The organism is Pseudomonas sp. 382 (assembly GCF_002759075.1).
In the GTDB taxonomy this organism is placed as follows: Bacteria; Pseudomonadota; Gammaproteobacteria; order Pseudomonadales; family Pseudomonadaceae; genus Aquipseudomonas; species Aquipseudomonas vlassakiae.
In genome coordinates, this window is record NZ_PEMX01000036.1 from 1 (window position 1) to 51677 (window position 51677).

The following is a 51677-nucleotide window of genomic DNA, read 5'->3' on the forward strand; positions in this document are numbered from 1 at the left end:
CGGCTGGCTGAAAGAGAACCGCCGGATCGTGACCCGCTTCGACAAGCTCGCGAAAAGTTATGCCGCCATGGTCTCACTGGCTTGCTCCATGCGGTGTTTGCGACATCTCTTTTCGTACAGAGCCTAGGAGTGATATGCCCCGTAAAGCGGGGCATATGCTGGTTATGACTTAAAGCCGCTTTTTCCGTTGGCTAGACGCCAAGACTTAATAATTTCAACAATTTTCTCCGGTTTACCATCCTCCGGAGTAGCTGGCCTATACAGGAGATTTATTCCAGAAGGATGCTCAGTTACTTTCCTGAAATGCTGCAGCAAAGGCATGAGTACCTCGTCCGGCTCGTCCTCGTTTGCTCTGTCGATTTCAGCTAGAAACTCCAGGAATTCCTGCTCTGTGTAATCACTTAGTTTTTCCTTGAGTGTCATGGCTTTTCTCCGTAATGAATGGTGTTATGCACCTTTGGCGTTACGATTCTCAAATTGCTCAGGTCGTAAACACCACCGCCTTCACTTATTGGTAGCACGTGATGGATTGCGAAGGTCATCTGGCTCATGTAAATGTCCTCGTCATTCACCAATGGTGCATTTCCATTTTTCCTCATGCGCACTAGATCCCTTTCACTGAACTGTTTAGAAAGTTCAGGATCGTTAGCCACAGACTTCCAGAACCGTCGCCGGAACGCATCAAAGTTTCTGAATTCAACACCTCTCAGCAGATCGGCAATCTGAGCAGGGATTGGCGCACCTTCACGGTTGGCGGCCTGCGCGCGCCATGTCTCTGTAACCTGCACGCCTTGTCCAATGGAGGTCCCAGCCTCAAACCTCGGACTCTTGAACACTACCAGGATAGGTGGCAATCCCGAGTCGATCGGGAAGGTGATGATCAGCCGTTCCTGATCAAGCAGATCCAGTGCTGGATAACCTTCCGTTTCATTGCTTACCGGCCTCAGGCTACTGCCAGTGTAAACAATCGTGCCCGGCGGAGCGGGTGGCAGGCTCGTGGAGCTACCTTCATCACCTCCGGGCGGGCTGGCGGGTGTCCAGGTCAGGATGCGCTGCGGGTTCTCCAGTGCAAGGCTGTAAACCTGCCGTTCTGTATCAAAGGTCGCCGCCCTTACGGCCACCGGTTTTCCGCCTGGCACCACATACAGGCCGATGCCGCTTTCCTCTTCACTACCTGCCAATAGATAAGGCAGGTCGATGCTTGCTGACGAAAGGGCAAGGGTGTCCAAGTCAGGCCCGCCAGGTGGAGCAAGGCTGGAAAGGGGCGTGCTGATCAGGTACCGCCTTTCCGCGTAACCCAGTGTCGAAGGCCATACTGCCGAGAGAACGGCTACGAGCAAGGGGTTGGTGGAAGCTACGGCTGGGGTAGCTAATCGACCTATTGCCGCAATGATTGCTGCGCGAACGGCCGCTGGAGCTAGTTCGCCAGCAAAGGTTGCGGCGCCAATTGGAATGAATGCCGTCGCGGATGCGGCAGTCAGGGTGTCATTGATGTAGCTGATGCTTTGGCGCGCAGCGTCGGCTTGGCGCCGTGCGGCCTCTTCAGCGGCTATTCGTTCGGCTTCTGCTTGCTGACGTGCAGCCTCTTCGGCAGCTATCCGCTCGGCCTCGGCCTGCTGTCGAGCAGCTTCCTCGGCGGCTGCACGTTCCGCCTCGAGCCTTGCTAGCAGTTGCTCCACCACAAGCGCCCGCTGGCTGAGGTTTGCCATGGCCGCGCTGAACTGCTGCAAATAGCGAATGGACTCTGTGAGCGCCAGGGCCCGGTGATAGTCCGCCCAAAGCATGCCGGCTCGGCGGGTGGCCTGTTCATCGGCGAGGTGTTGCAGCGCCTCGACTTGTGGCTTGGAAAGTGGCCCGACGATGTTCGGGTTGGATTCGCTGAACGCGGGTACCTCGGCTTGTTTCGCCGCGATGAGCGCATTGGTGGCATTTGCATACGCCGACAAGCGTTGGGTGAGGGTATCGTTTTCCTGGGTTGGGGTAGATTGAGCCACTTGGTGCTGCAGGAAGTTGGGCAGGCAGTCGAAGCAGATCTGCTGCTCCTGGTGAATTTGCCCAGCACGCCGTTCGATTGCTCTGGGGAGGTCGACAACAGGCTGTGCCAGCTCTGCCTCGTCGACCTGACGAGCCATTTCCGGCAGGTCCGCCGCCAGTGCTTGAAACTTCTGCGCTGCGATGTGCAGGCGGTAGGCGGCATCCACCGACGCGCCGTACGTTTCCCAGACTCGCCGCCCCCATTCCTCGGCGGAGGTACCGATCGGGAATGCACCGTCGTCGTTCAACCGACTGGCAAAGGAGTCGTAGCGCTTGTAAAAAGGAAGGGCGCCGTAGAAGCCTGTTGCCACTGGGGCGACTTGAAGATACTCGGCGCGCTTCTGTTGCAAGCTCGTTGTGTTGAGCTGTTGGCGTAACTCCGCATGCCGGCCAGGGTTGCCACCCGCCCCTGCGATTGCTTGTTGATCAATGGCAGCGCGTTCAGCACCGATTTGCGCGGGAAGCTGCTGAAGGGCGGGCGCATATTCATCGGCGTGGCCATTGTTGACGGATTCAAGTTCCTCGCCGAAAACCGTTCGCCAGCCTTTCTCCCGGGCGAAGGGGCTTGGCCCTCCAGTACCTCGAGGTCGCCCTGCATCCAGCCCCCAGCCGCCATAGCCGCTCCCGGTCAATGGGGGCAATGGGGAGAGAGATGCCCGGTCTGGGGCTGGCGCGCGCGTCCAGACGCCCTCATTCGTATGCAGCGTACCGCCGGCATCACGGAATGATTTACCAAATTTGATAGTTTCATCTTGAGCCATGTAGTCATCCTCCTAATCGCTACATGGCAAGCGTGCTCCGGGCAGTTTTTCCTGTATGTCAGGCGCTGCTCGTCAAGCAGTAGGAGTATTCCTGCTGACTCGAAAGATCTGATTCAAATGTGCTTTTCAGAGACAGGAATAACGCGTTTTTCCTTAACCGCCTTGTAGGAAAAACTCGAATAAATCTCCTTCACCCCCGGCAACCGCTGCAGCACTTCCCGGGTAAATTCTCCGAACGATTCCAGATCCCGGGCCAGTATCTCCAACAGAAAGTCATACCGCCCGGAGATGTTGTGGCATGCAACAATCTCGGGGATTTCCATCAGCCTCTGCTCGAACGCCAGCGCCATCTCCTTGGTATGCGAATCCATCATGATGCTGACGAATGCTGTCACCCCGAACCCTAGTGACTTGGGCGACAAAATGGCCTGGTACCCGGTTATATAGCCGTTGTCTTCCAACAACTTGACCCGTCGCCAGCAGGGCGAGGTGGTCAAGGCAACCTGGTCGGCGAGTTCGGAAACGGTAAGGCGGGCGTTGTCCTGCAAGGCCGCGAGCAGAGCGCGGTCGGTACGGTCGAGGCTTGAAGGCATGATTTGCCCTCCTGGTGTCGTATTTGTTGTTTTCATTCCAAAACAGTCGGGAACGCGTGGGCTATTTTGGAAAAATTCAGGCAGCTCGGTGGCATAAGCTTATAACAAACCACCAGAGGCTGTTGCCATGCGCGACTCCCATAACAACACCGGTTTCTCCACCCGCGCCATCCACCACGGCTACGACCCGCTTTCCCACGGCGGTGCCTTGGTGCCACCGGTTTACCAGACCTCAACCTATGCCTTCCCCAGCGTTGAATACGGCGCGGCGTGCTTTGCCGGGGAGGAGGGTGGGCACTTCTACAGCCGTATTTCCAACCCGACCCTGGCCTTGCTGGAGCAGCGTATGGCTTCACTGGAGGGGGGCGAGGCGGGCCTGGCGCTGGCGTCGGGCATGGGGGCCATCACCTCGACGCTATGGACCCTGTTGCGCCCCGGTGACGAGCTGCTTGTCGGGCGAACGGTGTATGGCTGCACCTTTGCCTATATGCACCACGGCATCGGCGAGTTCGGGGTAAAGGTCCGCCATGTCGACCTCAATGACGCCAAGGCGCTAAAGGCGGCGATCACCCACAAGACCCGGATGATCTACTTCGAAACTCCGGCCAACCCGAACATGCAATTGGTCGATATCGCGGCGGTGGCCGAAGCGGCGCGGGGGCATGACCTGCATATCGTGGTCGACAACACCTATTGCACGCCCTACCTGCAGCGGCCGCTGGAGCTGGGGGCGGACCTGGTGGTGCATTCGGCGACCAAGTACCTCAGCGGCCACGGCGATATCACCGCAGGCCTGGTGATCGGGCGCAAGGCGCTGGTGGACCGGATTCGCCTCGAAGGCCTCAAGGACATGACGGGCGCGGTGCTGTCGCCGCACGATGCCGCGCTGTTGATGCGTGGCATCAAGACGCTCGCGTTGCGCATGGACCGGCACTGCGCGAATGCCCAGCGGGTTGCCGAGTTTCTCGCGCGTCAGCCGCAGGTAGAGCTGATCCAGTATCCGGGACTGCCATCATTTGGCCAATATGAACTGGCGCAGCGGCAGATGCGCCTGCCGGGCGGGATGATCGCTTTCGAGCTCAAGGGCGGGATCGAGGCCGGGCGGCGCTTCATGAATGCGCTGCAACTGTTTGCCCGGGCGGTGAGCCTGGGCGATGCCGAATCGCTGGCGCAGCATCCGGCGAGCATGACCCATTCCAGCTATACCCCCGAAGAGCGGGCGCATCACGGGATTTCCGAGGGGCTGGTGCGGTTGTCGGTGGGGCTGGAGGATGTGGAGGATCTGCTGGTGGATGTGGGGCAGGCACTGAAGGCTTGCAGCTAGGTTGCCTTTCGGGCCTCTTCGCGGGCATGCCCGCTCCCACAGAGATCGCGCAGCCTCAAAACCTGCGCCGTTCCTGTGGGAGAGGGCGTGCCCGCGAAGAGGCCAGTGAATCCAGCCCAAGAAAAAGGCCTCTTGCGAGGCCTTCTTCATTTCAGCGCTTGAGCCCGTAGCTCTCGTCGAGCATGCCCGGCGAGTTCGGCGACTTCGGTGCATAGTCACGTGGCACTTCAGCGGTGTCCTTCGGCGGGGTCAGGCGGTCACGCGGGCCCTGGGTGCCCTCGGAGTGCAGGGCGGCCAGCAGGCGCTGGCGGGTCAGCTCGTCGAGCGCCAGGTGGTTGGCACCGTCGGCCAGGTGATCCTGCACGTCCTGGTAGCTCTGGGTCAGCTTCTTGACCAGAACCGCAGTGCTGTTGAAATGGGTAACCACCTGGTTCTGGTAGCTGTCGAAGCGCTGCTGGATATCATCCAGCTGACGCTGGGTGCTGCTGGGCGCCGCGTTGGGCAGCAGGCGGGCCACGATGAAACCGACCGCCACACCGATGACCAGGGCCAGGGTTGGCAACAACCAAACAAGGAGCGAGAGTTCCACGAGTCCTTCCTCTATAAACGGCTTTGCTTTACGTTAACGGCTCAGACCTGCGCTGTATACCGCGAGCGATCGCAAATCAGAACAGAATTCCTCACCTAGACGAATCGACCCCCTTCGAGGTCACGGAGTAGTGCCTTGCTTGTCCGCGAAACCCCCTTGTTCATCGATGGCCCGATCGGCCAGCTGGAAGCCTTGTACCTGGACGTGGCCGATGCCCGCGGTGCGGTGTTGATCTGCCACCCCAACCCGGTCCAGGGCGGCACCATGCTCAACAAGGTGGTCTCGACCCTGCAGCGCACCGCACGTGACGCCGGCTACGTGACCCTGCGCTTCAACTACCGCGGTGTTGGCCAGAGCGCCGGCAACCATGACATGGGTGCCGGCGAAGTGGCCGATGCCGAGGCCGCCGCAGCGTGGCTGCGCGCGCAGCATCCCGAGCTGCCCTTGGTACTCATGGGCTTCTCGTTCGGTGGCTTCGTCGCCACCAGCCTGGCCGGGCGCCTGGAAGCGCAAGGCGTGGAGCTGCAGCAGCTGTTCATGATCGCCCCGGCGGTAATGCGCCTGACCGCCGACTTCCCGCTGCCGCAGCGCTGCCCGATCGCCGTGGTGCAGCCTGAGGCCGACGAAGTCGTCGATCCGCAGCTGGTTTACGAATGGTCCGACGCACTGGGGCGCCCCCATGAGCTGCTGAAAGTGGCAGAATGCGGACACTTCTTCCATGGCAAGCTGACCGATCTGAAGGATCTGCTGCTGCCGCGCCTTTCGAACTGAGTCAAGCCTGAATAAGCGAACACCCATGACCACGCGTATCCTCACCGGTATCACCACCACCGGCACCCCGCACCTGGGCAACTACGCCGGCGCCATCCGCCCGGCGATCGTCGCCAGCCAGCAGCCGGGTGTCGACTCGTTCTACTTCCTGGCCGACTACCACGCCCTGATCAAGTGCGACGACCCGCTGCGCATCCAGCGCTCGCGCCTGGAAATCGCCGCGACCTGGCTTGCCGGTGGCCTGGACCCGGCCAAGGTGACCTTCTACCGGCAGTCCGACATCCCCGAGATCCCTGAGCTGACCTGGCTGCTGACCTGCGTCGCCGCCAAGGGCCTGCTCAACCGCGCCCACGCCTACAAGGCCTCGGTGGACAAGAACCTGGAAACCGGCGAAGACCCTGATGCCGGGGTGACCATGGGCCTGTACAGCTACCCGGTGCTGATGGCTGCGGACATCCTGATGTTCAACGCTAACAAGGTGCCGGTCGGCCGTGACCAGATCCAGCACGTGGAAATGGCCCGTGACATCGGCCAGCGCTTCAACCACCTGTTCGGCCAGGGCAACGACTTCTTCGCCCTGCCGGAAGCGGTGATCGAGGAGAGCGTGGCGACCCTGCCAGGCCTGGACGGGCGCAAGATGTCCAAGAGTTACGACAACACCATCCCGCTGTTCACCAGCGCCAAGGACATGAAAGACGCCATTTCGCGCATCGTCACCGACTCGCGGGCACCTGGCGAAGCCAAGGACCCGGACAATTCGCACCTGTTCACCCTGTTCCAGGCGTTCTCGACGCCGTCGCAGTGCGCCGAGTTCCGCGAAGAGCTGCTCCAGGGCCTGGGCTGGGGCGAAGCGAAGCAACGCCTGTTCCAGCTGCTCGACGGCCAGCTGGCCGAGAAGCGCGAGCACTACCACCAGCTGATTTCGCGTCCGGCAGACCTGGAGGACATCCTCCTCGCTGGCGCCGCAAAGGCGCGCAAGATCGCCACCCCGTTCCTCGAGCAGCTGCGTGAGGCCGTGGGCCTGCGCTCGTTCCGCAGCAGCGTGCAGGCCAGCACCGAAGTGAAGAAAAAAGCCGCCAAGAGCGCGCGCTTCGTCAGCTTCCGTGATGAAGACGGCAGCTTCCGCTTCCGCCTGCTGGCCGCCGATGGCGAGCAATTGCTGCTATCGCGCAGCTTCGCCGATGGCAAGAGCGCCGGCGCCGTGAGCAAGCAGCTGCAGCAGGGTGGTGACGCTGAGGTGCGCGTTGACGGTCTGGGCTTCAGCCTGTGGCTGAACGACGAGCATGTTGCCGACGGGCCGCAGTTCGGCAGTGCCGAAGCCCGTGATTCGGCGATCGAAAGCCTGCGTGTAGCGCTTCAGCCGCAACAAGACTGAGGCATATTGCCTGTAGGAGCGGGCTTGCCCGCGATCACCGGCGAAGCCGGTGCCATACAGCGTAAAAATGCCTTGAATGAGGCATATTGACGCAAGTCGCATTGCCATTAAGCGGGCCTGTCGCTACAGTGACGGCCCGTTTTTTGTTGCCTCGCTAACGAAATCATGACGCCCCTAGAACGATATCAAGCAGATCTGAAACGTCCCGACTTCTTCCATGACGCGGCGCAGGAAACTGCGGTACGTCACCTGCAGCGTCTGTACGACGACCTGGTGCACGCGCAGAACAACAAGCCGGGCGTGTTCGGCAAGCTGTTCGGCAAGAAGGAGCAGACGCCGGTCAAAGGCCTGTACTTCTGGGGTGGGGTAGGGCGTGGCAAGACCTATCTGGTCGACACCTTCTATGAAGCGCTGCCGTTCAAGCAGAAGATGCGTACGCACTTCCACCGCTTCATGAAGCGCGTCCATGAGGAAATGAAAACCCTCAAAGGCGAGAAGAACCCGCTGACCATCATCGCCAAGCGCTTCAGCGAAGAAGCCAAAGTGATTTGCTTCGACGAATTCTTCGTGTCCGATATCACCGATGCCATGATCCTCGGCACCCTGATGGAAGAGCTGTTCAAGAACGGCGTCTCGCTGGTGGCGACCTCCAACATCGTCCCGGACGGCCTGTACAAGGACGGCCTGCAGCGCGCACGCTTCCTGCCGGCCATCGCCATGATCAAGCAGTACACCGACGTGGTGAACGTCGACAGCGGCGTCGACTACCGTCTGCGTCACCTGGAGCAGGCCGAGCTTTACCACTTCCCGCTCGATGACGCGGCGCACCAGAGCATGCGCGCAAGCTTCAAGGCCCTGACGCCGGAATGCACCCAGGCCGTCGAGAACGACGTGCTGATGATCGAAAATCGCCCGATCAATGCCCTGCGCACCTGCGACGACGTTGCCTGGTTCGACTTCCGCGCCCTGTGCGACGGGCCGCGCAGCCAGAACGACTACATCGAACTGGGCAAGATCTTCCATGCCGTATTGCTGAGCAACGTGGAGCAGATGGGCGTCACCACCGACGACATCGCCCGCCGCTTCATCAACATGGTGGACGAATTCTACGATCGCAACGTCAAGCTGATCATCTCGGCCGAGGTCGAGCTGAAGGACCTGTACACCGGCGGGCGCCTGAGCTTCGAATTCCAGCGGACCCTCAGCCGTTTGCTGGAAATGCAGTCACACGAATTCCTGTCGCGCGCGCACAAGCCTTAGGACACTGGGGCCGCTTTGCGGCCCTTTCGCGACACAAGGCCGCTCCTACAGAAATTCGCGTTCCCCTGTAGGAGCGGCCTTGTGTCGCGAAAGGGCTGCAAAGCAGCCCCATTGGCCTCAAGCCTCTTGTACGAATTGCTGCCGATACTGGTTTGGCGACAACTCCGTGTGCTGGCGGAACAACCTCGCAAAGAAACTCGCATCGTCATAACCGACCTCATAACTGATAGTCTTGATGCTCTTGCGTGTGCTCGACAGCAATCCCTTGGCTGTCTCGATGCGTAACCGTTGCAGGTAGTGCAGCGGTTTGTCACCGGTCGCCCCTTGAAAACGGCGCATGAAGTTGCGGATGCTCATGCCATGGTTGCGAGCCACATCCTCGAAGCGGAACTTGTCGGCGAAATGCTCCTCCAGCCAGTGCTGGATCTGCAGGATGATCAGGTCCTGATGCAGCTTCTGGCCGCCGAAGCCCATGCGCCCTGGCGTGTAGTTGCGCTGCACCTCGTAGAGGATATCGCGGGCTACGGCACGCGCTACATTGGCGCCGCAGAAACGCTCGATCAGGTAGATGTACAGGTCACAGGCTGATGTGGTGCCGCCGGCGCAGTACAGGTTGTCGGCGTCGGTCAGATGCTTGTCCTGGTTCAGGCGGATCTTCGGGAAGCGCTCGGCGAAACTGTTGAAGAAGCGCCAGTAGGTGGTCGCCTCCTTGCCATCGAGCAGGCCGGATTCGGCCAGCCAGAACACCCCGCTGGCTTCGGCGCAGAGCACGGCGCCACGGGCGTGCTGTTCGCGCAGCCAAGGCAGCACCTGTGGATAACGTTGCAGCAGGTTGTCGAAATCGTCCCAGAAGGCCGGGAGGATGATGACGTCGGCATCGTCGAGGCCGCCATCGACCGGCAATTGCACATTGCTGAAGCTGTCCACCGGCTGGGCATCGGGGCTCACCAGGCGAATCTCGAACATGGGCTGCAAGCCCAGGCCCAGCTGCTTGCTATAGCGCAAGCTGGCGAGGTGGAAGAAATCCTTGGCCTGCATCAGGGTCGAAGCGAACACCTTGTCAATGGCCAGGATGCTGACGCGCCGCAACGACGCGGAGGGTTGGGTAAACATCATTGTCATTGTTCTTATAGGGTAGAGTGGTCAATCACCGGCTGGATCGTCTTATTTTTTGGCGATTGTGTCTACCCCGCCCCCTCAAGGTCTGCACCAAACCCTGTGGGCGCGGGTTTACCCGCGATGAAGCCGATACCGGGTTCAGCTCAAGGCGCCGGGTTCGGCTGCTCCTGATGGATCGCCTCGATCCCCGCGAGCAGTTCATCACTGAGGTTCAGCTGCAGGCTGTCGAGGTTGCTCTGCAGCTGCACCAGGTCGGTTGCGCCGATGATGTTGCTGGTGACGAATGGCTGCCGGGTCACGAACGCCAGGGCCATTTGTGCCGGGTCCAGGCCATGCGCCCGGGCCAGTTGTACATAACGGCTGCAGGCTGCCACGGTCTGCGGGTTGGAGTAGCGGGCGAAGCGGCTGAACAGGGTCAGCCGGCCTTTTTCCGGTCGGGCACCGTTCTCGTACTTGCCCGAGAGCATGCCGAATGCCAGTGGCGAATAGGCCAGCAGGCCGCATTGCTCGCGGATAGCCACCTCCGCCATGCCCACTTCGAAGCTGCGGTTGAGCAGGTTGTAAGGGTTCTGGATCGACACCGCCCGCGACCAGCCGCGGCTATCGGCCAGGTGCAGGAACTTCATGGTGCCCCATGGCGTTTCGTTGGACAGGCCGATGTGCCGGATCTTGCCGGCACGTACCTGTTCGTCGAGCACTTCGAGGGTCTCTTCCAGTGGGGTGAACAGGTCGTTGGCCAAGTGCTGGTAGCCCAGCTTGCCGAAGAAGTTGGTGCTGCGCTCCGGCCAGTGCAGCTGGTAAAGGTCGATGCGGTCGGTCTGCAGGCGCTTGAGGCTCTGGTCCAGCGCGGCGACGATGTGCTGGCGGTTGTGCTTGAGCTGGCCGTCGCGGATGTGGCTGATGCCATTGCCGGGCCCGGCGACCTTGCTGGCCAGTACCCAGTCATCGCGATCGCCGTTGGCACGGAACCAGTTGCCAATGATGCGCTCGGTGGCGGCATAGGTTTCCGGGCGTGGCGGCACCGGATACATCTCGGCGGTGTCGATGAAGTTGATGCCGCTGGCCTTGGCCAGGGCAATCTGCTCGAAGGCCTCGTCCTGGGTGTTCTGCTCGCCCCAGGTCATGGTGCCCAGGCACAGGGCGCTGACGTCGAGGTCGGTACGGCCGAGCTTGCGGTATTCCATCGGGAAAACACTCCTTGGCAAAAGAAGCCCATCAAAGCAGGTTGAAATTTTTCGCGCAATCTGGATAATTCTGCACCTCTCCGCGTGGCGGAAGTGATGCACCACCACGCAGGAAGAACCCCGTCGAACATTGGCGTGCCCGACCCGAGCCCCCAAAAGCGTCAGCGTTCGGCTGCGCGCTTGCCCTTGGCAAGCTGTGCACTATCCAGTAAGATTCGCCGTCTATTTTTCGCTGGGCGGCCTCTGAGGCTTTAGAGAATGAAAACTTTTACTGCTAAACCGGAAACAGTAAAGCGCGAGTGGTTCGTAGTCGACGCCGCTGGCCAGACCCTGGGTCGTCTGGCTACCGAAATCGCTAGCCGTCTGCGTGGCAAGCACAAACCAGAATACACCCCTCACGTTGACACCGGCGACTACATCGTCGTCATCAACGCTGAACAGGTTCGTGTGACTGGTGCCAAGTCTTCCGACAAAATGTACTACTCCCACTCCGGTTTCCCAGGCGGTATCAAGGAAATCAACTTCGAGAAGTTGATCGCCAAGGCCCCTGAGCGTGTTATCGAAACCGCGGTCAAAGGCATGCTGCCTAAGAACCCGCTGGGTCGCGACATGTACCGCAAGCTGAAAGTGTACGCGGGTGCTGCTCACCCACACACTGCTCAGCAGCCTCAAGAACTGAAGATCTAACGGGAAAGTTCATTATGTCGGCGACTCAAAATTACGGCACTGGCCGTCGCAAGACCGCAACCGCTCGCGTATTCCTGCGTCCGGGTACTGGTAACATTTCCATCAACAACCGTTCTCTGGACGTGTTCTTCGGTCGCGAAACCGCTCGCATGGTTGTTCGCCAGCCGCTCGAGCTGACCGAAACCGTTGAGAAGTTCGACATCTACGTCACCGTTTCCGGTGGTGGTGTCAGCGGTCAGGCCGGTGCTATCCGTCACGGTATCACCCGCGCTCTGATGGAATACGACGAAACCCTGCGTGGCGCTCTGCGTCGTGCTGGCTACGTCACCCGCGACGCTCGTGAAGTTGAGCGTAAGAAAGTGGGTCTGCGTAAAGCGCGTAAGCGTCCTCAGTACTCCAAGCGTTAATACCGCTTCGGCAGTCGAAGAAAGCCCGGTTCCTTGGAACCGGGCTTTTTTTTGTGCTTGAACTAACCTGTCAGCATGTCGGTGACCACTGGTCGCATAGACGCAGATCAAGCAAAGCGCGGGTTATGGCTCCCTGTGGGGGTAATCACCTTGTCACTGTGTGGATTTGTTTCTTACCATGGCGACCAATTTTTAGTGCCACAGACACAACCTAAGTACAGGTCAGGTCCAACTGGCCAAGCAAGCTGATGGGAGAGGACTGAATGAGCAATGACGGCGTCAACGCAGGCCGGCGCCGCTTCCTCGTAGCCGCGACATCCGTGGTCGGGGCAGCGGGGGCAGTGGGGGCTGCGGTACCGTTCGTGGGGTCATGGTTTCCCAGTGCCAAGGCGAAGGCAGCCGGGGCACCGGTGAAGGTCAATATTGCCAAGGTCGAGCCTGGGCAGCAGATGGTTGCCGAATGGCGTGGCCAGCCGGTATTCATCGTGCGGCGTACCCAGGAGATCCTTGGCAACCTCAAGAAGATCGAAGGCGACCTCTCCGATCCTCAATCGAAAAGCTCGGTGCAGCCGACCTATGTCGACCCCGAAGTCCGCTCGATCAAGCCGGAAATCCTCATTCTCGTCGGCCTCTGCACGCACCTGGGTTGCTCGCCGACCTTTCGCCCGGAAGTTGCGCCCGCAGACCTCGGGCCGAAGTGGGTCGGTGGCTATTTCTGCCCTTGCCACGGCTCCCACTACGACCTGGCCGGTCGTGTCTACAAGGCGCAACCGGCGCCTCTCAACCTGCCAGTACCGCCGCATTCTTATGAGTCGGACGACATCGTCGTCATCGGCGTCGACCAGGAGAAAGCATGATGAGCAAGTTCATGGACTGGATTGACGCGCGCTTCCCCGCCACCAAGATGTGGGAAGATCACCTGAGCAAGTATTACGCGCCCAAGAACTTCAACTTCCTGTATTTCTTCGGCTCGCTGGCACTGCTGGTGCTGGTCAACCAGATCGTCACTGGCGTATGGCTGACCATGAGTTTCACGCCCTCGGCGGAAGAGGCCTTTGCCTCGGTCGAGTACATCATGCGTGACGTCGAGTACGGCTGGATCCTGCGCTATCTGCACTCCACCGGCGCTTCGGCATTCTTCATCGTGGTTTACCTGCACATGTTCCGCGGCCTGCTCTATGGCTCGTACCAGAAGCCTCGTGAGCTGGTGTGGCTGTTCGGCATGCTGATCTACCTGGCGCTGATGGCGGAAGCGTTCATGGGCTACCTGCTGCCTTGGGGGCAGATGTCCTACTGGGGGGCCCAGGTGATCATCTCGCTGTTTGGCGCCATACCGGTGATCGGCGGCGACCTGACCCAGTGGATCCGTGGTGACTACCTGATTTCGGGCATCACCCTGAACCGCTTCTTCGCCTTGCACGTGGTGGCTTTGCCAATCGTGATTCTTGGCCTGGTGGTGCTGCATATCCTGGCCCTCCACGAAGTAGGCTCGAATAACCCCGATGGTGTCGACATCAAGAAGAAAAAGGACGAAAACGGCATTCCGCTCGACGGCATTCCGTTCCACCCGTACTACACGGTGAAAGACATCGTCGGTGTGGTGGTCTTCCTGTTCGTGTTCTGTGCCGTGGTGTTCTTCTTCCCGGAGATGGGCGGTTATTTCCTGGAAAAACCCAACTTCGAGCAGGCTAACGCGTTCAAGACGCCCGAGCATATCGCGCCTGTGTGGTACTTCACGCCGTTCTACGCGATCCTGCGGGCGGTGCCCGACAAGCTCATGGGTGTAATCGCCATGGGTGCTGCAATTGCCGTGCTGTTCGTGCTGCCCTGGCTCGATCGCAGCCCGGTGCGCTCCATGCGCTACAAGGGCTGGATCAGCAAGGTCTTCCTGCTGGTGTTCTGCATCGCCTTCGTCATCCTCGGCATCCTCGGCGTACTGGCGCCTACGCCTGGGCGTACCTTGCTGTCGCAGGTGTGCACGGTGCTGTACTTCGCCTACTTCGTGTTGATGCCGTTCTACACAAGGCTCGAGAAGACCAAACCGGTTCCGGAAAGGGTGACTGGCTGATGAAAAAGTTGATTGCAGTATTTTTGCTGGCAGTGATGCCTGCCTTTTCCTTCGCTGCCGAACACGGCCTGGAGCTGGACAAGGTCGATATCGACCTGACCGACAAAGCGGCCATGCAGGACGGTGCGCGCACCTTCGCCAACTATTGCATGGGTTGCCACAGTGCCAAGTTCCAGCGTTACGAGCGGGTTGCCGATGACCTCGGTATCCCTCACGAGTTGATGCTCGAGAAGCTGGTGTTCACCGGGGCCAAGATTGGCGATCACATGCAGATCGGCATGCAGCCCAGCGACGCCAAGACCTGGTTCGGTGCTGCACCGCCCGACCTTACCCTGGTTGCGCGGGTGCGGGGTACCGACTGGCTGTACACCTACCTGCGCAGCTTCTATGAAGACAAGTCGCGCCCGTACGGGGTCAACAACAAGGTGTTCCCGAACGTCGGCATGCCCAACGTGCTGGTCGGCCTGCAAGGCAACCAGGTGATTGGTTGCAAGCAGGTGCAGATGGTGGTCGATGGCAAGAAGCAATTTGACCCATTGACGGGTAGCCCGCTCACCCATGAAGCCTGTGACCAGCTGACCATTACGCCGAATTCCGGTACCCTGAACACCGAGCAGTTCGACGAGAAGGTCAAGAATCTGGTGACCTTCCTGGCCTATTCGGCCAACCCGGTCAAACTGGAAAGCCAGCGCATCGGTACCTATGTGTTGCTGTACCTGGCTTTCTTCTTCGTATTTGCCTACTTGCTCAAGCGCGAATACTGGAAGGACGTGCACTGATCACGCAGTAATTTCTGGTAGTTGAACGCGCCCGCGGGGGCTGGCAAATTTGCCGGGCCCCCGCGGGCGCGTTTTCATTTAGAGTTTACAAGCATCCCCTGCGAGGAGGCGCTACATGGGCGCAACCAACCGGTTAGCCTGTTATTCCGACCCTGCTGACCATTATTCTCATCGGGTACGCCTCGTGCTCGCCGAGAAGGGCATCAACGTGCAGGTGATCGACGTCGACCCTGCGCGTCTGCCAGCCAGGCTGGCAGAGGTGAACCCTTACGGCAGCGTACCGACCCTGGTCGATCGTGACCTGGCGTTGTATGAGTCGACCGTGGTGATGGAATACCTCGAGGAGCGTTACCCGCATCCGCCGTTGATGCCGGTCTACCCGGTGGCGCGTGGTAATAGCCGTCTGCTGATGCACCGCATCCAGCGTGACTGGTGCGCCCTGGCGGATACCATTCTCGACCCGCGCAGCGCTGAGGCCGCCCGTGTCGAGGCGCGCAAAGCGCTGCGCGAAAGCCTGACCGGCGTCTCGCCGCTGTTCGGCGAGTTTGCTTGCTTCATGAGTGAGGAGCAAAGTCTGGTCGACTGTTGTCTATTGCCCATACTGTGGCGTTTGCCGGTTATGGGTATCGAGTTGCCGCGGCAGGCCAAGCCGCTGCTGGATTACATGGAGCGGCAGTTCGCCCGCGAGCCTTTCCAGGCGAGCCTGTCCTCTGTTGAACGTGAAATGCGCAAGCTTTAAGGAGCCGTTGATGAACTCCAGTCGCCCCTACCTGGTTCGAGCACTGTACGAATGGATCGTCGACAACGATTGCACCCCCCATATGCTGGTCAATGCCGAATTCCCGGCTGTCCAGGTGCCACAAGGTTTTGCCAGTGATGGCCAGATTGTCCTGAACATTTCGCCAAGTGCCGTGCGCAACCTGCACATGGATAACGACGCGGTAAGCTTCGAGGGGCGCTTCAGTGGCGTTGCCCACTCGTTGTTCGTGCCAGCAGGTGCCATCCTGGGGATCTATGCTCGCGAGAATGGCCAAGGCATGGTCTTCGAGCTGGAGCCACCGCTGATGGATGGCGATGAACTGGAAGACGATGCTGTCGAACCGGATGACGATGGCCCGCCGGAAGGGGGTGGCCAGCCTCCACGTCCAAGTGGGCGACCCAGCCTGAAGGTGGTCAAGTAATAAAAAAGGCGATCCGCATGGATCGCCGTTTTTTTTTGCCAAGCTGAGCTTACAGGTCGCTGATGGTGCGAACCTGGTCCCGATTGATGCGGGTGCGCTTGCCGTCGAGCTGCTGGAATTCGTAGAAGCCCGAGTCCTTGTCGAAGTGCGGGGCGTCGACAGCCTGGATTTCGCGGCCGTCGTTGAGGGTGATCAGGCTTGGGGTCGAGCAGCCAGCCAGGGTGGCGAAGGTGCCGAGCAGCAGGGCGGGCAGCAGAAGCTTTTTCATGCGGTATTTCCTGGAAATTGAACGGGTGGGGCAAGTTGCCGCCGATGCCAGCCGGTAGCGGGCAGCGGCGGCAACTGAATCAGTCGATGTACTCGAACAGCTTGACGATCTTCTGCACGCCAGAGACACCTTGAACCACGGCGGTGGCGGAGTTGGCCTCTTGCTGGGTCACCAGGCCCAGCAGGTAGACGATGCCGTTCTCGGTGATGACCTTGATGCGCGAGCTGGGCACGGCATTGTCGGTGAGCATCTGGGCCTTGATCTTGGTGGTCAGCCAGGCATCGTTGTTGCGCGCCAGGATCGACGAGGGCTGCATCACCTGCAGTTCGTTGTGTACCTTCTTCACTCGCTGGACCTGGCTGGCCGTCTGTTCGGCCAGGCTCTTGAGGTCGGCACGCGGGGTTTGCCCGGCGAGCAGGACGATACCGTTGTAGCTGCTGACGACGATGTGCGAGCTCTTGTCCAGGTCAGGGCTGGCCTTGGCAATGTTCACCGAAGCCTTGGTTTCGATCAGCGAGTCGTCGATCTTGCTGCCAATGGTGCGGGTGCCGCGATCATCCTCGATCGGCGAGTTGCGGGTCGAGGTCAGTACCGAGCTGCAGCCGGTGACGCTCAGGCACAGGGTAAGGGCCATCAGGCCGAGGCGCATGGGGGTCATTCTTCACTCCCGAACAGTTGGCTGTCGATCAGATCGCACAGGCAGTGGATCGCCAGCAGGTGGACTTCCTGGATACGTGCGGTGACCATCGACGGTACGCGGATTTCCACGTCTTCCGGCAGCAGCAGCGATGCCATGCCGCCGCCGTCACGTCCGGTCAATGCTACGACAATCATTTCGCGATCATGTGCGGCCTGGATCGCTTGAATCACGTTGGCAGAGTTGCCGCTGGTCGAAATCGCCAGCAGTACGTCGCCGGGCTGGCCCAGGGCGCGAATCTGCTTGGAGAAGATTTCGTTGTAGCTGTAGTCGTTGGCGATCGAAGTCAGCGTCGAGCTGTCGGTGGTCAGGGCGATGGCCGGCAGGCTCGGGCGCTCACGCTCGAAGCGGTTGAGCAGCTCCGAAGAGAAGTGCTGGGCATCGCCGGCTGAGCCGCCATTGCCGCAGGCGAGCATCTTGCCTTCGTTGAGCAGCGCATTGACCATGACCAGGCTAGCCTGCTCGATGTGCGGTGCCAGGATGTCCATTGCCTGTTGCTTGGTGTCGATGCTGGCCTGGAACAGCCGGCGAATTCGGGATTGCATGTCCATCTGGTGACCTTAAGTGGGGCGGTGGCCTTTGCTACGCGCAACAAGGACCAGCCCGCGAAACATAGAGCAAAAAAATCGGAGTGGGTTCAGCATTCGAAGGCGTTTTTCAGCCATTGAAGTGGCCGGCCTGCATGGTGACTGCCCTGCAAGGCGACAACGTCGAAGCGGCAGGGGTGATTGGCCCAGCGGGACTCCTTCTGCAGGAACAGTGTGGCGGCAAGCACCAGTCGTTTCTGCTTGCGCCCGTCAATGCTGCCGAGGGCGCCACCGAAGTCCGCGTGCAACCGGTAGCGGACTTCGACGAATACTACTGTATCGGCGTCGAGCATGACCAGATCAAGCTCGCCGCCTTTGCATCGCCAATTGCGCGTCAGCAGTTGCAGGCCTTGCCCTTGAAGGTACTCAAGGGCTTGGTTTTCTGCTGCCTGGCCGGCGCTGCTTGGCGATGCTGCGGGCATCAGCGCGAGGTATCTGGCAGGCGCTTGACCTGGCCACCAGCAAACTCGGCCCATGGCAACTGGCGCTCGACGCGCTGGCTGGCGTTGATGCTCAGGCTGCCGGACAGGCCTTGCACGCGGTTGTCTGGCAGTGCCTTGAGCTGGCCCAGGCGCGGCGCCAGGCTGTAAGCGTCGACACCCATCGCATACAGGCGGCCGAGGCTGCCGGCAGCCTGTGGCCACTGCTGTACCACCTGCTGGCGCAGGCTGTTGCTGGTGTCGAGCAGCCATGGGGTTTCGCAGAAGCGAATGCCGTTCATGTCGTTGTACTGGTTGACGTCACCGCTGGCGCTGTACAGGTTCGAGGTGGCGTAGACCGGTACGTCCCCGGCGTACTGGAAGTTCAGCGTCGGTTTGATCTGCTGCGCCTGCTGCGGGGTCGAGGCGAGGAAGATGAAGTCGATGTCCTGGCGGCGCGACGGTTGTGCCGCGATAGTACCGCCCACGGTGCTCTGCAGGCTCTGGGCGCGGCCTTCGCTCTGGCGCAGCTGGAACAGGTTGGCGATCTGCTGGGCGAGGGCGACCGGCTGGGCGATGCGCTCGGCGGCGATGATGGTGCCACCATTGCCTTCCCAGTCCTGGCGGAAGGCGGCCAGTACGCGGTCACCCCACTCACCGCTCGGTACCAGGGCAACGGCGCGGACCATGCCATCAGCACGGGCGCGGCGCGCCACTTCACGGGCTTCGTCCTCGGCGGCGAGGCCGAACTGGAACAGCTGCGGTGGTGCTTTCTGGCCGGCGTCGGCGTAGTTCAGGGCGAGGGTGGTGATGGGCAGTTGGCTGTTGCCAGCGAGTTGCTTGACCAGCGGCTTTTCAAGCGGGCCGACCACCAGTTGCACGCCATCGGCCTGGGCCTGGCGATAGAAGGCATCGAGCGAGCCGATGCGCGAGCTGTCGTAGACCTGCACGGCAGGCGCTTGCCCGCCCGCTTGCTGGGCCTGGAAGTGGGCGGCCATGAAGCCGTCACGCAGGGCTCGGGCAACGCCGGCCAGCGGGCCTTCCTGGGGCAGCAGCAGGGCGATCTTGGTCAGCGGCTGGCTGGCCAGTTCCTTGAGCTTGGTCAGCGCCGTTGGCAGCTGCTTGGCGGCTGGGTGATCAGGGTGCTGTTTGCGCCAGGCTTCGATGGCAGCCTGCTGCTGCTCCAGGGTGCCGGCGCTTTTCACTGCCAGCGCCAGGCTGGCCCAGCCGGCCAGGATTTCGTTGTTGGCTGGCTGTTGCAGCTGCTCGGCCGGCAGCGAGGCGACCAGGGCCCAGATCGCGTCATGGTTCGCGCTGGCGGCCTGGCCACTGAGCAGCGGGCTCAGCAGCACGCGTTGCTGGGCGGCGGCCATGGCCTGGCCATCGGCTTCGAGGGCGGCGGCATGGACGCTGTAGGTGCGCACCTGCTGTTGCTCCGGCAGCTCTGCAATGTGTTGCAGGCTCGGATGGGACAGCGCGGTCAGGGCCGCCTTGGGCTGGTTGCGGCTCATGGCGAGTTCCGCGCCGAGGGTGGCGGCGAAAATCTGCTGGGCTGGCTTGAGCGTGTCCATCGGCACCTGTTCGAGGATGCGTGCCGCGCGTGGGAAGTCCTTCTGCTTGTAAGCCAGGTCGGCTGCGCTCAGGCGCAGCAGGGCAGCGTCTTCCGCGGACTTGCTGGTGGCGGCCTTCTCGAGCAGTTGCTCGATGCTGGCATCCGGGGTGCGTGGCAGTTCGCCCAGGCTGGATGAGGGCGAGCTGGCGCAGGCTGCCAGCAGGGCAGCGAGGCAGAGGGCTGTGAACAGCCGCAGGCAAGCGATCATGTAAAGGTCCTGTTACTCGATCAAGTTGGCCGGCAATTGTACCCAAGCAGCAGCCGGGGCGCGATCTGCCGTTAGCGGAACCTTCACTATAGGTGGCGTGCGCAGGAGGGCCGAAGAAGTTCTTTGCGCCCTGTTACCGGTGCTCGGGCTACAATGACGCCTTTGATCCGAAAGGCAGGGTGTGTGCAGTGACTGATGTGGCCGGGACTTCGAAATCCACCATGGGGACGCTTTATGTGGTCGCGACGCCCATTGGCAACCTTGATGACATGAGCGCCAGGGCGCTCAAGGTGCTGGCCGATGTCGCCCTGATCGCTGCCGAGGACACCCGGCATTCGATCCGCCTGCTGCAGCACTTCGGCATCGACACGCCGTTGGCGGCCTGCCATGAACACAACGAGCGCGACGAGGGTAGCCGCTTCATTGGCAAGTTGCTGGCCGGTGAAGATGTGGCGCTGGTATCCGATGCCGGTACGCCACTGATTTCCGATCCGGGTTACCACTTGGTGCGTCAGGCCCGTGCCGCCGGTGTCAGCGTGGTGCCCGTGCCTGGCGCCTGCGCCCTGATTGCCGCGCTGTCGGCAGCCGGCCTGCCATCCGACCGCTTCATCTTCGAAGGCTTCCTGCCCGCCAAGGCCGCGGGTCGTCGTGCGCGTCTGGAGCAGGTCAAGGAGGAGCCTCGCACGCTTATTTTCTACGAGGCGCCACACCGCATTCTGGAGTGCCTCGAGGACATGGAGCTGGTGTTCGGTGCCGAACGTCCGGCGCTGCTGGCCCGTGAGCTGACCAAGACCTTCGAGACCCTCAAGGGGCTGCCGTTGGCTGAGCTGCGTGCGTTCGTCGCCGGCGACAGCAATCAGCAACGGGGCGAGTGCGTGGTGCTGGTGGGTGGCTGGAGTGCGCCTGAGGGCGAAGATGCGATCAGCGCCGAGGCCCGGCGCGTGCTGGACCTGTTGCTGGCCGAGTTGCCGCTGAAAAGGGCGGCGGCATTGGCGGCGGAAATCACTGGTGTGCGCAAGAACCTGCTGTATCAGGTGGCCCTGGAAAAGCAGAAAGCGCAGTAGTGGCAATCAGGCATAGTTGACGGTATCGCTTGTTCTTGCGCGCGCGTGCCGTTAACCTTGTCGGCGGAGAGTCGATCGGACAGTCGCTGCCGTCTTTTGTTCCGCAAAAGATGGGGGAGGAAAGTCCGGGCTCCATAGGGCAGAGTGCCAGGTAACGCCTGGGAGGCGCGAGCCTACGGAAAGTGCCACAGAAAATAACCGCCTAAGCACTTCGGTGCCGGTAAGGGTGAAAAGGTGCGGTAAGAGCGCACCGCACGGCTGGCAACAGTGCGTGGCTAGGTAAACCCCACTCGGAGCAAGACCAAATAGGGTTCCATCAGGCGTGGCCCGCGTCGGAACCGGGTAGGTTGCTAGAGGCGTCCAGTGATGGCCGTCGTAGAGGAATGACTGTCCTCGACAAAACCCGGCTTACAGATCGACTCTCCACCTTTTCCTGTCCTGCTTGAATCGATAGCAGATAGCTCCTGGTAATACCAAAAAGATCTTACTCTTAATAATTCACTTTAACTTCGAACGACATTTGTTTGAGTCGGTTTGATTTTTCTCGCGTTTTTCCCCTCCTGGCAGTCTTTCCTCGTTCCTTTGTTGCGCTAAATCTCGGTCCTGTAAGGGATTTCCTTATGAACGTGCCTTGACGGTGCAGCGGACGGATTCCTATAGTGTGCGCAAGTGGCAGAAAGTGGGATGAAGTGGGTTTTCTGACACAAAAAAGCTAACATTGTGGGGAATCGCAGCCGTGTTCCGCGGAGCCAACGCCGTCAGCCTCGATGCCAAGGGCCGTCTCGCCATGCCGAGCCGGTACCGTGACGAGCTCGATTCGCGTTGCAATGGTCAGCTGATCGTGACCATCGACGCCGTAGACCCCTGCTTGTGTGTTTATCCCCTCGATGAGTGGGAACAGATTGAAGCCAAGTTGCGTGCCTTGCCGTCGTTGCGTGAGGAAAACCGCCGCCTGCAGCGTTTGCTGATCGGCAATGCGGTTGACCTGGAGCTCGATGGCAGTGGGCGTTTCCTGGTGCCGCCCCGCCTGCGTGAGTACGCCAAGCTGGACAAAAAGGCGATGTTGGTGGGGCAGCTGAACAAATTCCAGCTGTGGGACGAGGATGCCTGGAACGCGGTTTCGGCAGCCGACCTTGCAGCTATCCAACAACCGGGTGCCATGCCCGACGATTTGCGTGACCTGATCCTGTGACCATAGATAGCGGCTTCAACCACATCACCGTCCTGCTCGACGAAGCTGTCGAGGCATTGGCCCTGCGCGCCGACGGTTGCTATCTGGACGGCACCTTCGGGCGTGGCGGCCATAGCCGCCTGATCCTCAGCAAGCTCGGGCCGCAAGGGCGGCTTCTGGGCTTCGACAAAGATCCTCAAGCGATTGCCACCGGGCAAGCGCTGGCGGCCGAAGACGGCCGCTTTGTCATTGTGCAGCGCAGCTTTGCCGAGCTTGGTTCGGAAGTCGCCGAGCGTGGTCTGCACGGCAAGATCAGCGGCATCCTGCTTGATCTGGGCGTGTCTTCACCGCAGCTGGATGACCCTGAGCGCGGCTTCAGCTTTCTCAATGACGGCCCGCTGGACATGCGCATGAACCCGCATCAGGGCATCAGTGCCGCCGAGTTCATTGCTACCGCACCTGTCGAAGAAATTGCCCGCGTGTTCAAGGAATACGGCGAAGAGCGTTTTGCCGGGCGCATGGCGCGTGCCGTGGTCGAGCGCCGCGAAAAGCAACCGTTCACCCGCACCGCTGACCTGGCTGAAGTGCTCAAGGTTGCAAACCCGGCCTGGGAAAAGGGCAAGAACCCGGCGACCCGGGCCTTCCAGGGCCTGCGCATCCACGTCAACAACGAACTGGGTGACCTGGAGGCTGGCCTCGAAGCAGCGCTCGACGCCCTGGAAGTGGGCGGCCGCCTGGCGGTCATCAGCTTCCATTCACTGGAAGACCGCATCGTCAAACTGTTCATGCGCAAGCTGGTCAAGGGCGAGGCCGACAATCTGCCGCGCAATCTGCCGGTACAGCACAAGGTCTTCGAGCCGAAGATCAAGCTGATCGGCAAGGCCCAGTTTGCCTCTGAGGCCGAACTCAAGGCCAACCCACGGTCGCGCAGCGCCGTGATGCGGGTTGCGGAGAAGCTTCGGTGAGCCGGCTTTTCGCCAAACCTCTGCCAGGCGGAAGCTTCCTGATGCTTCTGCTGTTTATCGGTGTGCTGGTTTCGGCCATCGCCGTGTCTTACAGCGCCCACTGGAATCGCCAGTTGCTCAACACCCTGTACGGCGAATTGAATGAGCGCGACAAGGCTCAGGCCGAGTGGGGCAGGCTGATTCTGGAACAAAGCACCTGGACCGCCTCCAGCCGTATCGAGAGCCTGGCCTCCGAGCAACTGAAAATGCGTGTGCCTGCGGCTGACGAAGTACGGATGGTGGCGCCATGATGAAGCTCGAAGGCGCACTCTACCCCTGGCGCTTCCGGGTCGTGATCGGCTTGCTCGCGCTGATGGTGGGCGCCATCTGCTGGCGCATCATCGACCTGCAGGTGGTCGACCGTGACTTCCTCAAGGGCCAGGGCGACGCCCGCAGTCTGCGTCATATTCCGATTCCTGCGCACCGTGGCCTGATCACCGACCGCAACGGCGAGCCGCTGGCGGTCAGTACCCCGGTCACCACCCTCTGGGCCAACCCCAAGGAAATGCAGGCGGCCAAGGATCGCTGGCCACAGCTGGCCGCGGCGCTTGGGCAGAACGCCCAGCAGCTGACCGAGCGCCTGACCCAGCAGGCCAACAAAGAGTTCATCTATCTGGTCCGCGGCCTGACCCCGGAGCAGGGCCAGCACGTGCTCGACCTGAAGGTACCGGGCGTGTATGGCCTGGAAGAATTCCGCCGTTTCTATCCGGCCGGTGACGTGACCGCCCACATGGTTGGCTTCACCGACCTCGACGACCACGGCCGCGAAGGTGTGGAGCTGGCCTACGATGAATGGCTGGCCGGCGTGCCCGGCAAGCGGCAAGTGATCAAGGACCGGCGTGGTCGCCTGATCAAGGACATCCAGGTCACCAAGAACGCCAAGGCCGGCAAGACCTTGGCGTTGTCGATCGACCTGCGCCTGCAGTACCTGGCCACCCGCGAACTGCGCAACGCCATCGCCGAACAGGACGCCAAGGCCGGCAGCCTGGTGATCATGGACGTCAAGACCGGCGAGGTCCTGGCCATGGTCAACCAGCCGACCTACAACCCGAACAACCGCCGTAGCATGTTCCCGGCTGCCATGCGTAACCGGGCGATCATCGACGTGTTCGAGCCAGGCTCGACGGTCAAGCCGATCTCGATGAGCGCGGCGCTGCAGAGCGGCCGCTGGAAGCCGACCGACAAGGTCGAAGTGTATCCGGGCAGCCTGCAGATCGGCCGTTACACCATCAAGGACGTGTCCAAGAGCGAGGGGCCGATCCTCGACCTGACCGGCATCCTGATCAACTCTTCCAACGTCGGCATGAGCAAGATCGCCTTCGATATCGGCGGCGAGGCTATCTACCGGGTCATGTCCCAAGTGGGCCTTGGCCAGTACACCGGCCTCGGCTTCCCGGGCGAACGCGTCGGCAACCTGCCTAACCACCGCGAGTGGCGCAAGGCTGAAACCGCGACACTGTCCTACGGCTACGGTGTGTCGGTGACCGCCCTGCAGCTGGTGCATGCCTACGCCGCGCTGGCCAACGACGGCAAGATGGTGCCGCTGTCGATCCTCAAGGTGGACAAGGCGCCCGAAGCGGTGCAGGCCATTCCGAAGGAAACCGCCGAAACCGTCCAAGGCATGCTGCAGCAGGTGATCGAAGCGCCGCGCGGCGTGTTCCGTGCCCAGGTGCCGTTCTACCACGTGGCCGGCAAGTCCGGTACTGCACGTAAGGCCACCGTCGGCTCCAAGGGTTACACCGAAAACGCCTACCGCTCGCTGTTCGCCGGTTTCGGCCCGATGAGCGACCCGCGCTATGCCATCGTCGTGGTCATCGACGAACCGGGCAAAGGTGGTTATTTCGGTGGCCTGGTATCGGCCCCCGTATTCAGCAAGGTCATGTCGGGCACCCTGCGCCTGATGAACGTGCCGCCAGACAACCTGCCGCCGCCAAGCGATCCACAGCAGGCCAGCGCAGCACCCGCCAAGGGAGGGCGTGGATGATGACAATGCCTTTGAGCAAGCTTTTCGCCCACGCCAGCCGCGATCCGCTGATCCGTGAATTGACCCTGGACAGCCGTCAGGTGCGCCAGGGTGATCTGTTCCTGGCCGTGCCAGGTGCCAAGGTTGATGGCCGTGAGCACATAGCCGATGCCCTGTCCCGTGGCGCTGCGGCTGTGGCCTATGAAGAGCAGGGCGTCAACGTGCTGCCGCTTACCGACGTGCCGTTGATTCCGGTGAAAGGCCTGATCGGCCAGTTGTCGCAGATCGCAGGTCGCTTCTACGGCGAGCCGAGCCGCCAGCTGAACCTGGTGGGCGTCACTGGCACCAACGGCAAGACCAGCGTCACTCAGCTGGTGGCCCAGGCGCTCGATGCGTTGGGGCAGCGCTGCGGCCTGATCGGCACCTTGGGCACCGGCTTTTATGGCGAGCTGCAGAGCGGCCGTCTGACCACGCCCGACCCGATCGCCGTGCAGTCGACCCTGAACGACCTCAAGAAAGGCGGCGCCAAAGCCGTGGCCATGGAGGTGTCCTCCCACGCCTTGGAGCAGGGCCGGGTCGCCGCGCTGGAATTCGACATCGCGGTCATGACCAACCTGTCACGCGACCATCTTGACTACCACGGCAGCATGGAGGCCTACGAGGCCGCCAAAGCCAAGCTGTTCGCCTGGCCGAGCCTGCGTTGCCAGGTGGTCAACCTGGATGATGATTTCGGTCGCCGCCTGGCCGAAGACTTCGCCCGCCGCCCGAGCGTCGACCATATCGAGACCCGGTTGCTCAGCTACAGCCTGGAAAACCCGGACGCTTCGCTGTTCTGCCGCGAAGCGCATTTCGACGACGATGGTGTGCGCGCCATCATCGTCACCGCGCAGGGCGAACGCACCCTGCGCAGCCAGCTGCTTGGCCGCTTCAACCTGAGCAACATGCTTGCCGCTGTGGCCACGCTGCTGGCACTGGACTACTCGCTGGATGAGGTTCTCAGGGTCACCCCGCACCTGCAAGGGCCGGTCGGCCGCATGCAGCGCCTGGGGGGCGGTGACAAGCCGCTGGTAGTGGTCGATTACGCCCATACGCCCGATGCGCTGGAAAAAGTCCTCGAAGCCCTGCGTCCGCATGCTCACGGCAAACTGCTGTGCCTGTTCGGCTGCGGCGGCGACCGTGATCGCGGCAAGCGCCCGCTGATGGCCGAAGTGGCCGAGCGCCTGGCCGACCGCGTACTGGTCACCGACGACAACCCGCGTACCGAAGACCCGCTGCGCATCTTCGACGACATTCGACCTGGTTTCGCCAAGCCTGCGGGCGTCGAGTTCGTCGCTGGCCGTGGCGCAGCCATTGCCCATCTGATCGCCACCGCTGCCGCCGATGACGTCATCGTGCTGGCTGGCAAGGGGCATGAGGATTACCAGGAGATCAATGGCGAGCGCCATGCGTTCTCCGACCTGATCGAAGCCGACAAGGCACTTGCAGCCTGGGAGGCTCCGCATGCTAGGCCCATGACCCTCAGCCAGCTGACCGGCGCCTTGAACGCGCGCCTGGTCAACGCCGACGCCAGCTTCACCGGGGTCAGCATCGACAGCCGTAGCGTCGCTGCCGGCCAGCTGTTCGTTGCCCTGACCGGGCCGCGCTTCGATGGCCATGACTACCTTGCCGACGTGCAAGCCAAGGGCGCCGTCGCTGCGCTGGTCGAGCGCGAAATTGTCAATGTCGATCTGCCGCAGCTGGTTGTCGCCGACTGCCGTATCGCACTCGGCCAGCTTGGTGCGCTGAACCGCGCTGCCTTCGACAAGCCAGTGGTCGCCATCACCGGTTCGAGCGGCAAGACCACGGTCAAAGAGATGCTGGCCAGCATCCTGCGCACCCGTGGCCCGGTGCATGCCACCCGCGGCAACCTGAACAACGACCTCGGTGCTCCGTTGACGCTGCTGGAAATCTCTCCGGAGCACAGCGCCGCCGTGATCGAACTGGGTGCTTCGCGCATCGGCGAGATCCGCTATACCGTCGGCCTGACCCAGCCGCAGGTGGTGATCATCAACAACGCCGGCACTGCTCATGTCGGTGAATTCGGCGGCCCGGACAAGATCGTCGAAGCCAAGGGCGAGATTCTCGAAGGCCTCGGCGAGGGCGGCACCGCCATCCTCAACCTGGCCGACAAGGCGTTCGACATCTGGCGCAAGCGCGCTGGCAGCCATCGTATCTTCAGCTTCGCCCTGGACAACCCGCAGGCCGACTTCCATGCCAGCAACATCGGCTGTGATGCCCGTGGCTGCCCGTCGTTCACCCTGCATGGCCCTGATGGCAGTGTGCCGGTGCAGCTGAACCTGCTGGGTACCCATAATGTCAGCAACGCCCTGGCTGCTGCCGCCGCTGCCCATGCCGTTGGTCTGAGCCTCAGCGGTATCGCCGCGGGCCTCAACGCAGTGCAGCCGGTCAAGGGCCGCACCGTGGCGCAAATCGCCCCCAACGGTGTGCGCGTAATCGACGACAGCTACAACGCAAATCCCACCTCCATGTGCGCGGCCATTGATATACTCCGCGCCTTTTCCGGGCGCACCGTTCTGGTGCTGGGGGATATAGGTGAACTTGGCCAGTGGGCGGAAGAAGGCCACCGTCAGGTGGGCGAGTACGCGCACGGCAAGGTCGATGCCCTTTATGCGGTGGGTTCCAACATGATTCATGCGGTCAAGGCGTTCGGCGCCCATGGCCACCATTTCGCAACGCAAGCTGAGTTGATCGACGCTGTTCGCGCCGAAACTGCCAGCGAAACCACTATTTTGATCAAGGGCTCGCGCAGCGCTGCGATGGAAAACGTCGTGGCCGCACTGTGCGGTGCCAGCGGGGAGAAACATTAATGCTGCTGCTGTTGGCCGAGTATCTGCAACAGTTCCACAAAGGCTTCGCGGTCTTCCAGTACCTGTCCCTGCGCGGGATTCTTGGCGTACTGACCGCGTTGTCGCTGGCACTGTGGCTGGGGCCGTGGATGATCCGTACCCTGCAGATTCGCCAGATCGGTCAGGCCGTGCGTAACGACGGCCCGCAATCGCACCTGTCCAAGTCTGGCACCCCGACCATGGGCGGCGCACTGATCCTGTCGGCCATCGGGGTCAGCACCCTGCTGTGGGCCGACCTGTCCAACCGTTATGTCTGGACCGTGCTGATCGTCACCTTGCTGTTTGGTGCCATCGGCTGGGTCGACGATTACCGCAAGGTGATCGAGAAGAACTCGCGTGGCCTGCCGAGCCGCTGGAAGTATTTCTGGCAATCGGTGTTCGGCCTGGGCGCTGCGGTGTTCCTCTACATGACCGCACCGACCACTGTCGAGACCACGCTGATCGTGCCGTTCCTCAAGGATGTCACCATCCCGCTGGGTATCGGCTTTGTCGTATTGACCTATTTCGTCATCGTCGGCTCCAGCAACGCGGTCAACCTGACCGACGGCCTCGATGGCCTGGCGATCATGCCGACCGTGATGGTGGGTGGTGCGCTGGGCATCTTCTGCTACCTGTCGGGTAACGTGAAGTTCGCCGAATACCTGCTGATCCCCTACGTGCCGGGCTCGGGCGAACTGATCGTGTTCTGCGGGGCGTTGATCGGTGCCGGCCTGGGCTTCCTGTGGTTCAACACCTATCCGGCCCAGGTGTTCATGGGCGACGTCGGCGCGCTGGCGCTGGGCGCCGCGCTGGGCACCATCGCCGTGATTGTGCGCCAGGAAATCGTGCTGTTCATCATGGGAGGCATCTTTGTGATGGAAACCCTGTCGGTGGTGATCCAGGTCGCCTCGTTCAAGCTCACCGGCAAGCGCGTGTTCCGCATGGCGCCGATTCACCACCACTTTGAACTCAAAGGCTGGCCTGAGCCACGCGTGATCGTCCGTTTCTGGATCATTACCGTGATTCTGGTGCTGATTGGCCTGGCAACCCTGAAACTGAGGTAGAAAAGCGTGTCACTGATCGCTTCCGACCAATTCCGCATCGTTGTCGGCCTCGGCAAGAGCGGCATGTCCCTGGTTCGCTTCCTGGCGAACCGGGGCATTGCCTTTGCGGTCGCCGACACCCGCGAGCAACCGCCGGAACTGGAAACCCTGCGTCGTGATTACCCGCAGGTGGAAGTGCGCTGTGGTGAGCTGGACGTGGACTTCCTGTGCCGCGCCAACGAACTGTACGTGAGCCCGGGCCTGGCGCTGGCCACCCCGGCGCTGCAGCAGGCCGCAGCACGTGGCGTGCAGCTGTCCGGTGACATCGAACTGTTTGCCCGCCATGCCAAGGCGCCGATCGTGGCTATCAGCGGTTCCAACGCGAAAAGCACGGTCACTACCCTGGTCGGCGAGATGGCCGCCAAGGCCGGCAAGCGCGTGGCGGTGGGGGGTAACCTGGGCACCCCGGCGCTGGACCTGCTGAGCGACGATGTCGAGTTGTACGTGCTGGAATTGTCGAGCTTCCAGCTGGAAACCACCGACCAGCTCAACGCCGAAGTAGCCACCGTGCTCAACATCAGCGAAGACCACATGGACCGCTACAGCGGCCTGCCGGCCTATCACCTGGCCAAGCACCGGATCTTCCGTGGTGCCCGTCAGGTCGTGGTCAACCGCCAGGATGCCCTGAGCCGGCCGCTGCCGGTGGAAGGCCGTCCATGCTTCACCTTCGGCCTCAACCCGCCAGACTTCAAGGCCTTTGGCCTGCGTGAGGTCGACGGCGAGAAATACCTGGCGTACGAATTCCAGGCGCTGATGCCGGTGCGTGAGCTAAAGATCCGTGGCGCCCACAACCAGAGCAATGCCCTGGCGGCCCTGGCCCTCGGCCATGCCGCCGGCCTGCCGTTCGCGCCGATGCTCGAAGCGCTGCGTGAATTCAAGGGCCTGGCTCATCGTTGCCAGTGGATCCGGGAGCGCAACGGCGTCAACTGGTACGACGATTCCAAGGCCACCAATGTCGGTGCTGCCCTGGCGGCGATCGAAGGCTTGGGCGCGGACATCGACGGCCAGCTGGTGCTGATCGCCGGTGGCGACGGCAAGGGCGCCGATTTCGCCGCCTTGCGCGAGCCGGTCAAACGCTTCTGCCGCGCTGTGGTGCTGCTTGGCCGTGATGCCGAACGCCTGGCCGATACCCTGGGCGATGGCGTGCCGCTGGTGCGAGTGAAGACCTTGGATGAGGCTGTGCAGCAGTGCGCCGAGCTGGCCCAGCCAGGCGACGCAGTGCTGCTGTCGCCGGCCTGCGCGAGCCTCGACATGTTCAAGAACTTTGAAGAACGCGGGCGCCTGTTCGCCCAGGCGGCGGGAGGGCTGGCATGATCTTCGGCGTCCTCAAGCCGTACCCTTCGCCGCTGATCAGCGGCCGCGGCGTCGACCTCGACTTTGCCATGCTGGCCGGTTGCCTGGCGCTGCTGGGGCTGGGCCTGGTGATGATCACCTCGGCGTCATCGGAAGTTGCCGCCGTGCAATCGGGCAACCCGCTGTATCACATGTTCCGCCACCTGGTGTACGTGTTGCTCGGCCTGGCCGCTTGTGGCGCGACGATGATGGTGCCGATCGCCACCTGGCAGCGCATGGGCTTCATGATGCTGATCGGCGCCTTCGGCCTGCTGGTGCTGGTGCTGGTGCCGGGGATCGGCCGTGAAGTGAACGGTTCGATGCGCTGGATCGGCTTCAGCTTCTTCAACGTGCAGCCTTCGGAAATCGCCAAGGTCTTCGTGGTCATCTACCTGGCCGGCTATCTGGTGCGCCGTCAGACCGAGGTGCGCGAAACCTGGATGGGCTTCTTCAAGCCGTTCATCGTGCTGCTGCCAATGGCTGCGCTGCTGCTGATGGAACCGGACTTCGGTGCCACCGTGGTGATGATGGGGGCTGCTGCGGCGATGCTGTTCCTCGGCGGGGTAGGCCTGTTCCGCTTCAGCCTGATGGTGGTGCTGGCGGTGGCTGCAGTGTTCATTCTGGTACAGGCGCAGCCGTACCGGATGGCGCGTCTGATCACCTTCACCGACCCCTGGTCCGACCAGTTCGGCTCCGGCTACCAGCTGACCCAGGCGCTGATCGCCTTCGGTCGTGGCGAATGGCTGGGCGTCGGCCTGGGCAACAGCGTACAGAAGCAGTTCTACCTGCCTGAAGCGCACACTGACTTCGTGTTCTCGGTACTGGCCGAAGAGCTGGGTGTGGTTGGCTCGCTGGTGACCATCGCGCTGTTCGTCTTCGTCACCATTCGCGCCCTGTACATCGGCCTGTGGGCGGAGAAAGCCAAGCAGTTCTTTGCCGCCTACATGGCGTTCGGCCTGGCGTTCCTGTGGATCGGTCAGTTCCTGATCAACATCGGGGTGAACGTCGGGCTGCTGCCGACCAAGGGCCTGACGCTGCCGTTCCTCAGTTATGGCGGCTCTTCGCTGGTGATCTGCTGTGCCTGCGTGGGGTTGCTGCTGCGCATCGAATGGGAGAGCCGCACGCACCTGGGCAGCGAGGAGCATGAATTCAAAGAGAGCGATTTTGCCGAGGAGACCACCCATGGCCGCTGACGGCAAGAACGTCCTGATCATGGCGGGCGGCACCGGGGGCCACGTCTTCCCGGCCCTGGCCTGCGCCCGTGAGTTCCAGGCCCGGGGCTACTCGGTGCACTGGTTGGGTACCCCGCGCGGCATCGAGAACGAACTGGTGCCGCAGGCCGGCTTGCCACTGCACCTGATCCAGGTCAGCGGCCTGCGTGGCAAGAGCAAGCTCTCCCTGCTCAAGGCGCCGTTCACCCTGTTCAAGGCGGTGCTCCAGGCACGTCGTATCGTGCGCGAGCTCAAGCCGGTGTGCGTGGTTGGCTTCGGCGGTTATGTGACCGGCCCGGGTGGTGTCGCGGCACGGCTATGCGGTGTGCCGCTGGTGATTCACGAGCAGAACGCCCGCGCCGGCACCACCAACCGCCTGCTGTTGCCGCTGGCGTCGCGGGTCTGCGAAGCCTTCCCGGCGACCTTTGACGCCAGCGACAAGCTGCGTACCACCGGCAACCCGGTGCGTCCGGAGCTGTTCATGGACGCCGTGCGCGCTCCTCTGGCCGAGCGCCGCGCACGGCTGCTGGTCATGGGGGGCAGCCTGGGTGCGGAACCATTGAACAAATTGTTGCCTAAGGCCCTGTCCGAAGTGCCGGCGAACCTGCGCCCGGAGGTGTTTCACCAGGCCGGCAAGCAGCATGCGCCGGCGACTGCCGAGCGTTACCGCGAGGTGGGGGTCGAGGCCCAGGTCGAACCGTTCATCAAGGACATGGCCCATGCCTATGGCTGGGCCGATATCGTGGTCTGCCGGGCCGGTGCCCTGACCGTCAGCGAACTCGCGGCGGCGGGCCTGCCTTCGATGCTGGTGCCCTTGCCCCACGCAATCGACGACCACCAGACCTACAACGCCCAATATCTGGCCCGGGAAGGTGCTGCCTTCCTCATGCCACAAGCGACAACTGGCGCAGCGCAACTCGCTGAACGCCTGAACGAGGTGCTGATGCAACCCGAGAAACTCAACACCATGGCAGGTACCGCACGGCGCCTGGCCAAACCTGCTGCAACCAGCACCGTGGTCGATATCTGCCTGGAGGTGGCCCATGGTTGAAAGCCAGAAAGCCATGCCCCAGCCAAAGATGGGCCGCATCAATCGCATCCACTTCGTCGGTATCGGTGGCGTGGGCATGTGCGGTATCGCTGAAGTGCTGCTGAACCTGGGCTACCAGGTATCCGGTTCCGACCTCAAGGCGTCGCCGGTGACCGAGCGCCTGGAGTCGTTCGGCGCTGAAATCTTCGTCGGCCACCGCGCCGAAAACGCTGCCAATGCCGATGTGCTGGTGGTGTCCAGTGCCATCAACCCGGCCAACCCGGAAGTCGCCACCGCTCTGGAGCGGCGAATTCCAGTGGTGCCGCGTGCCGAAATGCTCGCCGAGCTGATGCGTTATCGCCACGGCGTGGCGGTTGCCGGTACCCATGGCAAGACCACCACCACCAGCCTGCTGGCGTCGGTTTTCGCCGCCGGCGGCCTGGACCCGACCTTCGTCATCGGTGGGCGCCTGACCGCTGCCGGCACCAATGCGCAGCTCGGCACCAGCCGTTACCTGATTGCCGAAGCCGATGAAAGCGATGCCAGCTTCCTGCACTTGCAGCCGATGGTGGCCGTGGTCACCAACATCGACGCCGACCACATGGCGACCTACGAAGGCGACTTCAACAAGTTGAAGAAAACCTTCGTCGAGTTCCTGCACAACCTGCCGTTCTATGGCCTGGCCGTGATGTGCCTGGACGACCCTGTGGTGCGCGAGATCCTGCCGCAGGTCAAGCGCCCGACTGTCACCTACGGCTTCAGCGAAGAGGCTGACGTGCGCGCCATCAACGTGCGCCAGCAAGGCATGCAGACCCACTTCACCGTGCTGCGCCGCGACTGCGAGCCGCTTGAAGTGTCGGTGAACATGCCCGGCAACCACAACGTGCTCAACGCCTTGGCCACCATCGCCATCGCCACTGACGAAGGCATCAGCGATGACGCCATCGTCCAGGGCCTGTCCGGTTTCCAGGGCGTCGGCCGACGCTTCCAGGTCTATGGCGAACTGCCGGTCGACGGCGGCAGCGTGATGCTGGTCGACGACTACGGTCACCACCCGACCGAAGTGGCTGCGGTGATCAAGGCCGTGCGCGGTGGCTGGCCAAGCCGCCGCCTGGTGATCGTCTACCAGCCGCACCGCTACAGCCGTACCCGCGACCTGTACGACGATTTCGTCCAGGTGCTGGGCGATGCCAACGTGCTGCTGTTGATGGAGGTCTACCCGGCCGGCGAAGAGCCCATCCCCGGTGCCGACAGCCGCCAGCTGTGCCACAGCATCCGCCAGCGCGGCAAGCTGGACCCGATCTACATCGAACGTGGCGCCGAACTGGCACCGCTGGTCAAACCGCTGCTGCGCGCCGGCGACATCCTGATCTGCCAGGGTGCCGGTGACGTCGGTGGCCTGGCCCCGCAACTGATGAAAAGCCCGCTGTTCGCTGGCGCCAAGCAGGAGAAGTCGAAATGACCAGCGCCTACGAACAACTGCATTCGACCCTGGACGTGAAAGCGTTCGGCCGTGTAGCCGTGCTGTACGGTGGCAAGAGCGCCGAGCGTGAAGTGTCGCTGAAGTCTGGCGCCGCGGTAATCGACGCGCTGACCACCGCCGGTGTCGACGTGGTCGGCATCGATGTCGGTGATGACCTGCTGGTGCGCCTGCAGCGCGAGAAGATCGACCGCGCCTTCATCATCCTTCACGGCCGTGGCGGTGAAGACGGCAGCATGCAGGGCCTGCTCGAGTGCCTGGGCATCCCCTACACCGGCAGCGGCATCCTCGCTTCGGCGCTGGCCATGGACAAGCTGCGCACCAAGCAGGTGTGGCAGAGCCTGGGGATTCCGACGCCGCGTCACGCGGTGCTGGCCAGCGAGCACGACTGTGTTGCCGCCGGTACGGAACTGGGCTTCCCGTTGATCGTCAAACCGGCCCATGAAGGTTCCAGCATCGGCATGGCCAAGGTGAACAGCGTGGAAGAGCTGGTCACCGCCTGGAAGGATGCCGCCCGTTACGATTCGCAGGTCCTGGTCGAGCAATGGATTCACGGCCCGGAGTTCACCATCGCCGTGCTGCGTGGCCAGGTGCTGCCGCCGATCGCCCTGGGCACTCCGCACGTGTTCTACGACTACGACGCCAAGTACATCGCCAATGACACCCAGTACCGCATCCCGTGCGGCCTGGACAGTGCCAAGGAGCAGGAACTGATCGACCTGACCGCGCGCGCCTGCGATGCCATCGGCATCGAGGGCTGGGGCCGGCTGGACGTGATGCAGGACGAGCAAGGCCGGTTCTGGCTGCTCGAAGTCAACACCGCACCCGGCATGACCGACCATAGCCTGGTGCCCATGGCGGCCCGCGCGGCCGGCCTGGACTTCCAGCAACTGGTGCTGGCGATCCTGGCTGAAAGCGTGAAGACGCGAGGTTAACCATCATGCAAGGCGCAATGATACGTCAGCAGCAACCCGTTACCGGCCGCAGCAAGCCGGTGCCGCGCGGTGCCAGCCGACTGGTGGCCGACGAGCCCGTATCGGCGCGCCTGCCGCGGCCCAGCCTGGGTGGCCTCAAGCGCTTGTTGTGGCCGCTGGTGCTGGTAGCTGCGGGCTTTGGTGCCTATGAAGGCGCCATCCGCCTGATGCCGTATGCCGACCGCCCGATCACCAAGATCGACGTGCAGGGTGACCTCAGCTACATCAGCCAGCAGTCGGTGCAGCAGCGCATTGCGCCGTATGTGGCGGCGAGCTTCTTCAGCGTCGACCTCACGGCGATGCGCGCCGAACTCGAACAGATGCCATGGATCGCCCACGCCGAAGTGCGCCGCGTGTGGCCCGACGAAGTGGTGATCCGCCTGGAAGAACAGCTGCCGGTGGCGCGCTGGGGTGACGAGGCCTTGCTCAATAACCAGGGCCAGGCCTTTACCCCGCGCGAACTGGCCAACTATGAGCACCTGCCGCAGCTGGCCGGGCCGCAGCGCGCTCAGCAACAAGTCATGCAGCAATATCAGGTATTGAGCCAGATGCTGCGCCCCATGGGCTTTTCCATCGCTCGCCTGGAGCTGCGCGAGCGGGGCAGCTGGTTCCTGACCACCGGTGCGAGCAGTGCCGGGCCGGGTATCGAGCTGCTCTTGGGGCGCGACCACCTGGTGGAGAAGATGCGCCGTTTCATTGCCATTTACGACAAGACACTCAAAGAGCAGATCACCAATATCGCCCGCATTGATCTGCGTTATTCCAACGGACTTGCCGTTGGTTGGCGGGAACCGAACGCACCGACGACGGCCAAACCCGCCGTTGCGAAGAATTAGAGAGAGGCAGGACCATGGCAAACGCGCATAGCGGCAAAATGATCGTCGGGCTGGACATCGGCACCTCCAAGGTGGTGGCGCTGGTGGGTGAAGTGGGCGAAGACGGCACCCTCGAGATCGTGGGTATCGGCACCCATCCATCCCGCGGCCTGAAGAAGGGTGTGGTGGTGAACATCGAATCGACCGTGCAGTCGATCCAGCGCGCGGTGGAAGAAGCCCAACTGATGGCTGGCTGCCGCATTCACTCGGCGTTCGTCGGCGTGGCCGGCAACCACATCCGCAGCCTGAACTCCCATGGCATCGTCGCCATCCGCGACCGTGAGGTGAGCGTCGCCGACCTCGAGCGCGTGCTTGATGCTGCCCAGGCCGTGGCCATTCCGGCTGACCAGCGCGTGCTGCACACCCTGCCGCAGGACTACGTGATCGACAACCAGGAAGGCGTGCGCGAGCCGCTGGGCATGTCCGGCGTGCGCCTGGAAGCCAAGGTTCACGTGGTCACCTGCGCGGTCAACGCGGCGCAGAACATCGAGAAGTGCGTACGCCGCTGCGGCCTGGAAATCGACGACATCATCCTCGAGCAGCTGGCCTCGGCCTACTCGGTGCTAACCGACGACGAGAAAGAGCTGGGCGTGTGCCTGGTCGACATCGGTGGCGGCACCACCGACATCGCCATCTTCACCGAAGGTGCGATCCGCCACACCGCGGTCATCCCGATTGCTGGCGACCAGGTCACCAACGACATCGCCATGGCCCTGCGTACGCCGACCCAGTACGCCGAAGAAATCAAGATCCGCTACGCCTGCGCCCTGGCCAAACTGGCCGGCGCCGGTGAGACCATCAAGGTGCCGAGCGTGGGCGATCGCCCACCTCGCGAGCTGTCGCGTCAGGCCCTGGCCGAGGTGGTGGAGCCACGTTACGACGAGCTCTTCACCCTGATCCAGGCCGAGCTGCGCCGCAGCGGCTACGAGGACCTGGTGCCGGCCGGCATCGTCCTCACCGGCGGCACCGCGAAGATGGAAGGTGCCGTGGAACTGGCCGAGGAAATCTTCCACATGCCGGTACGCCTGGGCGTACCGCACAGCGTTCGGGGGCTGAGCGACGTGGTGCGCAACCCGATCTATTCCACCGGCGTGGGCTTGCTCACCTACGGCCTGCTCAAGCAGTCAGAGGACATGGTCCTGACCGGTAACAGCAACAGCAGCAGCAACAGCTATGGCGATGAACCGAAGGCCCCAGTGCTTGAACGCTTCAAGCGGTGGGTCCAGGGCAACTTCTAAGTTTCAAAGCAGTAGTGGTAGGCGCGACAACTAGAGAACTGTAAGGAGAGGGAAAATGTTCGAGCTCGTAGACAACGTCCCGCAAAGTCCGGTCATCAAGGTGATCGGTGTTGGCGGTGGCGGCGGCAACGCCGTCAACCACATGGTGAAGAGCAGCATCGAAGGCGTCGAGTTCATCTGCGCCAACACCGATGCCCAGGCGCTGAAAAACATCGGCGCACGCACCATCCTGCAACTGGGTACCGGCGTGACCAAAGGTCTGGGTGCCGGTGCCAATCCGGAAGTCGGCCGTCAGGCCGCGCTGGAAGACCGCGAGCGCATCGCCGAGGTGCTGCAGGGCACCAACATGGTGTTCATCACCACCGGCATGGGCGGCGGTACCGGCACCGGTGCGGCGCCGATCATCGCCGAAGTGGCCAAGGAAATGGGCATCCTCACCGTTGCTGTGGTGACCCGTCCGTTCCCGTTCGAAGGCCGCAAGCGCATGCAGATCGCCGATGAAGGCATCCGTATGCTGGCTGAGAGCGTCGACTCGCTCATCACCATCCCCAACGAGAAGCTGCTGACCATCCTGGGCAAGGATGCCAGCCTGCTGTCCGCCTTTGCCAAGGCTGACGATGTGCTGGCCGGTGCCGTTCGCGGTATCTCCGACATCATCAAGCGCCCAGGCATGATCAACGTCGACTTCGCCGACGTACGCACCGTCATGGGTGAAATGGGCATGGCGATGATGGGTACCGGCTGCGCCAGCGGCCCGAACCGTGCGCGCGAAGCTACCGAGGCTGCAATCCGCAACCCACTGCTCGAAGACGTCAACCTGCAGGGCGCCCGCGGCATCCTGGTGAACATCACCGCAGGTCCTGACCTGTCGCTGGGTGAATACTCCGACGTGGGTAGCATCATCGAAGCCTTCGCCTCCGACCACGCCATGGTCAAGGTCGGCACCGTGATCGACCCTGACATGCGTGACGAACTGCACGTGACCGTAGTAGCCACTGGTCTGGGCGCGCGCATCGAGAAACCGGTCAAGGTGGTCGACAACACCCTGCAGACTGCACAGCAGGTGTATGAGGCTTCCAACCCGGCGCCGGTGCGCCAGGAGCAGCCAGCCGTCAACTATCGTGACCTCGAGCGCCCTACCGTGATGCGCAACCAGGCCCACGCAGGTGCCGCTGCGGCAGCTAAACTCAACCCTCAGGATGATCTGGACTACCTCGATATCCCAGCCTTCCTGCGTCGTCAGGCCGATTGATGGAATTTATCAGGGGTATAAGGGTGATTGGTGTTCAGCAAAGGCCGGGTCTGTTATCATCCCCAGCCTTTGTTGATACCTGTTCGCATTATTTGCGCTGAAGCGGCCAATGCCATGATTAGACAACGCACCCTGAAGAATACCATCCGTGCCACGGGCGTCGGCCTGCACTCCGGGGAGAAGGTCTACCTGACCCTCAAGCCTGCGCCTGTCGACACCGGCATCGTCTTCCGTCGCGCCGACCTTGACCCTGTGGTCGAGATCCCGGCGCGTGCGGCCAACGTCGGTGAGACCACCATGTCCACCACGCTGGTCAACGGTGACGTCAAGGTCGATACGGTCGAGCACCTGCTCTCCGCCATGGCGGGCCTGGGCATCGATAACGCCTACGTCGAGCTCTCCGCCTCGGAAGTGCCGATCATGGATGGCAGCGCCGGTCCCTTCGTATTCCTGATTCAGTCTGCCGGCCTGGAAGAACAGGACGCAGCCAAGAAGTTCATCCGCATCCTGCGCGAAGTGACAGTGACGGAGGGCGACAAGAGCGCCACCTTCCTGCCGTTCGACGGGTTCAAGGTGAGCTTCGAGATCGACTTCGATCACCCGGTCCTCAAGGGCCAGACCCAGAGTGCGGTCGTCGACTTCTCCAGCACCTCGTTCGTGAAGGAAGTCAGCCGCGCCCGTACTTTCGGTTTCATGCGTGACATCGAGTACCTGCGCAAGCACAACCTTGCGCTGGGTGGCAGTGTCGAGAACGCCATCGTGGTGGACGAGACTGGTGTGCTCAACGAAGACGGCCTTCGTTCCGATGACGAATTCGTCAAGCACAAGATCCTCGACGCCATTGGCGACCTTTACCTGCTGGGCAACAGCCTGATTGGCGAGTTCAAGGGCTACAAGTCCGGCCACGCGCTGAACAACCAGCTGCTGCGCAAGCTCATCACTGAAACCGATGCCTGGGAAATGGTCACTTTCGAAGATGCCAGCACGGCACCGATCTCGTACATGCGCCCTGTTGCGGCTGTGTAAGTTCGAACACTCTCTAGTTCATTAAGGCCACCTTCGGGTGGCCTTTTTTATTTTCAGGGTTTTTCTTTGTGTTTGGCGTGGCTGGCCAACCGCTCCAGGGCGGCACGCAGCTTCGGATCGGCGATGCCTTCGGCGGAATCGCGGATACTTTCGGCGGCATCGTTCGACAGCTCGGTCGTGTTGCCGCCACGCTTGGCCGGCACCAGCGGTGGCTGCACCTTATAGAGGATGCGCTGCAGGTTGCCAAAGGCTTCCAGGGCCTGCAGCTGGCGCTGAAGACGCTTTTGCTGGTAGCGCAGGCGAGTCGCCCAATGGCCGTCGGTCACCACCAGCAACAACGTGCCATCGCGCCACGACGCCACATGACAGTGCTCGCGGGCAGCCGGCTGCAGCTGGCTTTCCAGCAGGCGCTGCAGATGCGCCAGGCGTTCGGCCTGGTTCAGCAGCAGGCGCAGCGGGCGGTTCTGGCGCAGCAGGGTGGCGGGCGGCTGGGCGGCGGAGGGTTTGTAGGCCATGGCGGTGTGCATGAGGGCAAGGTGGTCAGTCTAGCATGCCTGCACTGGCCTCTTCGCGGGCACGCCCGCTCCCACAGGATTCGCTGATCCCTGTGGGAGCGGGCGTGGCGAAGAGGCCAGTGCAGGATAAGAGTCATTCCCGCTACGTTTCATCAAGCTGCGGGTTGAACTCAGGGAAAATGCCCCTATCTTAGAAAAGCCCCCGCCAAAGCGCTGTGCCAGCATCGTGGCAATCGACCACTTTCCTCACCATCGTTTCCGGGTAGAATGCTCGTTCGCATGCGGCCTCAGGGCTGCACGGGCGACTCATGGGGCCGCCCTCCATCCCTACGTGTGGAAGATCCTGCCGATATGTTTGCGCCTTTGTTAAAAAAACTTTTTGGAAGCAAGAACGAGCGTGAAGTCAAACGCATGCTCAAGACGGTAGCTATCGTCAATGCCTTCGAAGAGAAGATGGTGGCCCTCTCCGATGAGCAACTGCGGGCCAAGACCGCAGAGTTCAAGGAGCGCCTGGCCAAAGGCGAGACGTTGGACCAATTGCTGCCCGAAGCCTTCGCCGTGGCCCGTGAGGCTGGCAAGCGTGTGATGGGCATGCGCCACTTCGACGTGCAGCTGATCGGCGGCATGACCCTGCACGAGGGCATGATCGCAGAAATGCGTACCGGTGAAGGCAAGACCTTGGTCGGTACCCTGGCCGTCTACCTCAATGCCTTGTCCGGCAAGGGCGTGCACGTGGTCACGGTGAACGACTACCTGGCCCGCCGTGACGCCAACTGGATGCGTCCGCTGTACGAATTCCTCGGTCTGTCCGTAGGCATCGTCTCGGCCTTCCAGCCGCCCGAAGAAAAGCGCGCCGCCTACGCTGCCGACATCACCTACGGCACCAACAACGAATTCGGTTTCGATTACCTGCGCGACAACATGGCGTTCAGCCAGGAAGAGAAGTTCCAGCGTGAACTGAACTTCGCCGTGATCGACGAAGTCGACTCGATCCTCATCGACGAAGCGCGCACTCCGCTGATCATCTCCGGCCAGGCCGAAGACAGCTCCAAGCTGTACATCGAGATCAACCGCCTGATCCCGCGCCTGACCCAGCACATCGAAGAAGTCGAAGGCCAGGTCACCCAGGAAGGCCACTTCACCATCGACGAGAAGAGCCGCCAGGTCGAGCTCAACGAAGCCGGTCACCAGTTCATCGAAGAAATGCTCACCCAGGCTGGCCTGCTGGCCGAAGGGGAGAGCCTGTATTCGGCGCATAACCTCGGCCTGCTGACCCACGTCTACGCCGGCCTGCGTGCGCACAAGCTGTTCCACCGCAACGTCGAGTACATCGTCCAGGACGGCCAGGTCCTGCTGATCGACGAACACACCGGCCGTACCATGCCCGGCCGCCGCCTGTCCGAAGGCCTGCACCAGGCCATCGAGGCGAAGGAAAACCTGAACATCCAGGCCGAAAGCCAGACCCTGGCTTCGACCACCTTCCAGAACTACTTCCGTCTCTACACCAAGCTGTCCGGCATGACCGGTACCGCCGACACCGAAGCGTTCGAGTTCCAGTCGATCTACGCCCTCAACGTCATGGTCATTCCGCCGAACAAGCCACTCGCGCGTAAAGACTTCAACGACCTGGTGTACCTGACCGCTGACGAGAAATACGCCGCGATCATCGCCGACATCAAAGAGAGCATGACCCAGGGCCGCCCGATCCTGGTGGGTACCGCCACCATCGAAACCTCGGAGCACATGTCGAACCTGCTGAAGAAGGAAGGTATCGACCACAAGGTACTGAACGCCAAGTACCACGAGAAGGAAGCCGAAATCATCGCCCAGGCCGGTGCCCCGGGTGCGCTGACCATCGCCACCAACATGGCCGGCCGTGGTACCGACATCCTGCTGGGCGGTAACTGGGAAGCCGAAGTGGCTGCACTGGAGAACCCTACCCCTGAGCAGATCGCCCAGATCAAGGCCGACTGGCAGAAGCGTCACCAGCAGGTGATTCAAGCCGGTGGCCTGCACGTGATCGCTTCCGAGCGCCACGAGTCACGCCGTATCGACAACCAGCTGCGTGGCCGTGCCGGCCGTCAGGGCGACCCGGGTTCGAGCCGCTTCTACCTGTCGCTGGAAGACAGCCTGATGCGCATCTTCGCCTCTGACCGGGTGAAGAACTTCATGAAGGCACTGGGCATGCAGTCCGGCGAGGCCATCGAGCATCGCATGGTCACCAATGCCATCGAGAAAGCCCAGCGCAAGGTCGAAGGCCGCAACTTCGACATCCGCAAACAGCTGCTCGAATACGATGACGTGGCCAACGAACAGCGCAAGGTGATCTACCACATGCGCAACAGCCTGCTGGCGGCCGAGAACATTGGCGACACCATCGTCGAGTTCCGCCAGGAAGTCCTGGACGCCACCATCAGCCAGCATATTCCGCCGCAGTCGCTGCCGGAGCAGTGGGACGTGGCCGGCCTCGAAGCTTCGCTGGCCAGCGACTTCGGCATGAAGCTGCCGATCCAGCAGTGGCTGGACGAAGACGATCACCTCTACGAGGAGACCCTGCGCGAGAAGCTGCTGAACGAGATCACCACCGCCTACACCGAGAAGGAAGACCAGGCCGGTATCGAAGCCCTGCGTACCTTCGAGAAGCAGATCCTGCTGCGTGTGCTGGACGACCTGTGGAAAGACCACCTGTCGACCATGGACCACCTGCGTCACGGTATCCACCTGCGTGGTTATGCACAGAAGAACCCGAAGCAGGAGTACAAGCGCGAGTCGTTCGCGCTGTTCCAGGAACTGCTCGAGTCGATCAAGCGCGACACCATCCGCGTGCTGTCGCACGTTCAGGTGCGCCGCGAAGACCCGGCCGAAGAAGAAGCCCGCCTGCGCCGCGAAGCCGAAGAGCTGGCCAGCCGCATGCAGTTCCAGCATGCCCCTGCGCCAGGCCTTGAAAGCGAGCAACTGAGCGAGGAGGGCGCCGAAGTGGCCGTGGCCGCTGCCCCGGTGCGCAACGACCTGAAGCTGGGCCGCAACGAGCCGTGCTGGTGTGGTTCGGGCAAGAAATTCAAGCATTGCCATGGTCAGATTGAATGATCTGATTCACTCGCTGTAACGTGACAAACCGGGGGCCGCTTTGCGGCCCTTTCGCGAAACAAGGCCGCTCCTACAGGAATCGCAACAATCTTGTAGGAGCGGCCTTGTGTCGCGATGGGGCGCGAAGCGGCCCCGTTTTTTGCAATCAACCGATTTTTCTAGGAGCGCTCTAATGGCTGTTGGTCTTGGTCCTTTGCCCACCCTGCACCCGGTTCCGGGTTTTGAACTCGGCATCGCTTCTGCCGGCATCAAGCGTCCTGGGCGCAAGGATGTGGTGGTCATGCGCTGCGCCGAAGGCTCCAGCGTGGCTGGCGTGTTCACCCTCAACGCCTTCTGTGCCGCTCCCGTGATCCTCTCCAAGCAGCGCGTGCAGGGCACCGTGCGCTACCTGCTGACCAACACCGGCAATGCCAACGCCGGTACCGGCGCGCCAGGCCTGGCAGCTGCCGAACGTACTTGCGCCAAGCTCGCTGAACTGACCGGGGTGCCGGCCGAGTCGGTGCTGCCGTTCTCCACCGGTGTGATCGGTGAGCCCCTGCCGGTCGAGAAGATCGAAGGCGCGCTGCAAGCCGCGCTGGACGACCTGTCGGAAAACCACTGGGCTGAAGCCGCTACTGGCATCATGACCACCGACACGCTGCCCAAAGGTGCCAGCCGCCAGTTCCAGCACGATGGTGTGACTGTCACCGTCACCGGCATCAGCAAAGGCGCAGGCATGATCCGTCCGAACATGGCCACCATGCTGGGCTACATCGCCACCGACGCCAAAGTCGCTCCGGCCGTGCTCAAGGACCTGATCCTCGACGGCGCCAACAAATCGTTCAACCGCATCACCATCGATGGCGACACCTCGACCAACGATTGCTGCATGCTGATCGCCACCGGCAAGGCCAACCTGCCGGAAGTCACCGAAGCCAGCGGAGCGCTGTTCGAAGCGCTGAAGAAGGCCGTGTTCGAAGTGTGCATGGAAGTGGCCCAGGCCATCGTCCGTGACGGCGAAGGCGCCACCAAGTTTGTCACCGTGCAGGTCAATGGCGGTGGCAACCACCAGGAGTGCCTGGATGTCGGTTACGCCGTGGCCCACTCGCCGTTGATCAAGACCGCGCTGTTTGCTTCCGACCCGAACTGGGGCCGGATTCTGGCTGCCGTGGGCCGTGCCGGTGTGCCAGAACTGGATGTCAGCCTGATCGACGTCTACCTGGGTGACGTGTGCATCGCCAGCAAAGGCGGCCGCAGCCCGAGCTACACCGAGGCACAAGGTTCGGCGGTGATGGCTCAGGAAGAGATCACCATCCGTATCGAGCTTGGCCGTGGCCAGTGCAGCGAAACCATCTGGACCACCGACCTGTCCCACGAATACGTGAAGATCAACGCCGAATACCGCACCTGATGTAATGCTGGGGCCGCTTTGCGGCCCTTTCGCGACACAAGGCCGCTCCTACAGGAAATCGCGCTCCCTTGTAGGAGCGGCCTTGTGTCGCGAAAGGGCTGCGAAGCAGCCCCAAAATCCCCAAATACATGGAGCCGAACCATGAGCTATCACCTGATCATCGGCGACAAGCTGTATTCCTCCTGGTCGCTGCGTGGCGCCCTGGCCCTCGAGCTGGCTGGCGTGCCCTATGAAGAAACGCTTATCTCGTTGAACCAGCCCGACACCCGCAAACGCATCCTCGAATTCTCCGCTACCGGCAAGGTGCCGCTGCTCAAGACTGAGCACGGTGTGATCGCCGACTCCCTGGCCATCGCCGAGTACCTCAACGAACGCCACCCCGAGGCCCAGCTGTGGCCGGCAGACGTTGCCGCCCGTGCCCAGGCCCGCTCGGCCTGTGCGCAGATGCACAGCGGCTTTTTCGCCCTGCGCGGTGCCATGCCGTTCGACCTGACACGTGACCAGGGGCTGGATAACATCCCGTTGGAGGTCCAAGTGGATATCGACCGCATCGTCGCGCTGTGGTCCGAATGCCGCCTGGTGGCCAAGGACAGCGGCCCCTTCCTGTTCGGCAAGCCGACCTTGGCCGATGCCTTCTTCGCCCCGGTGGCGGTGCGCCTGCGTAGTTACCGCGTAGAGGTGCCCGCCGAGGCAGCCACCTATATCGAAACCATTTACCAGTGGCCGGCCTTCCAGGCCTGGCGGCAAGCTGGCCTGGCGGAGCGTGCAGGTTGAAAAGAATCCATGTAGTCGCCGCGGTGATCCGCGGCAATGACGGGCGCATTCTGATTGCCCGCCGTGCTGATACCCAGCACCAGGGCGGCCTGTGGGAGTTCCCGGGTGGCAAGGTGGAAGAGGGCGAGGGCGTCGAAGCGGCGCTCGCCCGCGAGTTGCGCGAAGAATTAGGTATCGAAGTGACCCGTTCGCGGGCGCTGATCAAGGTCAGCCACGACTACCCGGACAAGCAGGTGCTGCTGGATGTGCGTGAGGTCGATGCGTTCACCGGTGAGCCCCACGGCGCCGAAGGCCAGCCACTGGCCTGGGTCGCGCCACGGGACCTGGGGCAATACGAATTCCCTGAAGCCAACAAGCCGATCGTCGCTGCTGCGCGCTTGCCGGATCAGTACCTGATCACGCCGGATGGCCTGGAAGTGCCGCAGATGCTCAAGGGTATTCAGAAGGCCGTGGCCAGTGGCATCCGCCTGATCCAGTTGCGCGCCCCGGACATGTACGACCCCAAGTACCGCGATGTGGCGGTGGACGCGGTCGGGTTGTGCGCCGGCAAGGCGCAGCTGATGCTCAAGGGGCCGCTGGAGTGGCTGGGCGACTTCCCGTCCGCTGGCTGGCACCTGACCGCCTCACAGCTACGCAAGTACGCAGCGAATGGCCGCCCGTTCCCCAAGGAACGCTGGCTGGCAGCGTCGTGCCACAGTGCCGAAGAGCTGGCGCTGGCCGAGCAGATGGGCGTGGACTTCGTCACCCTGTCGCCGGTGCAGGCAACCCAGACCCACCCCGAGGCGGTGCCGTTGGGCTGGGATGAGGCGCAGCGGCTTATTGCCGGCTTCAACCAGCCGGTTTACCTGTTGGGTGGGGTTGGGCCGGGTGAGCGGGAGAAGGCCTGGGAGGCCGGTGCCCAAGGTGTTGCCGGGATCCGCGCATTCTGGCCTGAGGCCTGAGTAATTGGGGTCGCCTTGCGACCCATCGCAGGCAAGCCAGCTCCCGCAGGGATCTCACTGTCCGAGAAATCGGCGCAGTACCTGTGGGAGCTGGCTTGCCTGCGATGGGCTGCAGAGCAGCCCCGGCGATATCAGCCTTTAGGCTTTTCCGCAGGCTGCCACAAAACCTCTGCAACACCCTGCCGCCGCCCAATGATCCGCGCCGCCACGAACAGCAGATCCGAAAGCCTGTTGATATACGCCAACCCAACCCCCTCCAACGGCTCCAGCGCATTCAACTGCTGGCAGCGCCGCTCCGCACTGCGCGCCAGGCTGCGGCACACATGGGCCTGCGCTACCAGCGCCGAACCACTGGGCAGGATGAAGTTCTCCAGTGGCCCCAGTTCTTCGTTCCATACATCGATCGCCGCTTCGAGCCGCTCCACCTCAACCTGGTTCAAGGCCTGGTAGCTGGGCATCGCCAACTCGCCACCAAGGTCGAACAAGCGATGCTGGCATGGCGCCAGAACACTGCTCACCTCATCCAGCTTGTGCTCATCCAGGCCAGCCAGCAGCAGCCCGAGCTGGCTGTTGAGGCTGTCCACCTCGCCGATCGCCTCGACCCGTGGGTGGTCCTTGGGTACCCGTCGCCCGTCGCCCAGGCCGGTTTCGCCTTTGTCGCCAGTGCGGGTATAGATCTTCGACAGGCGATAGCCCATGTCATGCCTCCGTGTGGGTCGGCGCAGCCGCTGGCGGCTGGCCAAGGGGCAGGCGCAGGGTGAAGCAGGTGCCCTGGCCGGGCGTGGACTGCACTTCCATCTGCCCCTTGTGGTTGTTGGTGATGATGAAGTACGAAACCGACAGCCCCAGGCCGGTGCCCTGGCCGATCTCCTTGGTGGTGAAAAACGGCTCGAAGGTGCGCTTGCGAACGGCTTCGGGCATGCCCACGCCGTTGTCCTCGACCTCGATCTCGGCCCACGGCGGATTCAGCTTCGTACGCAGGATGATGCGCCCTGGCTCGCTGGGCTGCGGCCGCTGATGGATGGCCTGGGCGGCGTTCTTGAGCAAGTTCAGCAGCACTTGCTCCAGCTCGTTGGCAGTGCAGGGCACCGGGCCCAGGTTTGGGTCGAACTGGCGGATGATGGCCTGGCCCTTGAAGTCGAAGCCGATGGTCAGGTCGAAGTCGTTGCTGGCGATCTCAACGGCCTGGTCGATCAGCGCCGGCAAGTCGCAAGGCGCCAGTTGGCGGTTGCTGCGACGGCTGAAACTGAGCATGTGGGTCACGATCTTCGCCGCGCGAGCGCCGGCCTGCTGGATGCCGTCGAGCAGTTGCGGTACTTCACGGTTTTCCAGGTAGCGGTTGACGTTGGCCAGGTCGATGCCCAGCTCACTGGCCTGTTCCTGGTTGCGCGGCAGCTCTGCCGAAAGGCGTCGGCGTATGTTCTGTACGTTGTGCAGGATCGCGCCCAACGGGTTGTTGATTTCATGGGCCATGCCGGCTGCGAGGCCGCCGACCGAGAGCATCTTCTCCGACTGCACCATCATCTCTTCCAGCGACAGGCGCTGGGTGATGTCGTCGATACGGATGACCACGCCGCGACCGCCGCCGCCCATCAGCGGGTAGAAGGTCAGGGCGTAATGACGCAGGTCGTCGCCCTTGGGCCAGGTGACCCGCTCGATTTTCGCCACCCGGTGCTTTTCGACGCTTTCCTTGAGCTGCGGCAGGAACGGCTTGAGTGGTTCGAAGGCGATGAAGATCGGCTGGTTCAGCGCTTCGTCCAGCGGCGTGCCGGAAAGCACCGTGGCCTCGTGGTTCCACTGCGTTACATAGAGTTGCTCATCGAGGGCGATCAGTGCCGAGGGCATGGAGTCGATGATGCTGTTGAGGTAGTTCTGGAACCCGGTGAGCTTCTTCTCGATCTTGCTGCGCACCTGGACTTCCAGCTCCAGTTTGCGATTGGTGTTACGGGTTTCCTCGGCCAGGCCTTGGGCTTGGTCGTAGGCGGTCTGGAATTCATCGCGGGTGCGCTTGAGTTGCTGCTCGCGGGCCTCGATACGCGAAAGCATGGTGTTGAAGGCTTCGGCCAGGCTGCCGATCTCATCGTCGTTGCCGCGGGTAGCACGCAAGGCATAGCTTTCTTCGCGGGTGACCTGACGGCTGAGTTCTTCGAGCTGGTTGATCGGCTGGGTGATCAACCGCTTGATCTGCCTGGCGATGACCAGCCACAGCAGGATGCTGAACACCAGGATCGCCAGGCTGGCGCTGAGCGTGCCGGTGTAGAACGCCGTGGGCAGCTCACTGCTGGCCACCAGCAGCAGGTGCGCCGGTGGGCTGGCGTCGCGCGGGATGCGGATCAGCTGGGTGCTGCGAAACTCCATCAGGCGCCAGCCGTCGATGTTGCGGTAGCGCTTGGGCAGGGCCAAAGACTCGCCGTGCTGGAGCTGGGCCAGCATGTTGCCGTCGCCGCCGTAGATGGCCGCGGCGCGTAGCGGCGTGTAGCTGTCCAGCTCCTTGAGCAGGGCCGTGGCGGTCTCGGTCGAGTCGCCGGCACGGGCCGACAGTTGCGGGTTGGCCACCAGCTTGCCGATGGTCTGTAACGCCTGCGGCGCCATGCTCTCCTGGGTGATCCAGTAGGCGGCGCTGATGAAGGTCAGGTTGGCGACCAGCAGGATGGTCACCAGCAGTACCAGCAGGGCTGCCAGCAGTTTCTGCCCGACCGGGAGGTTTTCCAGGCGTTGGCGCAGGCTCATGGGCAAGGCAATGTCCGTATTGGGTTGACGTCAGGCGCTGGGCAAACCACGCGCTCGCAGGTTATCGACCAGGCGCTGGTGCAGGTGTTCCAGCTGCGGCAACGCCATGCCGTGGCGCTCGGCTGCCCGGCAGGCATGGCCCAGCAGGTAGTGCACTTCGGTGCGCCGGCCAGCGCGCACGTCCTGGTACATGGAAGAGTAGTTGGCCGCAGTGGCCAGGATCACCCGCAGCACTTCTTCGCCCAGATCGGCTGCGGCTTCGGGCTGGCCGCAACGGCGCAGCAGCTCGGCCAGTTCCGTGCTCAGTGCTTCGACCTCGCCGAGGTGCCCGAGCAGACCGCCGTTCTGGCAATCGTGCAGCACCGTCAGCGGGTTGATGGCGCAGTTGAGCGCCAGCTTGCGCCACAGGCGGGTAAGGATGTCGACCGTCCATTCGGCGGCAATGCCCGCGTCGTTCAGGTCATCGAACCATGCTGGTGGGGTGGGGTTGGCCGGGTCCCCCAGCCAGTTGAAACCATGACCGGCGAAGCGCACTCGCCAATCGTCCTCGCGGAATGCACCTTCGGTGCTCGAGGCGAAGATGCAGCGGGCGAGGGGGGCCTGGTCGGCCACTTCGTCCTGGCTACCCAGGCCGTTCTGCAATAGCACCAGTTCTGCGCCCTCAGCCAGGCGCGGCGCCAGGCCGGCGACGGCGGGAGCGGCATCGTAGGCCTTGCAGGCTACCAGCAGGCGATGGATGGGGCCGCCGGATTCGGCCGTTTCGGCCGGGATGGCGTAGCGGCGGGTTTGCTCCTGCTCGGCCAACGTCAGGCCGCCGGCCTGCTGGTAGGCCTGCAGGCGCTGCGCATCACGCAGGATCAGGCGTACTGCCTTGCCGGCGCGTGCCAGGCGGCAGGCCCAGAGGCTGCCGAGGCTACCGGCGCCGAGAATATGCCAGGTGCTGCTCATCTGCGTTTCGCAACCCGTTATAATGAGCCCGCATTTTAACCCGCTAACACCGACGCGCTCCATGTTCAGACTGAGCGCGCGTTTATTTTATGGAGATTACCCATGCCTTCGTTCGACGTGGTATCGGAACTGGACAAGCACGAAGTGCAGAACGCGGTCGACAACGCCATCAAGGACCTCGATCGCCGCTATGACCTCAAGGGCAAGGGCAGCTTCGAGTTCAAGGACAAGGAGCAGACCGTGGTGCTGACCGCCGAGGAAGAATTCCAGCTCGAAGCCATGCTGGAAATCCTGCGCCTGGCGCTGGTCAAGCGCAAGATCGACGTCAAGTGCCTGGAAACCAAGGATCCTTACGCCTCGGGCAAGGAAAAGAAACAGGAAGCCAAATTCCGCGAAGGCATCGACAAGGACCTGGCCAAGAAGATCGTCGCCACCATCAAGGACGGCAAGCTCAAGGTCCAGGCCGCGATCCAGGGCGAGCAGGTGCGTGTCACCGGTAAGAAGCGTGACGACCTGCAGGAAGCCATTGCCCTGCTGCGCACCAAGGAATTCGACATGCCGCTGCAGTTCAACAACTTCCGCGACTGATCGCTGGGTTGCCCGGAACCTCGATGGCGCAATGATGTCCATGGGGGCCGTGGCCGCTGGATGACCGGCGGCCTGCTTTACTGTGTACGTGCCGCACGGCATCAGGAGATGAATACATGGATTTGAACGCTGAAGTCGATCAGCTGGTTCGCCAGTCGCAGACCTGGATCCCCATGATCATGGCGTATGGCAGCCGTCTGCTGCTTGCGCTGGTGACCTTGGCCATCGGTTGGTGGATCACCAACAAGGTCAGTGACCGCTTGGCCAGGCTTGTCGGCCTTCGGGTCGCGGACCCGGCGTTGCAGGGTTTCATTCGCACGTTGTCCAACATCGTCATGAAGGTGATGCTGGCGATCAGTGTGGCGTCGATGATCGGCATCGAGACCACTTCGTTCGTGGCAGCCATGGGTGGCGCTGTGCTGGCTGTCGGCCTGGCTCTGCAGGGCAGCCTGGCGAACTTCGCCGGTGGTGTGCTGATCCTGATGTTCCGCCCGTTCCGCATCGGCGACTGGATCGAAGCACAGGGTGTATCCGGTACCGTCGACAGCATTCAGATCTTCCACACCGTCCTACGCACTGGTGACAACAAGACCGTGATCATGCCGAACGGCAGCCTGTCCAACGGCATCATCACCAACACCAACCGCCAGCCGACGCGCAAGGTGGTGTTCGATGTGGGGGTGGACTACGAGGCTGACTTGCAGAAGGCCCGCAACGTGTTGCTGGAGCTGGCGCAGGACCCGCGCGTGCTGCAGGACCCGGCGCCGCAGGCGGTCGTCTCGACCTTGGGTGACAGCTCGATCACCGTGTCGCTGCGCCTGTGGACCAAGACCGCCGACTACTGGGACGTGATGTTCATGCTCAACGAGCATGCCCGTGACCGGTTGAAGGCCGAAGGCATCGACATTCCGTTCCCGCAGCGGGTGATCCGCGTGGTGCAGGAGACTGCAACGCAGTAATACCGCGTTGCAACCGGGGCCGCTCCGCGCCCCTTCGCGGGCACGCCCGCTCCCACAGGTATCGCACAAGCTTCGAGACTTGTGCAGTACCTGTGGGAGATTCTATGGTTTTCAGCAAGCCAGTTTCCCACCTTTGGTGACGTATTCGTCCTGATTTTTCATCAGGGCGAATGCCACCCGCGCGAGCTTTCTAGCCAGGATTACCAGAGCTTGA

The 51677-nt window shown here is 62.3% G+C and carries 48 protein-coding genes, 1 other RNA gene and 2 pseudogenes; 35 read left to right on the plus strand and 16 right to left on the minus strand.

Annotated features, from left to right (window positions below; translation table 11 throughout):
• Positions 1-127 (plus strand): annotated as a pseudogene (locus CQW31_RS26195) (IS5/IS1182 family transposase); the annotation flags it as partial.
• A 35-nt stretch (positions 128-162) separates the two neighbouring features.
• Here the strand turns inward: CQW31_RS26195 and CQW31_RS26200 are convergent.
• The 3 genes from CQW31_RS26200 to CQW31_RS26210 all read right to left on the minus strand — a co-directional run bounded on the left by CQW31_RS26200 (position 163) and on the right by CQW31_RS26210 (position 3388).
• Positions 163-423 carry a bacteriocin immunity protein gene (locus CQW31_RS26200; RefSeq protein ID WP_099815767.1) on the minus strand — a complete coding sequence of 87 codons (261 nt, stop codon included), beginning with the start codon at positions 421-423 and terminating at the stop codon, positions 163-165.
• Entirely contained in the window at positions 420-2795 is a 2376-nt protein-coding gene (locus CQW31_RS26205) for an S-type pyocin domain-containing protein (RefSeq protein ID WP_099815768.1), read from the minus strand. The genes CQW31_RS26200 and CQW31_RS26205 overlap by 4 nt, the downstream gene beginning before the upstream one ends.
• A gap of 113 nt (positions 2796-2908) precedes the next feature.
• Positions 2909-3388 (minus strand): Lrp/AsnC family transcriptional regulator, encoded by a 480-nt coding sequence (locus tag CQW31_RS26210; RefSeq protein ID WP_099815769.1) that lies wholly within the window; start codon positions 3386-3388, stop codon positions 2909-2911.
• Positions 3389-3515: 127 nt separating this feature from the next.
• Between CQW31_RS26210 and CQW31_RS26215 the strand changes: the two genes are divergently transcribed.
• On the plus strand, positions 3516-4712 hold the full coding sequence (locus CQW31_RS26215) for a methionine gamma-lyase (RefSeq protein ID WP_054884645.1): 1197 nt from the start codon (positions 3516-3518) through the stop codon (positions 4710-4712).
• 151 nt (positions 4713-4863) lie between these two features.
• Here CQW31_RS26215 and CQW31_RS26220 read toward each other — a convergent pair whose 3' ends face one another.
• Positions 4864-5301, minus strand: a complete 438-nt coding sequence (locus CQW31_RS26220; protein WP_027918018.1) for a YhcB family protein — start codon at positions 5299-5301, stop codon at positions 4864-4866.
• Positions 5302-5436: 135 nt separating this feature from the next.
• Here CQW31_RS26220 and CQW31_RS26225 point away from each other — a divergent pair, with 135 nt between their 5' ends.
• From CQW31_RS26225 to zapE, 3 genes are all read left to right on the plus strand, one after another.
• Complete coding sequence (locus CQW31_RS26225; protein WP_099815770.1) at positions 5437-6072, plus strand: alpha/beta hydrolase; 636 nt, start codon at positions 5437-5439, stop codon at positions 6070-6072.
• A 25-nt stretch (positions 6073-6097) separates the two neighbouring features.
• Positions 6098-7447 (plus strand): tryptophan--tRNA ligase, encoded by a 1350-nt coding sequence (locus CQW31_RS26230; protein ID WP_099815771.1) that lies wholly within the window; start codon positions 6098-6100, stop codon positions 7445-7447.
• A 165-nt stretch (positions 7448-7612) separates the two neighbouring features.
• Positions 7613-8707 (plus strand): cell division protein ZapE, encoded by a 1095-nt coding sequence (gene zapE / locus CQW31_RS26235; protein ID WP_054884642.1) that lies wholly within the window; start codon positions 7613-7615, stop codon positions 8705-8707.
• Between the two features lie 117 nt (positions 8708-8824).
• On the opposite strand, the gene CQW31_RS26245 is transcribed toward zapE, so the two are convergent.
• A complete protein-coding gene (locus tag CQW31_RS26245) occupies positions 8825-9745 on the minus strand; it encodes a GlxA family transcriptional regulator (protein WP_178075590.1) in 921 nt (306 codons plus the stop codon).
• Positions 9746-9969: 224 nt separating this feature from the next.
• The gene (locus tag CQW31_RS26250) at positions 9970-11010 is read right to left on the minus strand and encodes an NADP(H)-dependent aldo-keto reductase (protein WP_054884641.1); all 1041 of its coding nucleotides are present in this window, start codon (positions 11008-11010) and stop codon (positions 9970-9972) included.
• A gap of 258 nt (positions 11011-11268) precedes the next feature.
• Here CQW31_RS26250 and rplM point away from each other — a divergent pair, with 258 nt between their 5' ends.
• The 7 genes from rplM (at position 11269) to CQW31_RS26285 (ending at position 16132) form a co-directional block, all read left to right on the plus strand.
• Entirely contained in the window at positions 11269-11697 is a 429-nt protein-coding gene (gene rplM / locus CQW31_RS26255; RefSeq protein WP_003260798.1) for a 50S ribosomal protein L13, read from the plus strand.
• A 14-nt stretch (positions 11698-11711) separates the two neighbouring features.
• The gene (gene rpsI, locus CQW31_RS26260) at positions 11712-12104 is read left to right on the plus strand and encodes a 30S ribosomal protein S9 (protein ID WP_003260797.1); all 393 of its coding nucleotides are present in this window, start codon (positions 11712-11714) and stop codon (positions 12102-12104) included.
• A 263-nt stretch (positions 12105-12367) separates the two neighbouring features.
• A complete protein-coding gene (gene petA / locus CQW31_RS26265) occupies positions 12368-12961 on the plus strand; it encodes a ubiquinol-cytochrome c reductase iron-sulfur subunit (protein WP_054884640.1) in 594 nt (197 codons plus the stop codon).
• The gene (locus CQW31_RS26270) at positions 12961-14172 is read left to right on the plus strand and encodes a cytochrome bc complex cytochrome b subunit (protein WP_054884639.1); all 1212 of its coding nucleotides are present in this window, start codon (positions 12961-12963) and stop codon (positions 14170-14172) included. The genes petA and CQW31_RS26270 overlap by 1 nt, the downstream gene beginning before the upstream one ends.
• Positions 14172-14951 (plus strand): cytochrome c1, encoded by a 780-nt coding sequence (locus CQW31_RS26275; RefSeq protein ID WP_054884638.1) that lies wholly within the window; start codon positions 14172-14174, stop codon positions 14949-14951. The genes CQW31_RS26270 and CQW31_RS26275 overlap by 1 nt, the downstream gene beginning before the upstream one ends.
• 115 nt (positions 14952-15066) lie before the next feature.
• Positions 15067-15690, plus strand: a complete 624-nt coding sequence (locus CQW31_RS26280; RefSeq protein ID WP_054884637.1) for a glutathione S-transferase N-terminal domain-containing protein — start codon at positions 15067-15069, stop codon at positions 15688-15690.
• A 10-nt stretch (positions 15691-15700) separates the two neighbouring features.
• Positions 15701-16132, plus strand: a complete 432-nt coding sequence (locus CQW31_RS26285) for a ClpXP protease specificity-enhancing factor (RefSeq protein WP_099815773.1) — start codon at positions 15701-15703, stop codon at positions 16130-16132.
• A gap of 49 nt (positions 16133-16181) precedes the next feature.
• Here the strand turns inward: CQW31_RS26285 and CQW31_RS26290 are convergent, their stop codons facing one another.
• The 5 genes from CQW31_RS26290 to CQW31_RS26310 form a co-directional block, all read right to left on the minus strand.
• Positions 16182-16400 (minus strand): YgdI/YgdR family lipoprotein, encoded by a 219-nt coding sequence (locus CQW31_RS26290; RefSeq protein WP_054884635.1) that lies wholly within the window; start codon positions 16398-16400, stop codon positions 16182-16184.
• A 79-nt stretch (positions 16401-16479) separates the two neighbouring features.
• Complete coding sequence (locus tag CQW31_RS26295; protein ID WP_054884634.1) at positions 16480-17058, minus strand: BON domain-containing protein; 579 nt, start codon at positions 17056-17058, stop codon at positions 16480-16482.
• Complete coding sequence (locus tag CQW31_RS26300; protein ID WP_054884633.1) at positions 17055-17648, minus strand: phosphoheptose isomerase; 594 nt, start codon at positions 17646-17648, stop codon at positions 17055-17057. The genes CQW31_RS26295 and CQW31_RS26300 overlap by 4 nt, the downstream gene beginning before the upstream one ends.
• 86 nt (positions 17649-17734) lie before the next feature.
• Positions 17735-18106 carry a YraN family protein gene (locus CQW31_RS26305; protein WP_054884632.1) on the minus strand — a complete coding sequence of 124 codons (372 nt, stop codon included), beginning with the start codon at positions 18104-18106 and terminating at the stop codon, positions 17735-17737.
• On the minus strand, positions 18106-19923 hold the full coding sequence (locus tag CQW31_RS26310) for a penicillin-binding protein activator (RefSeq protein ID WP_054884631.1): 1818 nt from the start codon (positions 19921-19923) through the stop codon (positions 18106-18108). The genes CQW31_RS26305 and CQW31_RS26310 overlap by 1 nt, the downstream gene beginning before the upstream one ends.
• A gap of 221 nt (positions 19924-20144) precedes the next feature.
• On the opposite strand from CQW31_RS26310, the gene rsmI reads away from it, so the two are divergent.
• The 17 genes from rsmI to lpxC all read left to right on the plus strand — a co-directional run bounded on the left by rsmI (position 20145) and on the right by lpxC (position 39531).
• Positions 20145-20987 carry a 16S rRNA (cytidine(1402)-2'-O)-methyltransferase gene (rsmI, locus tag CQW31_RS26315; protein WP_177332364.1) on the plus strand — a complete coding sequence of 281 codons (843 nt, stop codon included), beginning with the start codon at positions 20145-20147 and terminating at the stop codon, positions 20985-20987.
• Positions 20988-21054: 67 nt separating this feature from the next.
• Positions 21055-21414: RNase P RNA component class A (gene rnpB, locus CQW31_RS26320), an RNA gene on the plus strand.
• 309 nt (positions 21415-21723) lie between these two features.
• A complete protein-coding gene (gene mraZ / locus CQW31_RS26325) occupies positions 21724-22179 on the plus strand; it encodes a division/cell wall cluster transcriptional repressor MraZ (protein ID WP_011535546.1) in 456 nt (151 codons plus the stop codon).
• Positions 22176-23123: a 16S rRNA (cytosine(1402)-N(4))-methyltransferase RsmH gene (rsmH, locus tag CQW31_RS26330; RefSeq protein ID WP_054884629.1), complete on the plus strand. Its 948-nt coding sequence runs from the start codon at positions 22176-22178 to the stop codon at positions 23121-23123. The genes mraZ and rsmH overlap by 4 nt, the downstream gene beginning before the upstream one ends.
• Positions 23120-23413, plus strand: coding sequence for a cell division protein FtsL (ftsL, locus tag CQW31_RS26335; protein ID WP_054884628.1), 294 nt, complete (start codon positions 23120-23122; stop codon positions 23411-23413). Before rsmH ends, ftsL begins: the two co-directional genes overlap by 4 nt.
• Positions 23413-25146, plus strand: a complete 1734-nt coding sequence (locus CQW31_RS26340; RefSeq protein WP_176508370.1) for a penicillin-binding protein 2 — start codon at positions 23413-23415, stop codon at positions 25144-25146. The genes ftsL and CQW31_RS26340 overlap by 1 nt, the downstream gene beginning before the upstream one ends.
• Positions 25147-25151: 5 nt before the next feature.
• Positions 25152-27992 (plus strand): bifunctional UDP-N-acetylmuramoyl-L-alanyl-D-glutamate--2,6-diaminopimelate ligase MurE/UDP-N-acetylmuramoyl-tripeptide--D-alanyl-D-alanine ligase MurF, encoded by a 2841-nt coding sequence (murF, locus tag CQW31_RS26345; protein WP_371858397.1) that lies wholly within the window; start codon positions 25152-25154, stop codon positions 27990-27992.
• Complete coding sequence (mraY, locus tag CQW31_RS26350; protein ID WP_054884625.1) at positions 27992-29074, plus strand: phospho-N-acetylmuramoyl-pentapeptide-transferase; 1083 nt, start codon at positions 27992-27994, stop codon at positions 29072-29074. The genes murF and mraY overlap by 1 nt, the downstream gene beginning before the upstream one ends.
• A gap of 6 nt (positions 29075-29080) precedes the next feature.
• Entirely contained in the window at positions 29081-30427 is a 1347-nt protein-coding gene (gene murD / locus CQW31_RS26355; RefSeq protein ID WP_099815774.1) for a UDP-N-acetylmuramoyl-L-alanine--D-glutamate ligase, read from the plus strand.
• Positions 30427-31638, plus strand: a complete 1212-nt coding sequence (gene ftsW / locus CQW31_RS26360; RefSeq protein ID WP_176508371.1) for a putative lipid II flippase FtsW — start codon at positions 30427-30429, stop codon at positions 31636-31638. The genes murD and ftsW overlap by 1 nt, the downstream gene beginning before the upstream one ends.
• Positions 31628-32707 carry an undecaprenyldiphospho-muramoylpentapeptide beta-N-acetylglucosaminyltransferase gene (gene murG, locus CQW31_RS26365; protein ID WP_054884622.1) on the plus strand — a complete coding sequence of 360 codons (1080 nt, stop codon included), beginning with the start codon at positions 31628-31630 and terminating at the stop codon, positions 32705-32707. Before ftsW ends, murG begins: the two co-directional genes overlap by 11 nt.
• Positions 32700-34148 (plus strand): UDP-N-acetylmuramate--L-alanine ligase, encoded by a 1449-nt coding sequence (gene murC, locus CQW31_RS26370; RefSeq protein WP_054884621.1) that lies wholly within the window; start codon positions 32700-32702, stop codon positions 34146-34148. The genes murG and murC overlap by 8 nt, the downstream gene beginning before the upstream one ends.
• Positions 34145-35101 carry a D-alanine--D-alanine ligase gene (locus CQW31_RS26375; RefSeq protein ID WP_099815775.1) on the plus strand — a complete coding sequence of 319 codons (957 nt, stop codon included), beginning with the start codon at positions 34145-34147 and terminating at the stop codon, positions 35099-35101. The genes murC and CQW31_RS26375 overlap by 4 nt, the downstream gene beginning before the upstream one ends.
• A 5-nt stretch (positions 35102-35106) precedes the next feature.
• Positions 35107-35976 (plus strand): cell division protein FtsQ/DivIB, encoded by an 870-nt coding sequence (locus tag CQW31_RS26380; protein ID WP_054884619.1) that lies wholly within the window; start codon positions 35107-35109, stop codon positions 35974-35976.
• Positions 35977-35990: 14 nt separating this feature from the next.
• Positions 35991-37253: a cell division protein FtsA gene (ftsA, locus tag CQW31_RS26385; protein ID WP_027594020.1), complete on the plus strand. Its 1263-nt coding sequence runs from the start codon at positions 35991-35993 to the stop codon at positions 37251-37253.
• A gap of 55 nt (positions 37254-37308) precedes the next feature.
• Entirely contained in the window at positions 37309-38505 is a 1197-nt protein-coding gene (ftsZ, locus tag CQW31_RS26390) for a cell division protein FtsZ (RefSeq protein WP_003260772.1), read from the plus strand.
• 114 nt (positions 38506-38619) lie between these two features.
• Positions 38620-39531 carry a UDP-3-O-acyl-N-acetylglucosamine deacetylase gene (gene lpxC, locus CQW31_RS26395; RefSeq protein WP_099815776.1) on the plus strand — a complete coding sequence of 304 codons (912 nt, stop codon included), beginning with the start codon at positions 38620-38622 and terminating at the stop codon, positions 39529-39531.
• Between the two features lie 53 nt (positions 39532-39584).
• Here lpxC and CQW31_RS26400 read toward each other — a convergent pair whose 3' ends face one another.
• Entirely contained in the window at positions 39585-40046 is a 462-nt protein-coding gene (locus CQW31_RS26400) for a DUF721 domain-containing protein (RefSeq protein WP_099815781.1), read from the minus strand.
• A gap of 351 nt (positions 40047-40397) precedes the next feature.
• On the opposite strand from CQW31_RS26400, the gene secA reads away from it, so the two are divergent.
• The 4 genes from secA (at position 40398) to CQW31_RS26420 (ending at position 46238) form a co-directional block, all read left to right on the plus strand.
• The gene (secA, locus tag CQW31_RS26405) at positions 40398-43133 is read left to right on the plus strand and encodes a preprotein translocase subunit SecA (RefSeq protein ID WP_054884617.1); all 2736 of its coding nucleotides are present in this window, start codon (positions 40398-40400) and stop codon (positions 43131-43133) included.
• A 172-nt stretch (positions 43134-43305) separates the two neighbouring features.
• Complete coding sequence (gene argJ / locus CQW31_RS26410; protein ID WP_054884616.1) at positions 43306-44523, plus strand: bifunctional glutamate N-acetyltransferase/amino-acid acetyltransferase ArgJ; 1218 nt, start codon at positions 43306-43308, stop codon at positions 44521-44523.
• Positions 44524-44664: 141 nt separating this feature from the next.
• The gene (locus CQW31_RS26415; protein WP_054884615.1) at positions 44665-45297 is read left to right on the plus strand and encodes a glutathione S-transferase family protein; all 633 of its coding nucleotides are present in this window, start codon (positions 44665-44667) and stop codon (positions 45295-45297) included.
• Positions 45294-46238 (plus strand): Nudix family hydrolase, encoded by a 945-nt coding sequence (locus tag CQW31_RS26420; RefSeq protein WP_099815777.1) that lies wholly within the window; start codon positions 45294-45296, stop codon positions 46236-46238. Before CQW31_RS26415 ends, CQW31_RS26420 begins: the two co-directional genes overlap by 4 nt.
• Before the next feature lie 131 nt (positions 46239-46369).
• On the opposite strand, the gene CQW31_RS26425 is transcribed toward CQW31_RS26420, so the two are convergent.
• From CQW31_RS26425 to CQW31_RS26435, 3 genes are read right to left on the minus strand one after another with little or no spacing between them, the layout of a single operon-like run.
• Positions 46370-46936, minus strand: coding sequence for a cob(I)yrinic acid a,c-diamide adenosyltransferase (locus CQW31_RS26425; protein ID WP_054884613.1), 567 nt, complete (start codon positions 46934-46936; stop codon positions 46370-46372).
• 1 nt (position 46937) lies between these two features.
• Positions 46938-48968 carry an ATP-binding protein gene (locus CQW31_RS26430; protein WP_054884612.1) on the minus strand — a complete coding sequence of 677 codons (2031 nt, stop codon included), beginning with the start codon at positions 48966-48968 and terminating at the stop codon, positions 46938-46940.
• Positions 48969-48998: 30 nt separating this feature from the next.
• The gene (locus tag CQW31_RS26435) at positions 48999-49916 is read right to left on the minus strand and encodes a putative 2-dehydropantoate 2-reductase (protein ID WP_054884611.1); all 918 of its coding nucleotides are present in this window, start codon (positions 49914-49916) and stop codon (positions 48999-49001) included.
• A 102-nt stretch (positions 49917-50018) separates the two neighbouring features.
• On the opposite strand from CQW31_RS26435, the gene CQW31_RS26440 reads away from it, so the two are divergent.
• Together CQW31_RS26440 and CQW31_RS26445 are read left to right on the plus strand one after the other, a co-directional pair.
• A complete protein-coding gene (locus CQW31_RS26440) occupies positions 50019-50504 on the plus strand; it encodes a YajQ family cyclic di-GMP-binding protein (protein WP_054884610.1) in 486 nt (161 codons plus the stop codon).
• 116 nt (positions 50505-50620) lie between these two features.
• Positions 50621-51463 (plus strand): mechanosensitive ion channel family protein, encoded by an 843-nt coding sequence (locus tag CQW31_RS26445; protein ID WP_099815778.1) that lies wholly within the window; start codon positions 50621-50623, stop codon positions 51461-51463.
• A gap of 111 nt (positions 51464-51574) precedes the next feature.
• Here the strand turns inward: CQW31_RS26445 and CQW31_RS31810 are convergent.
• Positions 51575-51677: pseudogene (locus CQW31_RS31810) on the minus strand (IS110 family transposase); the annotation flags it as partial.

Excerpts from the sequence above, each read along its gene's own strand:
- CQW31_RS26200 (WP_099815767.1), bottom strand. The coding sequence starts at position 423 with ATGACACTCAAGGAAAAACTAAGTGATTACACAGAGCAGGAATTCCTG.
- CQW31_RS26205 (WP_099815768.1), bottom strand. The coding sequence starts at position 2,795 with ATGGCTCAAGATGAAACTATCAAATTTGGTAAATCATTCCGTGATGCC.
- CQW31_RS26210 (WP_099815769.1), bottom strand. The coding sequence starts at position 3,388 with ATGCCTTCAAGCCTCGACCGTACCGACCGCGCTCTGCTCGCGGCCTTG.
- CQW31_RS26215 (WP_054884645.1), top strand. The coding sequence starts at position 3,516 with ATGCGCGACTCCCATAACAACACCGGTTTCTCCACCCGCGCCATCCAC.
- CQW31_RS26230 (WP_099815771.1), top strand. The coding sequence starts at position 6,098 with ATGACCACGCGTATCCTCACCGGTATCACCACCACCGGCACCCCGCAC.
- zapE (WP_054884642.1), top strand. The coding sequence starts at position 7,613 with ATGACGCCCCTAGAACGATATCAAGCAGATCTGAAACGTCCCGACTTC.
- CQW31_RS26245 (WP_178075590.1), bottom strand. The coding sequence starts at position 9,745 with ATGCAGGCCAAGGATTTCTTCCACCTCGCCAGCTTGCGCTATAGCAAG.
- CQW31_RS26250 (WP_054884641.1), bottom strand. The coding sequence starts at position 11,010 with ATGGAATACCGCAAGCTCGGCCGTACCGACCTCGACGTCAGCGCCCTG.
- rplM (WP_003260798.1), top strand. The coding sequence starts at position 11,269 with ATGAAAACTTTTACTGCTAAACCGGAAACAGTAAAGCGCGAGTGGTTC.
- rpsI (WP_003260797.1), top strand. The coding sequence starts at position 11,712 with ATGTCGGCGACTCAAAATTACGGCACTGGCCGTCGCAAGACCGCAACC.
- petA (WP_054884640.1), top strand. The coding sequence starts at position 12,368 with ATGAGCAATGACGGCGTCAACGCAGGCCGGCGCCGCTTCCTCGTAGCC.
- CQW31_RS26270 (WP_054884639.1), top strand. The coding sequence starts at position 12,961 with ATGAGCAAGTTCATGGACTGGATTGACGCGCGCTTCCCCGCCACCAAG.
- CQW31_RS26275 (WP_054884638.1), top strand. The coding sequence starts at position 14,172 with ATGAAAAAGTTGATTGCAGTATTTTTGCTGGCAGTGATGCCTGCCTTT.
- CQW31_RS26280 (WP_054884637.1), top strand. The coding sequence starts at position 15,067 with ATGGGCGCAACCAACCGGTTAGCCTGTTATTCCGACCCTGCTGACCAT.
- CQW31_RS26285 (WP_099815773.1), top strand. The coding sequence starts at position 15,701 with ATGAACTCCAGTCGCCCCTACCTGGTTCGAGCACTGTACGAATGGATC.
- CQW31_RS26290 (WP_054884635.1), bottom strand. The coding sequence starts at position 16,400 with ATGAAAAAGCTTCTGCTGCCCGCCCTGCTGCTCGGCACCTTCGCCACC.
- CQW31_RS26295 (WP_054884634.1), bottom strand. The coding sequence starts at position 17,058 with ATGACCCCCATGCGCCTCGGCCTGATGGCCCTTACCCTGTGCCTGAGC.
- CQW31_RS26300 (WP_054884633.1), bottom strand. The coding sequence starts at position 17,648 with ATGGACATGCAATCCCGAATTCGCCGGCTGTTCCAGGCCAGCATCGAC.
- CQW31_RS26305 (WP_054884632.1), bottom strand. The coding sequence starts at position 18,106 with ATGCCCGCAGCATCGCCAAGCAGCGCCGGCCAGGCAGCAGAAAACCAA.
- CQW31_RS26310 (WP_054884631.1), bottom strand. The coding sequence starts at position 19,923 with ATGATCGCTTGCCTGCGGCTGTTCACAGCCCTCTGCCTCGCTGCCCTG.
- rsmI (WP_177332364.1), top strand. The coding sequence starts at position 20,145 with ATGGGGACGCTTTATGTGGTCGCGACGCCCATTGGCAACCTTGATGAC.
- CQW31_RS26340 (WP_176508370.1), top strand. The coding sequence starts at position 23,413 with ATGAAGCTCGAAGGCGCACTCTACCCCTGGCGCTTCCGGGTCGTGATC.
- murF (WP_371858397.1), top strand. The coding sequence starts at position 25,152 with ATGCCTTTGAGCAAGCTTTTCGCCCACGCCAGCCGCGATCCGCTGATC.
- mraY (WP_054884625.1), top strand. The coding sequence starts at position 27,992 with ATGCTGCTGCTGTTGGCCGAGTATCTGCAACAGTTCCACAAAGGCTTC.
- murG (WP_054884622.1), top strand. The coding sequence starts at position 31,628 with ATGGCCGCTGACGGCAAGAACGTCCTGATCATGGCGGGCGGCACCGGG.
- murC (WP_054884621.1), top strand. The coding sequence starts at position 32,700 with ATGGTTGAAAGCCAGAAAGCCATGCCCCAGCCAAAGATGGGCCGCATC.
- CQW31_RS26375 (WP_099815775.1), top strand. The coding sequence starts at position 34,145 with ATGACCAGCGCCTACGAACAACTGCATTCGACCCTGGACGTGAAAGCG.
- CQW31_RS26380 (WP_054884619.1), top strand. The coding sequence starts at position 35,107 with ATGCAAGGCGCAATGATACGTCAGCAGCAACCCGTTACCGGCCGCAGC.
- ftsA (WP_027594020.1), top strand. The coding sequence starts at position 35,991 with ATGGCAAACGCGCATAGCGGCAAAATGATCGTCGGGCTGGACATCGGC.
- ftsZ (WP_003260772.1), top strand. The coding sequence starts at position 37,309 with ATGTTCGAGCTCGTAGACAACGTCCCGCAAAGTCCGGTCATCAAGGTG.
- lpxC (WP_099815776.1), top strand. The coding sequence starts at position 38,620 with ATGATTAGACAACGCACCCTGAAGAATACCATCCGTGCCACGGGCGTC.
- CQW31_RS26400 (WP_099815781.1), bottom strand. The coding sequence starts at position 40,046 with ATGGCCTACAAACCCTCCGCCGCCCAGCCGCCCGCCACCCTGCTGCGC.
- secA (WP_054884617.1), top strand. The coding sequence starts at position 40,398 with ATGTTTGCGCCTTTGTTAAAAAAACTTTTTGGAAGCAAGAACGAGCGT.
- argJ (WP_054884616.1), top strand. The coding sequence starts at position 43,306 with ATGGCTGTTGGTCTTGGTCCTTTGCCCACCCTGCACCCGGTTCCGGGT.
- CQW31_RS26415 (WP_054884615.1), top strand. The coding sequence starts at position 44,665 with ATGAGCTATCACCTGATCATCGGCGACAAGCTGTATTCCTCCTGGTCG.
- CQW31_RS26425 (WP_054884613.1), bottom strand. The coding sequence starts at position 46,936 with ATGGGCTATCGCCTGTCGAAGATCTATACCCGCACTGGCGACAAAGGC.
- CQW31_RS26430 (WP_054884612.1), bottom strand. The coding sequence starts at position 48,968 with ATGAGCCTGCGCCAACGCCTGGAAAACCTCCCGGTCGGGCAGAAACTG.
- CQW31_RS26435 (WP_054884611.1), bottom strand. The coding sequence starts at position 49,916 with ATGAGCAGCACCTGGCATATTCTCGGCGCCGGTAGCCTCGGCAGCCTC.
- CQW31_RS26440 (WP_054884610.1), top strand. The coding sequence starts at position 50,019 with ATGCCTTCGTTCGACGTGGTATCGGAACTGGACAAGCACGAAGTGCAG.
- CQW31_RS26445 (WP_099815778.1), top strand. The coding sequence starts at position 50,621 with ATGGATTTGAACGCTGAAGTCGATCAGCTGGTTCGCCAGTCGCAGACC.